Source organism: Mesorhizobium sp. 10J20-29 (assembly GCF_054130485.1).
Genome location: NZ_CP199156.1, coordinates 1174144 through 1229950 on the forward strand (window position 1 = coordinate 1174144; position 55807 = coordinate 1229950).

55 protein-coding genes and 1 pseudogene (2 of these 56 running past the window's edge) are annotated in these 55807 nt (G+C 64.5%); 30 read left to right on the forward strand and 26 right to left on the reverse strand.

Going from position 1 to position 55807, the window contains the following annotated elements; translation table 11 throughout:
• Positions 1-1019, reverse strand: partial view of an MASE1 domain-containing protein gene (locus tag ACT2BZ_RS05650; RefSeq protein WP_457939870.1) — the 5' portion only. The gene continues 1009 nt to the left of window position 1, outside the view; the window shows 1019 of its 2028 coding nt (coding positions 1-1019); it begins with the start codon at positions 1017-1019; its stop codon lies beyond the left edge, outside the window.
• Positions 1020-1207: 188 nt separating this feature from the next.
• On the opposite strand from ACT2BZ_RS05650, the gene ACT2BZ_RS05655 reads away from it, so the two are divergent.
• Together ACT2BZ_RS05655 and ACT2BZ_RS05660 are read left to right on the forward strand one after the other, a co-directional pair.
• A complete protein-coding gene (locus ACT2BZ_RS05655; protein ID WP_457939871.1) occupies positions 1208-1750 on the forward strand; it encodes a hypothetical protein in 543 nt (180 codons plus the stop codon).
• A gap of 32 nt (positions 1751-1782) precedes the next feature.
• Positions 1783-1971, forward strand: coding sequence for a hypothetical protein (locus ACT2BZ_RS05660; RefSeq protein ID WP_457939872.1), 189 nt, complete (start codon positions 1783-1785; stop codon positions 1969-1971).
• 52 nt (positions 1972-2023) lie between these two features.
• On the opposite strand, the gene ACT2BZ_RS05665 is transcribed toward ACT2BZ_RS05660, so the two are convergent.
• From ACT2BZ_RS05665 to ACT2BZ_RS05700, 8 genes are all read right to left on the reverse strand, one after another.
• On the reverse strand, positions 2024-2956 hold the full coding sequence (locus tag ACT2BZ_RS05665; protein ID WP_457939873.1) for a 2-hydroxyacid dehydrogenase: 933 nt from the start codon (positions 2954-2956) through the stop codon (positions 2024-2026).
• Between the two features lie 10 nt (positions 2957-2966).
• Positions 2967-3698, reverse strand: coding sequence for an HpcH/HpaI aldolase family protein (locus ACT2BZ_RS05670; protein ID WP_457939874.1), 732 nt, complete (start codon positions 3696-3698; stop codon positions 2967-2969).
• A complete protein-coding gene (locus tag ACT2BZ_RS05675; protein WP_457939875.1) occupies positions 3691-4377 on the reverse strand; it encodes an RraA family protein in 687 nt (228 codons plus the stop codon). The genes ACT2BZ_RS05670 and ACT2BZ_RS05675 overlap by 8 nt, the downstream gene beginning before the upstream one ends.
• A gap of 26 nt (positions 4378-4403) precedes the next feature.
• Positions 4404-5468 carry an ABC transporter ATP-binding protein gene (locus ACT2BZ_RS05680; protein ID WP_457939876.1) on the reverse strand — a complete coding sequence of 355 codons (1065 nt, stop codon included), beginning with the start codon at positions 5466-5468 and terminating at the stop codon, positions 4404-4406.
• Positions 5469-5562: 94 nt separating this feature from the next.
• On the reverse strand, positions 5563-6594 hold the full coding sequence (locus tag ACT2BZ_RS05685; RefSeq protein WP_457939877.1) for an ABC transporter substrate-binding protein: 1032 nt from the start codon (positions 6592-6594) through the stop codon (positions 5563-5565).
• Between the two features lie 39 nt (positions 6595-6633).
• A complete protein-coding gene (locus tag ACT2BZ_RS05690) occupies positions 6634-7470 on the reverse strand; it encodes an ABC transporter permease (protein ID WP_457939878.1) in 837 nt (278 codons plus the stop codon).
• Entirely contained in the window at positions 7467-8324 is an 858-nt protein-coding gene (locus tag ACT2BZ_RS05695) for an ABC transporter permease (RefSeq protein WP_457939879.1), read from the reverse strand. The genes ACT2BZ_RS05690 and ACT2BZ_RS05695 overlap by 4 nt, the downstream gene beginning before the upstream one ends.
• Positions 8324-8986: a GntR family transcriptional regulator gene (locus tag ACT2BZ_RS05700; protein WP_457939880.1), complete on the reverse strand. Its 663-nt coding sequence runs from the start codon at positions 8984-8986 to the stop codon at positions 8324-8326. Before ACT2BZ_RS05700 ends, ACT2BZ_RS05695 begins: the two co-directional genes overlap by 1 nt.
• Before the next feature lie 89 nt (positions 8987-9075).
• On the opposite strand from ACT2BZ_RS05700, the gene ACT2BZ_RS05705 reads away from it, so the two are divergent.
• Entirely contained in the window at positions 9076-10635 is a 1560-nt protein-coding gene (locus ACT2BZ_RS05705) for a gamma-glutamyltransferase (protein WP_457939881.1), read from the forward strand.
• Positions 10636-10979: 344 nt separating this feature from the next.
• Here ACT2BZ_RS05705 and ACT2BZ_RS05710 read toward each other — a convergent pair.
• A pseudogene (locus ACT2BZ_RS05710) lies at positions 10980-11123 on the reverse strand (integrase core domain-containing protein); the annotation flags it as partial.
• 19 nt (positions 11124-11142) lie between these two features.
• Between ACT2BZ_RS05710 and ACT2BZ_RS05715 the strand changes: the two are divergent.
• Entirely contained in the window at positions 11143-12039 is an 897-nt protein-coding gene (locus ACT2BZ_RS05715) for an ABC transporter permease (protein WP_457939882.1), read from the forward strand.
• 185 nt (positions 12040-12224) lie between these two features.
• Here ACT2BZ_RS05715 and ACT2BZ_RS05720 read toward each other — a convergent pair whose 3' ends face one another.
• The 4 genes from ACT2BZ_RS05720 to ACT2BZ_RS05735 form a co-directional block, all read right to left on the reverse strand.
• Entirely contained in the window at positions 12225-12707 is a 483-nt protein-coding gene (locus ACT2BZ_RS05720) for a DUF302 domain-containing protein (RefSeq protein ID WP_457939883.1), read from the reverse strand.
• 180 nt (positions 12708-12887) lie between these two features.
• Positions 12888-14090 carry an MFS transporter gene (locus tag ACT2BZ_RS05725; RefSeq protein ID WP_457939884.1) on the reverse strand — a complete coding sequence of 401 codons (1203 nt, stop codon included), beginning with the start codon at positions 14088-14090 and terminating at the stop codon, positions 12888-12890.
• Between the two features lie 105 nt (positions 14091-14195).
• Positions 14196-14690, reverse strand: coding sequence for a cupin domain-containing protein (locus tag ACT2BZ_RS05730; protein WP_457939885.1), 495 nt, complete (start codon positions 14688-14690; stop codon positions 14196-14198).
• Between the two features lie 194 nt (positions 14691-14884).
• Positions 14885-15796: a LysR family transcriptional regulator gene (locus ACT2BZ_RS05735; protein ID WP_457939886.1), complete on the reverse strand. Its 912-nt coding sequence runs from the start codon at positions 15794-15796 to the stop codon at positions 14885-14887.
• A 135-nt stretch (positions 15797-15931) separates the two neighbouring features.
• Here ACT2BZ_RS05735 and ACT2BZ_RS05740 point away from each other — a divergent pair, with 135 nt between their 5' ends.
• From ACT2BZ_RS05740 to ACT2BZ_RS05775, 8 genes are all read left to right on the forward strand, one after another.
• Positions 15932-16762: a 3-hydroxybutyrate dehydrogenase gene (locus ACT2BZ_RS05740; RefSeq protein WP_457939887.1), complete on the forward strand. Its 831-nt coding sequence runs from the start codon at positions 15932-15934 to the stop codon at positions 16760-16762.
• Between the two features lie 37 nt (positions 16763-16799).
• Positions 16800-17885, forward strand: coding sequence for a patatin-like phospholipase family protein (locus ACT2BZ_RS05745; protein WP_457939888.1), 1086 nt, complete (start codon positions 16800-16802; stop codon positions 17883-17885).
• Positions 17886-18128: 243 nt separating this feature from the next.
• Positions 18129-18398: a BufA1 family periplasmic bufferin-type metallophore gene (locus ACT2BZ_RS05750; protein WP_457939889.1), complete on the forward strand. Its 270-nt coding sequence runs from the start codon at positions 18129-18131 to the stop codon at positions 18396-18398.
• 31 nt (positions 18399-18429) lie between these two features.
• Positions 18430-19458, forward strand: coding sequence for an MNIO family bufferin maturase (gene bufB / locus ACT2BZ_RS05755; RefSeq protein WP_457939890.1), 1029 nt, complete (start codon positions 18430-18432; stop codon positions 19456-19458).
• Positions 19445-20206, forward strand: a complete 762-nt coding sequence (locus ACT2BZ_RS05760; protein ID WP_457939891.1) for an HvfC/BufC family peptide modification chaperone — start codon at positions 19445-19447, stop codon at positions 20204-20206. The genes bufB and ACT2BZ_RS05760 overlap by 14 nt, the downstream gene beginning before the upstream one ends.
• Before the next feature lie 16 nt (positions 20207-20222).
• Positions 20223-20696 (forward strand): DoxX family protein, encoded by a 474-nt coding sequence (locus ACT2BZ_RS05765; RefSeq protein WP_457941232.1) that lies wholly within the window; start codon positions 20223-20225, stop codon positions 20694-20696.
• 3 nt (positions 20697-20699) lie between these two features.
• Positions 20700-22025 (forward strand): NAD(P)/FAD-dependent oxidoreductase, encoded by a 1326-nt coding sequence (locus ACT2BZ_RS05770; RefSeq protein ID WP_457939892.1) that lies wholly within the window; start codon positions 20700-20702, stop codon positions 22023-22025.
• Positions 21973-23862, forward strand: a complete 1890-nt coding sequence (locus tag ACT2BZ_RS05775) for an adenylate/guanylate cyclase domain-containing protein (protein ID WP_457939893.1) — start codon at positions 21973-21975, stop codon at positions 23860-23862. Before ACT2BZ_RS05770 ends, ACT2BZ_RS05775 begins: the two co-directional genes overlap by 53 nt.
• Before the next feature lie 305 nt (positions 23863-24167).
• Here the strand turns inward: ACT2BZ_RS05775 and rhaI are convergent, their stop codons facing one another.
• Together rhaI and ACT2BZ_RS05785 are read right to left on the reverse strand one after the other, a co-directional pair.
• The gene (gene rhaI / locus ACT2BZ_RS05780) at positions 24168-25460 is read right to left on the reverse strand and encodes an L-rhamnose catabolism isomerase (protein ID WP_457939894.1); all 1293 of its coding nucleotides are present in this window, start codon (positions 25458-25460) and stop codon (positions 24168-24170) included.
• A 45-nt stretch (positions 25461-25505) separates the two neighbouring features.
• Positions 25506-27608: a bifunctional rhamnulose-1-phosphate aldolase/short-chain dehydrogenase gene (locus ACT2BZ_RS05785; RefSeq protein ID WP_457939895.1), complete on the reverse strand. Its 2103-nt coding sequence runs from the start codon at positions 27606-27608 to the stop codon at positions 25506-25508.
• Positions 27609-27798: 190 nt separating this feature from the next.
• Between ACT2BZ_RS05785 and ACT2BZ_RS05790 the strand changes: the two genes are divergently transcribed.
• The 7 genes from ACT2BZ_RS05790 (at position 27799) to ACT2BZ_RS05820 (ending at position 34959) form a co-directional block, all read left to right on the forward strand.
• Positions 27799-28605, forward strand: a complete 807-nt coding sequence (locus ACT2BZ_RS05790) for a DeoR/GlpR family DNA-binding transcription regulator (protein ID WP_457939896.1) — start codon at positions 27799-27801, stop codon at positions 28603-28605.
• Positions 28606-28660: 55 nt separating this feature from the next.
• Positions 28661-29656: a rhamnose ABC transporter substrate-binding protein gene (rhaS, locus tag ACT2BZ_RS05795; RefSeq protein WP_457939897.1), complete on the forward strand. Its 996-nt coding sequence runs from the start codon at positions 28661-28663 to the stop codon at positions 29654-29656.
• Positions 29657-29743: 87 nt separating this feature from the next.
• A complete protein-coding gene (locus ACT2BZ_RS05800; protein ID WP_457939898.1) occupies positions 29744-31288 on the forward strand; it encodes a sugar ABC transporter ATP-binding protein in 1545 nt (514 codons plus the stop codon).
• Complete coding sequence (locus ACT2BZ_RS05805; protein ID WP_457939899.1) at positions 31285-32262, forward strand: ABC transporter permease; 978 nt, start codon at positions 31285-31287, stop codon at positions 32260-32262. Before ACT2BZ_RS05800 ends, ACT2BZ_RS05805 begins: the two co-directional genes overlap by 4 nt.
• Entirely contained in the window at positions 32259-33269 is a 1011-nt protein-coding gene (locus tag ACT2BZ_RS05810) for an ABC transporter permease (protein ID WP_457939900.1), read from the forward strand. Before ACT2BZ_RS05805 ends, ACT2BZ_RS05810 begins: the two co-directional genes overlap by 4 nt.
• Positions 33269-33586, forward strand: a complete 318-nt coding sequence (locus ACT2BZ_RS05815) for an L-rhamnose mutarotase (protein ID WP_457939901.1) — start codon at positions 33269-33271, stop codon at positions 33584-33586. The genes ACT2BZ_RS05810 and ACT2BZ_RS05815 overlap by 1 nt, the downstream gene beginning before the upstream one ends.
• A complete protein-coding gene (locus tag ACT2BZ_RS05820; RefSeq protein ID WP_457939902.1) occupies positions 33583-34959 on the forward strand; it encodes an FGGY-family carbohydrate kinase in 1377 nt (458 codons plus the stop codon). Before ACT2BZ_RS05815 ends, ACT2BZ_RS05820 begins: the two co-directional genes overlap by 4 nt.
• A gap of 24 nt (positions 34960-34983) precedes the next feature.
• Here ACT2BZ_RS05820 and ACT2BZ_RS05825 read toward each other — a convergent pair whose 3' ends face one another.
• From ACT2BZ_RS05825 to ACT2BZ_RS05840, 4 genes are all read right to left on the reverse strand, one after another.
• Complete coding sequence (locus ACT2BZ_RS05825) at positions 34984-35388, reverse strand: hypothetical protein (protein ID WP_457939903.1); 405 nt, start codon at positions 35386-35388, stop codon at positions 34984-34986.
• Positions 35389-35495: 107 nt separating this feature from the next.
• Positions 35496-37043: a TonB family protein gene (locus ACT2BZ_RS05830; protein ID WP_457939904.1), complete on the reverse strand. Its 1548-nt coding sequence runs from the start codon at positions 37041-37043 to the stop codon at positions 35496-35498.
• A 4-nt stretch (positions 37044-37047) separates the two neighbouring features.
• Positions 37048-37482 carry a hypothetical protein gene (locus ACT2BZ_RS05835; protein ID WP_457939905.1) on the reverse strand — a complete coding sequence of 145 codons (435 nt, stop codon included), beginning with the start codon at positions 37480-37482 and terminating at the stop codon, positions 37048-37050.
• An 8-nt stretch (positions 37483-37490) separates the two neighbouring features.
• Positions 37491-39683, reverse strand: a complete 2193-nt coding sequence (locus ACT2BZ_RS05840; protein ID WP_457939906.1) for a TonB-dependent hemoglobin/transferrin/lactoferrin family receptor — start codon at positions 39681-39683, stop codon at positions 37491-37493.
• A gap of 199 nt (positions 39684-39882) precedes the next feature.
• Between ACT2BZ_RS05840 and hemP the strand changes: the two genes are divergently transcribed.
• From hemP to ACT2BZ_RS05865, 5 genes are read left to right on the forward strand one after another with little or no spacing between them, the layout of a single operon-like run.
• Entirely contained in the window at positions 39883-40092 is a 210-nt protein-coding gene (hemP, locus tag ACT2BZ_RS05845) for a hemin uptake protein HemP (RefSeq protein ID WP_457939907.1), read from the forward strand.
• Positions 40093-40101: 9 nt separating this feature from the next.
• Entirely contained in the window at positions 40102-41157 is a 1056-nt protein-coding gene (locus ACT2BZ_RS05850; RefSeq protein ID WP_457939908.1) for a hemin-degrading factor, read from the forward strand.
• On the forward strand, positions 41154-42056 hold the full coding sequence (locus tag ACT2BZ_RS05855; RefSeq protein WP_457939909.1) for a heme/hemin ABC transporter substrate-binding protein: 903 nt from the start codon (positions 41154-41156) through the stop codon (positions 42054-42056). Before ACT2BZ_RS05850 ends, ACT2BZ_RS05855 begins: the two co-directional genes overlap by 4 nt.
• A 7-nt stretch (positions 42057-42063) precedes the next feature.
• Positions 42064-43164 (forward strand): FecCD family ABC transporter permease, encoded by a 1101-nt coding sequence (locus ACT2BZ_RS05860; protein WP_457939910.1) that lies wholly within the window; start codon positions 42064-42066, stop codon positions 43162-43164.
• Positions 43165-43174: 10 nt separating this feature from the next.
• The gene (locus tag ACT2BZ_RS05865; RefSeq protein WP_457939911.1) at positions 43175-43963 is read left to right on the forward strand and encodes a heme ABC transporter ATP-binding protein; all 789 of its coding nucleotides are present in this window, start codon (positions 43175-43177) and stop codon (positions 43961-43963) included.
• 28 nt (positions 43964-43991) lie between these two features.
• Here the strand turns inward: ACT2BZ_RS05865 and ACT2BZ_RS05870 are convergent, their stop codons facing one another.
• A complete protein-coding gene (locus ACT2BZ_RS05870) occupies positions 43992-44927 on the reverse strand; it encodes a dimethylarginine dimethylaminohydrolase family protein (protein WP_457939912.1) in 936 nt (311 codons plus the stop codon).
• Positions 44928-44942: 15 nt separating this feature from the next.
• Positions 44943-46520, reverse strand: a complete 1578-nt coding sequence (locus ACT2BZ_RS05875) for an amidohydrolase (protein WP_457939913.1) — start codon at positions 46518-46520, stop codon at positions 44943-44945.
• Positions 46521-46653: 133 nt separating this feature from the next.
• Between ACT2BZ_RS05875 and ACT2BZ_RS05880 the strand changes: the two genes are divergently transcribed.
• The 6 genes from ACT2BZ_RS05880 (at position 46654) to ACT2BZ_RS05905 (ending at position 52206) form a co-directional block, all read left to right on the forward strand.
• On the forward strand, positions 46654-47568 hold the full coding sequence (locus ACT2BZ_RS05880; RefSeq protein ID WP_457939914.1) for a LysR substrate-binding domain-containing protein: 915 nt from the start codon (positions 46654-46656) through the stop codon (positions 47566-47568).
• A 98-nt stretch (positions 47569-47666) separates the two neighbouring features.
• Positions 47667-48758 (forward strand): ABC transporter ATP-binding protein, encoded by a 1092-nt coding sequence (locus ACT2BZ_RS05885; RefSeq protein ID WP_457939915.1) that lies wholly within the window; start codon positions 47667-47669, stop codon positions 48756-48758.
• Positions 48759-48809: 51 nt separating this feature from the next.
• Positions 48810-49925, forward strand: coding sequence for an ABC transporter substrate-binding protein (locus ACT2BZ_RS05890; protein ID WP_457939916.1), 1116 nt, complete (start codon positions 48810-48812; stop codon positions 49923-49925).
• Positions 49926-49940: 15 nt separating this feature from the next.
• A complete protein-coding gene (locus tag ACT2BZ_RS05895) occupies positions 49941-50771 on the forward strand; it encodes an ABC transporter permease (protein ID WP_457939917.1) in 831 nt (276 codons plus the stop codon).
• A 2-nt stretch (positions 50772-50773) separates the two neighbouring features.
• Positions 50774-51598, forward strand: a complete 825-nt coding sequence (locus ACT2BZ_RS05900; protein WP_457939918.1) for an ABC transporter permease — start codon at positions 50774-50776, stop codon at positions 51596-51598.
• A 206-nt stretch (positions 51599-51804) separates the two neighbouring features.
• On the forward strand, positions 51805-52206 hold the full coding sequence (locus ACT2BZ_RS05905) for a hypothetical protein (protein WP_457939919.1): 402 nt from the start codon (positions 51805-51807) through the stop codon (positions 52204-52206).
• 14 nt (positions 52207-52220) lie between these two features.
• On the opposite strand, the gene ACT2BZ_RS05910 is transcribed toward ACT2BZ_RS05905, so the two are convergent.
• The 4 genes from ACT2BZ_RS05910 to ACT2BZ_RS05925 form a co-directional block, all read right to left on the reverse strand.
• Positions 52221-53210 (reverse strand): ABC transporter permease, encoded by a 990-nt coding sequence (locus ACT2BZ_RS05910; RefSeq protein WP_457939920.1) that lies wholly within the window; start codon positions 53208-53210, stop codon positions 52221-52223.
• Positions 53207-54181: an ABC transporter permease gene (locus ACT2BZ_RS05915; RefSeq protein WP_457939921.1), complete on the reverse strand. Its 975-nt coding sequence runs from the start codon at positions 54179-54181 to the stop codon at positions 53207-53209. Before ACT2BZ_RS05915 ends, ACT2BZ_RS05910 begins: the two co-directional genes overlap by 4 nt.
• On the reverse strand, positions 54178-55713 hold the full coding sequence (locus ACT2BZ_RS05920; RefSeq protein ID WP_457939922.1) for a sugar ABC transporter ATP-binding protein: 1536 nt from the start codon (positions 55711-55713) through the stop codon (positions 54178-54180). Before ACT2BZ_RS05920 ends, ACT2BZ_RS05915 begins: the two co-directional genes overlap by 4 nt.
• 78 nt (positions 55714-55791) lie before the next feature.
• Positions 55792-55807, reverse strand: the 3' end of a protein-coding gene (locus ACT2BZ_RS05925) for an ABC transporter substrate-binding protein (RefSeq protein WP_457939923.1). The gene runs 1019 nt beyond the window's last position; the window shows 16 of its 1035 coding nt (coding positions 1020-1035); its start codon lies beyond the right edge, outside the window; the stop codon is at positions 55792-55794.

The window sequence follows — 55807 nt, forward strand, 5'->3', positions numbered from 1 at the left end:
TCGAGTTCGGCATTGGCGCGGGCCAGATCCGCCACCGCCTGACGCTGTTGCCGGATGACGGCAGCGACGATGAGCCCGGTCGACGCCGCAACGAGCGTCAGCGCCTGCATCTTGACGTGCAGCAGTGCTGCGGTGGCGGAAGATACCTGCGCGGGGTCGATGCCTTGCGCGTGGAAGCCGATCGCAACCGCTAGCCCAAGCACGGAAAATGCGGCGCCGCGAACTTCGAACCGCAGAGCGGCCCAAAGAACAGGCACCAGCAACAGGAAAGCGTGCGCGGCGTCCGTGGCCATTTCCCACGCGCTGATACCTGCCAGGAGCAAGGCGATGGCTGCGCCCTCCAGAAACTGCGCGCCCGTCGGCCACGCTTTTTCCCGCCAGGCGTTCAAGGTCGAGATGACCAGCGGCGTGGCGATCAGGATCCCTGTAGCGTCGCCCAGCCACCAGACCGGCCATGTCGTGATGAACGGGTTCTTGCCAGCCAGTGCGCTGACCGCGCTGCCGAGTGTCGCGCTGATAACCGGTGCGGCCAGGACCCCAATGGCGATGAAGGCCAGCATCTGCGGCAAGGTGGCTACCCGCCGGATCGGTGCCTGCACGTAGGGTGCGAGCAGGAATGCCGCAGTAGTGACGGCGGCGGCGTTGGCGGCAACATAGCCGAGCGCCGAAAGAAGCGGGTTCTGGAACCAGATGACATTGCCGCTAAATTCACCCGCGGCGCCGATGAGGATCCACCAGGGCCAGGTTCGCCGGGGCTGCGTTAGCAAGAGGGCGAGGATAACGCCATTCGGCGGCCATACAGTGATCGGAATGCCTGGGATCACCATCAGCCAGCGACCGAAGGCAGCAGCCAGCATGTACGCGGCGTAGGAAACGACAAGCGCGGCAACGCCTGGTCTGCCGGCGGCGATGCTCCCAGCTCGCCCCTGCATTTTGCTGCCCGCGGATTGGTCGCCTGGGGCATCGGCTGCGGATGAGGCTGCCAAGCGCTGTGACGGCGTCAGACCCCTGTCACTCAATTAACTGCTTCCTCGTTGAAACATCGGCCTGCCAGAGCCACGGCGGCAGCAATGATGGCAGAAGCTCGGGGCGTTAGGAAGGTGCGTAAGACACCAGAGCGACGCCGCGCATCCGGTCGGCCACGCCTCCTCGCGGAACAACCGGGCCGGCCCGGCATTCATGCTTCGAAGCAGTAGGAGACAGAAACATGCGTACGGTATCGGGAATATTCGACACTCGTGATCAAGCCGAAGCAGCCGTGGATGCGCTAGGCGAAGCAGGCATCGGCAGCGAGAATATCAGCCTGGTCCGCCCCGGGCATGACGGAGACGATGATGGGCTGGAAGGCGCAGCCGTTGGCGCAACGGTCGGCGGCGTCCTTGGCGCACTGGCTGCTTTCGCCATTCCTGGCATCGGCCCGGTGGTCGGTGCGGGCTGGCTTGCCACGGCACTGACCGGTGCTGCCGCTGGCGGCCTTGTCGGGGCCCTTGCTGATGCAGGCATCGACGAGGAAGACGCCCACGTTTACGCCGAGGGCATCAGGAGGGGCAACACCCTGGTGATCGCGCGTGTCGAGGACGCTCAGGTGGACGCGGCCACAGCGATACTCGGCCAATCTGGCTCCGTGGACGTCAGCAGCCGACGCGAAGAGTTTGTGAGATCGGGGTGGGATCGCTTCGATGAGAACGGCGACCCGTGGCTGGACGAGCGCATGCATGCGTCTTCCCTGCAGGTCCCGCCTGTTCGATAGAGCCGTAAAGCTTCAGCGAAGGAGGACCTGAGATGAAACAGGACAAGAGCAACGCGGCGAGCAAGCCGAAAGACAAGAAGCCGACTGACGCTTCGGAGCAGGTTGATCGCCCGGGGTTCGACCTTGGCGGCTCGACCGGAAAGACGCGGGCCGGTCGCGGTCTCGGTCTGGGCACCGACGCGAAAGAAGACCCCGAAGGGCAGCGCCTGCCTCGGAAGTGACCCGGGCGCGAACAGAGCCAGCGCCCTGCACGCAATTTTCGCTCACGGCCCCTCAATAACCCCGATTCGGATCAGCGACAGCATCGGAGGCGCCGGTTGTCTCGAAGCAGCGGATGTTCTCGGCGATGACCGATGCCCCGGTTTCGGCGTCGATCATCGACGCGATGTGGGGCGTGATGCGTATCCTCGGGTGGCGCCAGAACGGATGCTCGGCAGGCAGCGGTTCGGTGCGGAAGACGTCCAGCGTCGCGCCTCCGAGCCGGCCGGAATCGAGCACGGCAAGCAGATCGTCTTCGACGAGATGCCCACCCCGGCCGGCATTGATCAGCCGGGCGCCCTCGGGAAGCTGTGCGAACAGCCGGGAATCGAGGATGTCGCGCGTCTCGGGCGTCAGCGGCAGAAGGCAGACCAGGATCTCGGTTCGCGCCAGAAAGGCGGTCAGGCCGTCCGCACCAGCAAACACGGTGACGCCATCGACCTGCCGGCCCGATCTGGACCAGCCGGCCGTGTCGAAGCCGAGGTCCACGAGCGTGCGGGCACAGGCGCGGGCGATGTTGCCGAGCCCCATGACGCCAACCCGGCGGCGGCCGGCGACCGGCGTCACGATCTGCCGCCACTCGCCCCGCGCCTGGCTGGCGTCGGTGGTCGCCAGTTCGCGGTGATGGGCCAGCACGTGCAGGGCCACGTATTCGCGCAGCCGCTGCACCATGTCGGGCCCGGTGGTGCGCAGAATCGGCAGGTGTTTCGGCAGGTCCGGGTCGCGCAGCACATGGTCGACCCCGGCGCCGACGGAAACCACCGCCTTGAGGTTGGGAAAGCGGGCTATTCCGCCGCGCGGTGGCGCCCAGACGACCGCGTATTCGACCGCCGACAATTGTCCCGGATCGTCGAAGTCGCGGATCTCGTGGTCGGGCATCAGGCGCGACAGGAGACCGATCCATTCGCGCGTTTCCTCGGCATCGCCGAGATAGACGACAATCGACAAGGCCCTCTCCTCAGCTTTTCAGGCCGGCTTCGAGCCCGGTCCATAGCGCGCCGTATTCGTCGACGGTCACCTGCCAGGCTGCGCCCAGTTCGGTTGCAAGGGCGCGCTCGCTTGCCGACCACGCCGGCATGATCCACGGTTTGCCGGCGGCCTTGGCGGCGGCGGAAATCCGCCGCAAATCGTCGACATCGGCTTCGGTCTTGGCGTAGGCGCCGCGCCCGCGGCTCAGCGACAGGTCCGACGGCCCGACGAAGACGCCGTCCACCGTCGGCAGCGCCAGGATCGCCTCGATATCGGCCAGCGCCTCGGCGCTCTCGACCATCGGCAGGCATTCGGTGCCGGCGTCCTCGCGCGAATAGTACTCCTGCGACACCGCATCGTAGCGTGCGGGCCGGGTGCCGGAGAAGCTGCGCACGCCGTTCGGCGGGTACTTGGCCGCAGCGGTGACCCTGCTTGCGTGTTCGACGCCACCGATATGAGGGATGATGACGCCGTGACAGCCCATGTCCAGCGCCTGCTGGATGGGAATCGCCTCGGGGCCGAGAACCTTGGCGTAGACCTTCGCCCCGAGCGCCCGGATCAGCGCGATCAGCTTGTCTGTCGCGTCGAGTTCGAAATAGCCATGCTCGATGTCGAGCACGAAACGCCGGCAGCCGAGCCCGACCGCGATCTCGACCAGTTGATGGTGAGTCGTCGACAGCCACACAGCGTGGGGGGAAATCCTCACCGAAGCCTCAGACACCGGCGCCCTCCATCCCGTTCTTTTCCAGCATGCCGCGGATGTCGATCAGGTCCTGCAGCATTTCGCCCTTCTCCACGCGCTCGATCCAGTCGCCCTCTTCCGCCTGTTCGGCCAGCGCCCGGTCGGTCAGTTCATCGAGCCGCACGGAGGGCACAACGACCACGCCGCAATCGTCGGCCAGGACCGCGTCGCCCGGGACGATCGCGACACCGCCGATCGAGACCGGGACATTGAAGCCGCCGCCGATGTTGAGGAGCTTGGTGGTGATCGCCGAGGTGGCGCGCGCCCAGGTCGGGACGCCGGCGGCAATGATCGCCGCGGGATCGGTCACGGCTCCGTCGACAATCACGCCGGCGAGCCCGCGGATGCGCGCGACTGCCGCCATGAAGCCGCCCCAGCACGCCTGCTTGTGATCGCCGACGCGGTCGATCACTAGCATGTCGCCCGGCCGAACCCGGTCCATCGCATAATAAAGGAGTGTCGAATCCGGCCCGGCGATCTGCACCGTGACCGCCGCGCCCGCCGCGCGCGGACCGACGATGAGGGGGCGGATTGCCGAATCGACGAAGCCGGCGTGCAGATAGTGGCCGAGCGTTGCGGCCTCGACCTTTGCCAGCCGCGAGACCCGGCCGGGATCGAGCTGCGCTGGCAGCGGTTCGATGCGATAGATATCACTCATGTCTGGGATGCCCTCGAGAAGGAAATTCAGGTCACGAAAAGCCGCAGGTCGTCGGCGGCAAGACCGAGTTGCGCGCCCTGCCCCACCTGTGGCGGCGCCGCACCGGTGTTTTGCCGGCGCAATGTCACGCGGGTGCCATCCGACATCGTGTAGACAAGCCGCAGGTCGGTGCCGATGAAGTCGACGTCGACGAGCCTCCCGCCGGCACTGTTGGAAGCGTCCGCCGCGACGGGCGTGACGCGCTCCGGCCGGATGGTCAGCGTGACGGCCGCTCCCGCCGCCGGCGGCTCGGAACAGGCAACGTCGAAGCGGCCGCCGAGCGCCTCGACCCTGGCGCGTCCGGCGCCTGCCTCGATGACCCGGCCCGGAATCATGTTGGTCTCGCCGATGAACTCGGCCGCGTACAGCGACGAAGGGGCATTGTAGAGTCCGCTCGGCGTGTCGAGCTGGATGATCTCGCCGCCCCGCATCAGCGCGATGCGGTCGGACATCGTCAGCGCCTCCTCCTGATCGTGCGTGACGAATACGAAGGTGATGCCGAGCCGGCGCTGCATCTGCTTGAGTTCGTGCTGCATCTCCTTGCGCAGCTTGAGATCGAGTGCCCCCAGGGGCTCGTCGAGCAGAAGCACCTTGGGCTCGTTCACCAGGGCGCGGGCCAGCGCGACGCGCTGCTGTTGGCCGCCGGATAGCTGCGACGGCTTGCGGTCGGGAAACCCGCCCATCTGCACCAGATCGAGGGCCGCGCGCGCCCGCTCGAGCCGTTGCCGCCTCGGGACCCGCCGCACCGTCAGCGGGAAGCTCACATTGTCGAGGATGCTCAGATGCGGGAACAGCGCGTAGCTCTGGAACACGGTATGCACCGGGCGCAGATGCGCGGGCACGTCCGAAACGTCCTGGCCATCGATCAGGATGTGTCCCTCGGTCGGAAGCTCGAACCCGGCGATCAGGCGCAGCGTCGTCGTCTTGCCGCAGCCGGACGCCCCCAGCATCGTGAAGAACTCGCCTTGCCGGATCGTCAGATCCATCCGGCGGAGCGCGGTGAACGTGTTGAAGCGCTTGACGACGCCGCGCAATTCGACCGCGCCTTGCATGGAAGTGTCGGACATTAAGGGGTGGACCCGATCGTCTGGAAATCTGCGTAGGGATGCGCGCGGACAGTCTCCGCGCGCATCGTCTGGGTGTGGATTACTGGGCAGCCTTCACCTTGGTCCAGCCATCCTGGTAGAACTTCATCGCATCGCCGAGGTCGAGGATGAAGTCCGCATTGGCGATCGTCGCCTCGTCGGGGAAGACGGCCGAGTTGTTGGCGAGATCCCCGGGCAGCAGCGCCTTGGAGGCCGGGACGACGGTCGCGGTCTGGCTGAGCTCGGTGGTCTTTGCCGCCACTTCGGGGCGCAGAATGTAGGTCAGGAACTTGTAGGCGGCGTCCGGATTCGGCGCGTCGCTGAGAATCGAATAGCCGTCGATCCACATGGTACCGCCCTCTTCGGGCAGAACATAGACGACGTCCGGATTGTCCTTGATGGCCTGCAGCACCGACGACGACCAGCTCTCGACGATGCAGGCTTCGCCCGACGAAACCAGGTCGGCGAAATTCGTGCTGTTGTAGCCTGCCAGGAGCGGCTTTTGCGCGATCAGCGTCTCGGTGGCCTTCTCGACCTCTGCGGGATCCGAGGTGTTCGCGCTGAATCCGTTCACCTGCAGGCCGGCAATGTAGGCCGCCAGCATGTTGTCCAGCATGTAGATCCGGCCCTTGTACTTCTCGTCGAACAGCGCCTTCCAGCTGGTGATCGGCTCATCGACGCAGCTCTTGTTGTAGGCCAGGCCCGTGGTGCCCCAGACATAGGGAATGGAATACTTGTTGCCGGGGTCGTAGGACACCTGCTTGAACGACGGGCCGATATTGTCATAGGTGTCGATCTTGGCGTGATCGAGTTCGGCGATCGTGCCGCGGCTGATCAGGATCTGCACCGCATATTGCGACGGATTGACGAGGTCGTATCCCGTCGCGCCGGCATCGAGCTTTGCGATCATCGATTCGTTGCTGTCGAACGTATCGAAGGTGACGGTGATGCCGGTTTCCTTCTCGAAGTCGGCGATCACCTGGTCGGGCATCTCGTTGGCCCAGCCGAAGATCCGCAGGTCTTCGGCCATGGCAGGGCCGCCGATGATCAGCGCAAGCGCCGAGGCGGCCAGAAGAATTTTCGGTTTCGTCATGTCAGTCTCCCTGTTGCAAAGGTTTGAGGGCCCGGCGCTTCATCGCCGGCTGGTTTTCAACATCAGGGGCAGGTAGCGGCCCATGACCAGAAAGAGGATTGCCACGTTGGCGACCACCAGGAGCGTGCCAAGCGCGTTGATCTCGGGGGTGATGCCAAGCTTGAGCATCGAGTAGATGCGCAGGGGCAGCGTCGTGGTCCCTACTCCCGACGTGAAGGTGGACATCACGAGATTGTCGAACGACAGCGTCGCCGAGAGGATGAACGCCGTGAAGATCGCCGGCATCAGCTGCGGCAGCGTCACCATGCGGAAAGTCTGCCATTCGTTGGCGCCGAGATCGGCGGCGGCGTTCTCCAGCTGCAGGTCGAGCGACGAGGCCGCGGCGCGGACGATCAGTGTGGAGAAGGGGAGCGACACGAGAACATGGCCGATGATCATCGTGCCGTAGCCCAGCGTGACGCCCATGAACGACATGAAGACCAGCAGCGCGACGCCAAGCACGATTTCGGGCAGCACCAGGGGTGCGGCGAGCGCTGCGCCGAGAGCGTCGCGCCCGAAGAATTGCCGCCGCGTGATGGCGACGGCGGCGAGTGCGCCTGTCGCGGTGGAAATTGCCGCGCTGGCGACGGCGACGATCAGGCTGACCTGCAGGGCGCGGGCGATGTGCCTGTTGTTCCACACCACCTCGAACCAGTCCAACGAGAAGCCGGTCCAGACCACCGTCGAGCGGCCGGCATTGAAGGCGAAGGCGATCAGCACGACGATCGGCGCCAGCATGAAGATGTAGGTGATCAGCGTGACCCAGCCGGACAGGCCGTGAGCGAACACCCTGGTGAACCAGCCCGGGCCGGCCCGATGCACCTGCTGGCCGCTCATTTCATCCCCTCCACGCGGCGCAGTGCACGCATGTAGAGCAAGATGCCGACGCCGGAGATCAGCAGAAGCAGCACCGACACGGCGGCGCCCTGCGGAATGTTCCGGAACTCGAGGAACAGCTGGACGATCAGGTTGCCGAGGATGATCTCCTTGCCGCCGCCGAGCAGCACCGGGATGGCGAAGACGCCCATGGAGGGAACGAAGACAAACAGCGCGGCGGCGAAGACGCCCGGCAGAGAAAGCGGAAGCGTCACGCGGAGGAACGTTTCGGCCGGCCCCGCGCCGAGATCGGCGCCGGCTTCCCGCAATCTCGGGTCGATCGGCGTCAGCGCCGCATAGATCGGAAATACCGTCAGCGGCAGGAAGGCATAGACCATTCCGACGAGGGTTGCGCCGTAGGTACCGAGCATGCCGACCGGCACGTCGATCAGCCCGAGGCCGATCGCTCCCTGGTTGATCAGGCCGCCGCGTCCCAGCAGGACCACCCAGGCCGAAATCCGGATCAGGAAGTTGATCCAGAACGGGATGAGCAGGAGAAGCAGCAGCGCCGGGGCGGCGCGGCCTGCCTTGAAGGCGATGAAATAGGCAACCGGATAGCCGATCAGCAGGCAGATCGCAGTCGTTGAGGCGGCAAGTTTGAAGGAATTGACGAAGACCTGCAGATAGGCGGCCTGGAACAGGTCGTGGTAGTTGTCGAGCGTGAAGCCCGGCAGCACCGCGCCGTAGGAGTCGCGCAGCGCGAAGCTGTAGGCCGCCACGACACACAGCGGAACGAGAACGAAGAGGGTGAGCAGCAGCAGGGAGGGCGCCAGCATCGCCCCGGTCTCGATCCGTTCGCGCGCTCCCCTTCGCATCAGCGGCCCCTTCGTTGTCCGCCGGGCATCTCGGCGGCGAGTGGGGCCGGCCCGAACGTCAGGTGCTTTGCCATTGCGGCGCGTGCGGCAGGCGCGTCCCTCATGCGTATCGCATTCACCACCGCATGATAGGTTTCGAGTTCGTCCTTCACGAGCGTGGCGGGCACCTGCGAGACATAGAGGCTGCGCACCGACAGGCCGTAGAGCGAGGCCAGGAACCGTTGCGCGAAAGGGTTTTCGGAGGCCGCCGCGATCATGCGGTGAAACTCTTCGTCGACCGCGAGATTCCAGGTCACGTCCCGGTCATGTTCATCGATTTCTGTCTCGATCTGCTGCAGGAAGGCGTCGAAGCGGGCCAGATCGTCGGCGCCGCGCCGTTCCGCCGCCAGTCCCGCAGTGAAGCACTCGATTTCGCGACGCAGTTCATAGGCACGCATGAGGTCGGCCGGCGACGCCCCGGCGACGACATAGCCGCGCCGGCCGAGCGACGAGACGAGACCTTCCTGGGCAAGACGCAGCACCGCCTCGCGCAGCGGCGTTCTTCCGACCCCGAGGTCTTCGACAAGCGCCTTTTCGTCGATCAGGCTGTTCGGCGGCAGTTCGGCCACCATGATGCGCCGTCTCAGTTCCGCATAGGCCGCGTCGCTTTTTCGCGTGCTCATCAATCGGCGTCCGCTTGATATATTTCAAAATATATTAGACTGTATACTGAGCGGGAAGCGCCGCGCAAGGGGTCATTCACGGGGGATAAATGGGAACGTCAGGCGATCAGTGGATCACCCGCAAGCCGCTGGTGACGGACGCTGGCGGCATGGTCGCCGCACAGCACATCGCCGCCGCGCGCGCCGGCGCCCTGCTGCTGTCGCGGGGCGGCAATGCGGTCGATGCCGCGGTGGCTGCCGCGTTCGCCCTGGGGGTCGTCGAGCCGTGGATGTGCGGGCTCGGCGGCAGCGGCTTCATGGTCGTCTGGGTCGCTTCGGAACAGCGGGCCGTTGCGCTCGATTTCCAGGGCGCGCTGCCGCTGGCGCTCGATCGGGGCGACTATCCGGTCGATGACACGCTGCCCCTTACCTCGATGGGATTTCCGGCGGTCAAGGACCTCGCCAACACGCAGGGCGGCAGGTCGGTAACCGTGCCGGGCGCCGTTGCCGGCTTCGACCACGCGCTGGGCGCCTTCGGCCGGATGTCGCTCGGCGAGGCGCTTGCGCCGGCGATCGGGCTGGCCGAGGAGGGAATTCCGGCCAGCTGGTTCTGCACGCTGATGATCGCCTCCGAGATGGCGATCCTCGCCCGGGATCCGGTCGCGGCCTCCATCTACCTGCCCGATGGCGCTCCCCTACTGCCGGGTGCGCGCCTGCGCATCCCCGGCCTCGCCCGTAGCCTGCGCCGTCTGGCCGAAACCGGGAGTGACGGTTTCTACCGGGGCGATCTCGGGCGCGACATGGTCCGCGAACTGCAATCGCTCGGCTGCCGCATGACGATGGGGGACCTCGAAGCCTATCGCGTCATGGAATATGCGCCGATGGAGGCCCAGCACCGCGGGTCTACCCTCTACACTCCCGGCGAGCAGAGCGGTGGTCTGCGCCAGCGCGACTTCCTCGCTCACATCGCCGCAAAGCTACCCGAGCCCCCGTCAGTACCCGATGCGACGACCTGGCCAATCTATGCTGAAGCGCTGGAGAAAGCCTGGCACGCCCATCGCGCGCGCAACGGGCCCCTGTCGGAAGTCGGAAGCTCCACCTCGTCCCTCTCGGCAGCCGATGCCGAAGGCAACATGGTGGCCCTCACCTACACGCTGCTTGATCACTTCGGCGCCGGCATCACGCTGCCGGAAACCGGCCTCGCGTTCAACAACGGAGTCAGCTATTTCGACCCGCGTCCGGATCGGCGGACGTCGATGGAAGGCGGCAAGAGGATCAATTCCTCGAACATGGTGCCGACGATCGCCGTGAGTGACAACAATGCGCTCTTTGCCATCGGCGCCTCGGGCGGCGACCTCATCATGCCTTGCGTGTCGCAGATCGCAGCCCTGATGCTGGATTTCGGGCTGTCGCTGGAAGAGGCGCTGCATTCGCCGCGCATCGACGCCTCCCACCGCGGCAGCGTCCGCGCGGATCCCCGCCTCGGCAAGGCCGTGCTCGATGCGTTGGCGCAGCATCACACGCTGGAAATATCGGGCAACGTCGTGATGCCTAAGCTATATGCCTGTCCGTCCGGGGTAGCTCGGACCGCAGAGGGTTTGGCCGGGATCAACGATCCTGCCCTGCCCGACGGCGGGGCCTGCGGTCCAGCCAGTGTGGTCAGCGACTGACAATTACCATTGAAGCCGAGCATTTTGAGTTTTGGTTTCAATGCTTTCTGCCTCAAAGACTATTGTCTGCTAACGGCCCCTTTGGACAAAGTCTGCCTGTCGGCTTTGCGCGTCAGGTCGGTGATTCCAAGAGCTTCGTTGGTTGCCAGAGAGCAGACGCTCTCATCGCCCAAACTTGCGGCATGATCTCGACGGAGCCGCATCTTGAAGCAAACAAGAAATCGACGAGGCAGTCGTCGTCTGGGGGATCGATTGAAGTCAAATGACGACGCAGAATCACAGCTGCGCTTGAGGTACAGAGGCTTGGGTTTGGCCGGCCCCCATCGGGTGGTCCGGTTTGAATGTTAGTGCATGACGGGACTTGGTGCTACGGTCGGGGTGGCCGGCGAAGCTGGTCCGGGTTGCGCAGCCGGCCACAGGATCGCCTCCGGCGCGGGCGGTTTGTAGCCCAGCGATGAATGCGGTCTGACCGTATTGTAGTGCTGCCGCCGCTGGGAGGCGAGCGGGGTGCTGGTCGCGCTACTGGTGCTGTTCATCCTGCTGTCGCTGGCGGCGCCTTCCTTCCTGTCGCAATACAATATGAGCGTGGTGGCGCGGCAGGCGTCATTCGTCGGCCTCGTCGCGCTCGGGCAGACGCTGGTGCTGCTGGTTGGCGGCATCGACCTGTCGGTCGGCGCGGCGGCGGGACTTTCAGCCATCATCGGCTCCCTGCTGCTGACTCAGACCGGCATCCATCCCTACGCGGTGCTGCCGCTGACGGCAGGATTCGGCATGATGCTTGGCTGCGTCAACGGCTATTTCGTCGCTGTCCTGCGGCTCAATCCCTTCATCGTCACGCTGGCCTCCTGGGAGATATTCGCCGGCATGACGCTGGTGATCACCAAGGGCTACCCTATCCGGCCGCTGGGCGAGCAATTCCAGGTCTTCGGCCAGGGCAGCCTCTTTGGCATTCCGGTCCCGGTCATCATCTTCCTGGTGGCCGGCGCCGTCCTCACCTTCATGCTGGCGCGCACCCGCTTCGGCAGAAACATCTATGCAACCGGCGGCAACCGCGAGGCAGCCGAACTGGTCGGCATCCGCACGTGGCGCGTCGAATTCCTCGTCTTCGGCCTTGCCGGCATGTTCGCCGCGCTGGCCGGCATCCTCTACGCGAGCCGCATGGATTCTGGCCAGCCTTCGGTCGGCGAAGGCTGGCTGATGGGCGCCATCACCGCGGCCATCATCGGCGGCACCAGCCTGAAGGGCGGGCAGGGGACGATCGTTGGCACCATCCTTGGCGCGCTGCTTATGGCAGTGCTGGCCAACGGCATCGTGCTGATGAACGTCTCCGGCTACTGGGAGCGCGTGATCATCGGCACCGTCGTGCTGATCGCCATCCTGGTCGATCTCCTCCGGCGGCGATGAGATGAGTAGCGATCGGGAAGCGACGAGTAGCGCTGTGCTCGCTCCGAAAAGTACTAGACTCTTGGAGTGGAGGGGCGCCTGTCTCAACGTCTGATGCGCCATGATTTCCGCCAGCCGCAGAGACCTAGGGTCCGCGTTGGTACCGCGGGCCCTAGCGTCTGGTCTCTTGGCGCAGCCGTTTTTGTTTACTGGCTGACCGAAGAAGTCACTGACTCAATCACCGACGTCGCCATGCCAAACTCCTGGCTTCTGTTGGTGATGCCGTGGCGCTTGGCGATCCAGTCGAAGTCGGAATAGGCGGCATAGACCGAGCCGTCGTCAGCCTGATAGACCAGCACGCGTACCGGCCAGTCGAGGCCCGCGGTCGGGTTGGCTGTGATGAACGTGGTGCCGAGGGCCGGATTGCCGAACATGACCAGCCGCGAGGGCTGGACCTTGTTGCCGGCGGCATTGCCGAGCTTGGCCTGGTCGATGACGCCGAAGAACATGATGCCCTTCTTGGCGACGTCCTTCTTGATGCGCTTGACGGTCTCGGCCACCGAATAGTGGCTCTTGACGGTGACGACGCCGTTGGCGGGCGCCTCAGCCCTTACTGGAATTGAGGCTGGCAGGACGAACCCCAATGCGAGAAGGGTTGCGCCAAGCATCGATCTGAGTGCGGTTTTCATCTCTTGTTTCTCCATGGTTAGGCCTGTCCCGTGATCAGGCTGGCGCCGAGCATGAAGCCCCGGAGCGGCACTGGATAATGCCGTTAGCTGCCTGAATTCATGATCCCAGGGAATGGATCGGGAGCAGGGACAGGCGGCTTGGTAGCGGCCACTTGGCGGCCGTTCGCGCGAAACCGGCAGTCAGGATTCGGCGCGGCTGAGCACACGCGCGAACACCATGGCGACGAGCATGACAGCTACCAGGACGGCGATGCAGGCGGTCCATCCGAAGCCGTCGAAGACCTGCCCCAGCACGAAGCTTCCGACCAGGCCGCCGCTGTAATAGGAGGCGAGGTAGATGCCGCTGGCTGTCGCCTTGTCGCGCGCTGCTGTGCGGCTGACATGGCCGGTGGCGATCGCCTGCGCCAGGAAGGTGCCTATGGCGACGAGCGCCATGCCGGCGAGGACAGCGGGCAGGCTCTGGGTGAGCAGCGCCAGCAGGCCGATGACCGCCAGCCCCAGCGTCAGTATGACCCCCCAGGCGGGGCCCAGTTCTGCCGCGACGCGGCCGGCGAACGGGGTCGTCAACATCGACGGCAGGAAGACGAAATAGACCAGGCCTAGCGCCATTGGCGTCAGGCTGAGCGGCGCGGCCGTGAGGCGGAAGTTCACATAAGTGAACGTGCCGATGAAGACGAACAGGATAAGAAAGCCGATGAGAAAGCAGCTGCGCAGCTCGCGATGCATCAGGTGCCCGCGCCAGGCGGCCGGCGCGCCAGGCGATGTGGCACCCGTTGCCATCATGCGTTCGGTCCTTTCGAGGGTTGCCCACACCAGCAGCGCACCCGCGACGTTCAGCCCGGCAAAGATCAGGAAGTTCGACGAAATGCCGAAGGTATCTGCAACCGCTGCTGACAGGATGCGGCCGAAGAAATTGCTGGCGACGTTGCCGGTGACATAGGCGGCAAGCGCGCCAGTCGCCCGGGCCGGTGAAAAGTGCTCGGCCAGATAGGCGACGGTGAGGGTGAAGGCGGTTGACATGCAAAGGCCCTGTGCGACACGCAGCAGTGCGAAAGTGGTGATGTCGGTGGTGGTTGCGAGAAGGGTGGTCGGCACGGCGAGCAGCAGCAGGCTGACCCAAATGCCGCGACGCCGGTCGAGATTACGGGCAAACAGAGCCACCACGAGGCCTGCGACGGCCATCCCGAAGGTGCTGGCGTTGACGGCAAAGCCCATAGTGGCACGGCTGACGTCGAACCTGGTGACCAGCGACGGCAGGATGGCCTGCGCGGCAAAGAGGTCGACAAGCGTCAGGAAGGCGATCAGGGCGATGAGGCCGAAGCGCAGGGCGTCGGCTGCGACGGGGGCGAGTCTGGCCGGCTTGGTATCCTGAAAGACAGCCATCGGAAACTCCTTGGATAAGGCCGCGGGAAAGCGGGGGCCGTTCCCGAAAATGTCAGTGTTCGAGAACGGTCCTCCGTGGGTCGAGCAACGCGAAAACGTGCGCCGTTACATCGTCTGGTTGTCGGCCATTGCCGGCGGCAGCAGGTCGGCGGAGATCAGCACAGCCGCTTCGCGGCCATTGTTCTTCCACCAGTGCGCCAGGTCGCCGAATTCAGGTGTCACTTCGCCGGCCTTGTGCTCGATCGGCACCTTGCAGTTGCTGCTGTATTCGGTGATCGATCCGGACAGGATGTAAATGTTGGCGGCGCGCTCGCTGTGGTCGTGCCACGGAACGACTCCGCCTGGCTGGACGACCAGCTTGCGCATGCGCAGCATGGTGCCGACAAAGTCGCCGCCCTTGCTGCTGAGGTCGATTGCGGAAAGTACGTCGTCGGTGACGTCCTTGGGCATGGTTTCGCCGGACGTCAGCGCACCCTGCATGACCTGGTCGGCAGGGCACTCGCCGGCGGAAGCCGGAGCCGTGGCAAGGGCAGTGGCCCCTGCCAGGAGGCCGAGCGCGACTACGATGCGGGTGCGGTTTGCAATGAGTCTTACGGACATGTGCAGTTCTCCTTGTTCGAGCCCGCCAGGGAAATTCGGGGCAGGCAATGAACGGGAGAGTGGGCGAAGGCGGCGCCCGGGAGAAATGCCACATCGTTCTGAATTCGATAGGCTGGAGCTATGGCCGGAACCGCCACCCACGAAGTCACACCGCCTGCAACCACGGTCACGGCGCCATCAAAGCCGAGGGAGCTTCAGGCGGCAGTCAGGTGGCCGCCGGCTCGCGCTCCTTCAGCCCAGCCATAGGATTTGACCGCGTTGACAAAGGTTGAAACAGCCGGGGAGAACCGGCGGCCCGAAACGGTCACCAGGCAAACTTCGCGCGCCACCTCGGGTTCGGTCACGGCGCGAACCTGAAGGCCGGGCACCACGGCGCTGTATTCAGGCAAAAAGCAGATACCCAACCCGCCTGCCACCATGTTCTGGATCCAGTCCTCGCGCTCGCTCGTGTAGGAGATGTTGAGCACCACGCCGAGTGCGCTGCATGTGTCCGACAGGTAGTCCCGGTATTCGCAGTTCACGCGTCGAAGGTAAATCTCCCCATCGATTGCGCGGAAGGGAACCACGTCCAGCTGCGCAAGCCTGTGGCCTGGCGGAAAGGCGAGCATGAAGCGCTCCCGGTAAAGGGGCGTGGCGTCGAAGCGTTCCGGAAATTCTTCGCTCGACGCCATGATGGCAACGTCGATCTCGCCCGATTCCAGCAGCTGCGAGAGCTGGCTCGGCACCCCCTCTACCAGCTGGAGCTGTATGCCTTTGTGGCGACTGTTAAAGTCCGTCAGCAGACCGGTAAACCGGCGCGGGCCTATGGTGCACATGACCCCGACCTTCAGGTTGGCGTCCTTGAGGCAGAGAAACTGCGACGCTTCGTGTCGAACCCCGGTCAGTTCGTCGAGGATCTGCTGGAAGCGCGGTCGCAGCAGCGAGCCGAGGTCGGTAATGTGGGTGAGGTTGCGTTCACGGCGAAACAGCAGTCCGCCAACTTCATCTTCCAGCTGCTGGATGGCCCGGCTCAGTGCCGGCTGGGTGACGTTCGATTTCTCCGCTGCCCGGGTAAAGTTCCGGGTTTCGCAGACGGCCAGAAAATACCGGATGTGGTGAATGTCCATACCCCACTCCTAGCGCGCGTACCCCCCTGCGCTCCAATGCGATGCGCGCATGGAATTGATAGCACAGCGGCATTTCAATGTTGAGACACGCTCGGCCAGTCTTCTCCGGGTCAAACGCATCCATTGGAGACACACATGCTCGACATCATGAAATCCGAGGCCGACCTCCGGACCAGCCGCCGTCCCCTCGAGGGAAAATCCGCCATCGTTACTGGTTCGACCAGCGGCATCGGCCTTGGCATCGCACAGAGCCTGGCACGGGCCGGTGCGGCCGTCATGCTGAACGGCTTTGGCGATCCGGTCGAGATCGAGGCGCAGCGCGCCGCACTCGCCGATGAGAATGATGTCGATGTTGCCTACGACGGCGCCGACATGACCAGTCGCGACGCCATCCATGTGATGGTGAAGCGCGCCATAAGCAGGTTCGGTCAGGTCGATATCGTCGTCAACAATGCCGGCATCCAGCATGTCGCTCCGATTGGCGAGTTCCCACCCGACAAGTGGGATGCGGTCCTAGCGATCGACCTCAGTTCCGCCTTCCACCTCACCCAGGCCACGTTCGACGCCATGAAGGCGCGCGGCTACGGCCGCATCATCAACGTCGCCTCCGCGCATGGTCTCATCGCGTCGCCCTTCAAGGCTGCCTATGTCGCGGCCAAGCACGGCATGGTCGGTCTCACCAAGGTGATTGCGCTCGAGGGGGCCGAATTCGGCATCACATCGAACGCGATCTGTCCCGGCTATGTCTGGACGCCGCTTGTCGAGAAGCAGATCGACGATCAGGCCGCTTCGCACAAGATCGCCCGCGATGCCGTCATCCGCGACGTCTTCCTGAAGAACCAGCCGACCAAGCGCTTTGCGACGGTCGAGGAAATGGGCGCGCTCGCGGTCTTCCTGTGCAGCGACCAGGCGGCCTCCATCACCGGCACCGCCTTGCCTGTCGATGGCGGCTGGACGGCCCACTGAAACGCAAAGCCGGCAACGGCCATCTCGGGAGCGAACCATGAACAGCCATGCCAAGATCGTCGAACCTGCCGCCGAGACGTCGGGCGCCGCGATGACAAAGTCGCCGCGCCAGGCTCGCACGATGAACCTTGCCTTGCAGGGAGGAGGCGCGCATGGCGCCTTCACTTGGGGAGTTCTGGATCGCCTGCTCGACGAGCCCAATCTCTCTTTCGAGGGGGTTGTCGCAACCAGCGCCGGCGCCATGAACGCCTCGGTTCTCGCCTACGGGCTGGTCGAGGGCGGGCGGCGTGGCGCGCAGAAGGCGCTGGCCAATTTCTGGCGGCGGGTTAGCCACGCCTCGGCGTTCAGTCCGTTGCAGCCGAGCCTGCTCGACCGCCTGACCGGCTCGCGTTCGCTCCAGAATTCGCCTGCCTTCATGATGTTCGACATGGTGACGCGGCTGATGTCGCCCTACCAGTTCAATCCGCTGAACTTCAATCCGCTGAAGGGCGTTCTCGAGCAGTCGATTGACCTCAATGCCGTGCGCAAGGCGCGCTGTTCGATGAAGCTCAACATCTGCGCCACCAACGTGCGGACAGGCAAGGTGAAGGTCTTTACCAATGATGAGCTGTCGATCGACGCGATCATGGCCTCGGCATGCCTGCCGTTCCTGTTCCAGGCTGTCGAGATCGACGGCGAGGCCTACTGGGACGGTGGCTATATGGGCAATCCGGCCATCTTTCCGCTGATCTACTCGTGTGACACGCCCGACGTTCTGATCGTCCACATCAACCCGATCGAGCGGGCCGAACTGCCGCGCTCGGCGATAGAGATCCTGAACCGGATCAACGAGATAAGCTTCAACTCGTCGCTCTTGCGGGAAATGCGAGCGATTGCCTTCGTAACAAAGCTCGTCGATTCCGAGGCCGGCAAGTCGCTCGACCTGAAGCGTGTCTATGTGCACGGGGTCTCGGACGACGAGGCGATGAAGAAGCTAGGCGTCTCGAGCAAGCTGAACGCCGACTGGGGTGCCCTGACGGATCTGCGCGACCGTGGCCGCGAACGTGCCGACGAATGGCTCGAGTCGAACTACGACCACATTGGCATGCGCTCGACCGTGGACATCCACGAACGCTACCTCTGACCTTCCTCCCGCGGCAGCGTCTGTCCCCTCCAGCGCTGTCCGCCCGACCGTGGCCCGCCACATCCACGGTCCAAGCCCTCCGGCCGCCCTCCGGAGGGCTTTTTCCTTTGCGTTGCAGTCACATAGCCCCGGCCTATGGAAACCATGCCGAGACAGCATTTCAGCTCGAGATGCCGATCGGGGACACTGCCCTTAGGACAGGCATTTGCCGGTCTGACCGAAACCAAACCAAGGAGAAATTCAATGATCAACACGAAAACCCTGATCGGTTCGGCCCTTGCCGCAGCCACCACACTGTCGGCCGCGGGCGCCATCGCAGGCCCCGCCGCCCAGCCCGATTTCTCGTTCGAGAAATGCTACGGCGTCGTCAAGGCCGGCCAGAACGACTGCCAGACGGCAACGCACTCCTGCGCCGGGACGTCGACCGCCGACAACCAGGGGGATGCCTGGATCTACGTGCCTGCCGGCACCTGCGGCAAGATCTCGGGCGGCAGCAACGAGCCCAAGGCCTGACCCACCTCTCACTCGACCAAGGAGCGAACCGATGCCCAGCAAGCTGCCTTCTCTCACGATCCCGAACGCCGCGGGCATCGGTTTGCGCTCGCCCCACATCGCCGAAATGCTCTCTCGCCGCCCGTCGGCCGGATGGTTGGAGGTGCACGCAGAAAACTACATGGGCGGGTCCGCTGCCGTGTCCGATCTCGAGACGCTGCGCGGTATCTATCCGCTATCGGTTCACGGCGTTGGCCTGTCGCTCGGCAGCGCATCCGGGCTTGATAAGGCTCACCTCGAGCGCCTGCGCCAGGTCTGCGCGCGCTTCGAACCCGACCTGGTTTCCGAGCATCTGGCCTGGAGTGTGGCCGATGGTGCCTACCTCAACGACCTTCTGCCGTTGCGCTACGACGAAGCGGCGCTCGCCATCGTGGCGCGCAACATCGATCAGATGCAGGACGCGCTGAAGCGCCAGGTCCTGATTGAAAATCTGTCGGCCTATGTAGCCTTTGCTGGCTCGACCATGAGCGAGGCCGAATTTCTGGCTGAGCTGGTCAAGCGCTGCGGCTGTGGCCTCTTGCTCGACGTCAACAATGTCTATGTCTCCGCCTGCAACCTCGACTTCGACCCGTCCGCCTTTATTGCCGCGCTCCCTGCTGAAGCGATCGGCGAGATCCATCTCGCCGGCCATGCGGTTAACGAGCTGGGTGATGACAAGGTGCTGATCGACGACCACGGGTCGCGCGTGCCTCCTGCTGTCTGGTCGCTCTATGCCGAGACGATCAAGAGCACCGGTCCTCGTCCGACGCTGATCGAATGGGACACAGACGTGCCACCGCTCGACGTACTCCTCGGCGAGGCGATGTGGGCGGACATGCTAGCCGCTTCGATCGCCTTTCGGCAGCGCAAGGACGCTCGAGCCGACACGGCCGATCCCCTCGACAAGCAGGCTAGCGTACTGCGCTTCGACCGCAACGCCCGGCGCATCCAACTTCCGGCGCTGCTGGCATTCGAGGCTGCAAGGAACACGAGATCGTCGGCTGCCATACAATCGGGGAGTGAGATCCATGCTGTCGCTTGAAGGCCTCCAGAACACTGTCGCCAGGTCCGTGCTCGGCACACCGCATTTCGGTCTGGGCGCACTGCTCGGGTCAGGGCGCGCCAATCCCTATCGCCGGTTGCGTGTCTATCAGAACAACACACGGGCTTCGCTCACCTCGACGCTGATGACCGTTTTCCCGGTGACCGTGAAGATGGTTGACGAGCGCTTCTTCCGCTACGCGGCAAGTGAGTTCATCCGAGCCAATCCGCCCATCGAACCGAGGCTGGTGCGCTATGGTGCAGACTTCCCGGCCTTTCTGAGAACGTTTGATGGCCTGGTCGAACTGCCCTTCGTCAGCGAGACGGCGCGACTCGAATGGGCCATAGCCGAGGCACTCGACAGTGCCTGGTTGACCGCCACCGATCTTACCGGTCTCGACAGTCCGGACGGCGCGACGCGGGAACTGATGCTGCAGCCATCGCTGCGCCTGGTCATTTCGCACTGGCCCGTGCTGTCCATCTGGTCGGCGCACCAGGACGGCGGCGAGCCGGTCAGCGCATGGCAGCGCAAGCCGGAGCGAGTCGCGCTCTGGCGCAACGGCCGTCACATCCGCTTCTCACTGCTGAGCGGGGCGCAATTCTCGTTCCGGTATTCGCTGGCGGCTGGCCTCGGTCTCGAGAAGGCGGCGGCCCGCGCGCTCACCCACGAACCGATGTTCGACCTTGTCGGCGCCCTCGTCAGTCTCGTGCGCGACGGCCTGGTTACCGGCGTGACACCCGATCCCTGAACCGATGGAGAAAATGATGACCGCAATCCATGAAATGCCGATGTCCGAAAATGCCGGTCGGGTCGGCTGGTATCGACGCCTGCTGCAAGCCGCCGACGCGATTCCGCTTTCCCTGGTGCAACTCGCCGGTCGTCTGGCGGTCGCGCACGTGTTCTGGCAGTCGGCGCAGACCAAGCTCGTCTCGTGGCCGGTGACAATCCAGCTGTTCACCTTCGAATACAACCTGCCGCTTATCGACCCCGCCGTCGCAGCATTGCTCGGTACCGCAGCCGAGGTCGCCGGTGCGCTATTGATTTTCTTCGGACTGTTTTCACGCCTTGGGGCGCTGGTGCTGCTCGGAGTGACCGCGACAATCCAGATTTTCGTCTATCCGCAGAACTGGGGTGAACACCTCTTGTGGGCGACGGTCCTGCTGCTCCTGTTCTCCCGCGGCGCCGGCGTCGTTTCGCTAGACCACCTGGCCGCTCGCCAGCTTGCTCGTCAGAGGTGACACATGCTGCAGCAATCCATCGACGAGGCCGCGGCCAGTCCGCTGGGAGGGGCATCGACTCGGCCAGACCGCGCGCGAGCCGGCAGGCCGCACGTGGTCATCCTCGGCGCCGGTTTCGCTGGGCTGAATGCAGCGATGGGGTTGCGCGACGCACCGGTCGACGTCACGGTCGTCGACCGACGCAACTACCATCTCTTCCAGCCGCTGCTCTATCAGGTGGCGACGGCCGGACTTTCACCGGCGCAGATCGCCATGCCGATCCGACGCATCCTGGGTAGTCAGAAGAACGCCACCGTGCTGATGGAGCGCGTCGAGGGCATCGACCCAGAGGCGCGGCTGGTGCGTACCGAAAGTCGAGGCATTCCTTACGACTACCTGGTCATCGCAACAGGCGCCCGCCATGCCTATTTCGGCCATGACGAATGGGAGGCAGTTGCGCCAGGCCTGAAGACGATCGGCGATGCTACCGAGATCCGTGCCCGCATCCTGACCGCCTTTGAAAGGGCAGAAGCCACCGACGACCCGGATTTGCGCCGACGGCTTTTGACCTTTGTCATAGTTGGTGGCGGACCGACCGGGGTAGAGATGGCCGGCGCCATCGCCGAACTGGCTAAGAAGGCGATTGTCGGCGAGTTCAAAAACATCGATTCCTCGACTGCAAACGTGGTGCTGATCGAGGCAGGCACCCGGTTGCTGCCTGCCTTCCCGGAAGCGTTGTCGCAGTCGGCCAGGCGGCAGCTTGAAAGACTGGGTGTCGAGGTGCGGCTGGGAGCGTCTGTGACCGACTGCGACGCTGATGGCGTCGCGCTATCCGACGGCTGGCGGATCGGCTCGCATTGCGTTTTGTGGGCAGCCGGCGTCATGGCCTCCAAGGCTGCCACCTGGCTCGATGCCCATGCCGACAGGGCAGGACGCGTCGTTGTTTGCCGTGACCTCTGCGTGCCGGGCTATCCGGAAATATTTGCCATCGGCGATACGGCCTTAGTCAGGGACGGCAGCGGCCGGTCGGTTCCAGGCGTTGCGCCTGCGGCCAAGCAGATGGGTCGCTACGTCGCCCGGTCAATCAAGGCGAGGCTGGCCGGAAAGGCCGTTGCGTCCTTTGCCTATGCCGACTTCGGCAATCTTGCCACGATTGGCCGACTCGCAGCAGTCGCCGATTTTGGCCGGTTCCGTCTCACCGGCCTGCCGGCCTGGGTTGTCTGGAGCCTTGCCCATCTCTGGTTCCTGGTCGGCTTCCGCAACCGCATTATCGTTTTCCTCGACTGGGCATGGGCCTATGCAACATTTGATCGTTCAGCGCGCCTCATCACCGGTCGAGATGACCGCTAGCCCCCACCTGCCGCGCATCGCGCTCGGCCGGGCCGTGACGGCACTGCTGCTGCTGGCAGTGCTGTCGACGGCGTCGATAGTGCATGTAATCTGGCAGCGCACCGCGATCCGCAATGTCGACAACGTTGTCGCCAGCCTCGACCTGCAGCGGGCCAGTGCGGTACGTGGCGAACTGTCGTCGACGCTTGCCACGCTTGCCGGCACCGCCGAGGTGATCCGCTCGATCCTGTTCCAAGACACGATCAAGATCGACGACGAGGTCAAGCGCGAGTTTCTTTTCCTGTCGCTGCTGCGCGAGCAGCCGTCGATCGGCTGGATCGGCTTCGGCTTTCCCGACGGCCGCTTCTTCGGCTCGCATGCGGCAGGAGACGGCGGAATCGAGATGGTCGAGATCGGTGCTGCGGCTCCCGGCATGATGCGGCCGCTGCGCCGCGATCTCTATCACGCGATTCCGGGCGACGTGATGTTTGACCAGCGGCTTCATGGCGAGAGCGCCTATGTGCCGGGCGGAGCGGCATGGTATCGCAAGGCCAAGGAGACCGCCGACACGGCCTGGAGTGTGGTCGAAATCCTGCCCAACGGCTTTGAGCCCTCGGTGGTCGCCTCCAAGCGCGTCGAACTCTATGGCCGCTACCAGGGGGTCGTGATGGTGTCGGCCAGGCTGACAAGACTTGCCGAGACGCTCGGGTCCCTGGATCCGTCGGGCATCAGCAAGGCGTTTGTACTGGGTCATGACGATACCGTCCTTGCAACCTCCGATAGTCGCGATGGCGTGATGGCCGCGCGTCTCGGCGATTTCCCGGCAGGCGATGCGCTGGCAGTGGCCGTCGCCCAGTCGGTACGGGCGAGTGGAAGCGCCGACTTTCGCACGCTTTCCGACGGCAATGGGCTAGGGCCGGTCTATGTCTCTTCCGCAACGCTACCATTTGAGGACTGGCGCCTGCTGACCGCGATCCCGCGCTCGGTGCTTGCCGGCGACATCGATCGCAACGCACGTCGCGTGCTCTATGTCGTGGCCGGGTTGGCGCTGCTGGCGGCGACCACGGCCGTGCTGTTCGCCAACCTGATGTTTGCGCGTCCAATCTCCCGGCTCGCGGCCCAGTTGCACCAGGTCGAACGCTTTGCGCTGGACGAGGTGCGCCATGTGCCCACCTTCCTCTCAGAGCTCAACGATTTCTCGCTGGCGCTGAGGCACATGGCCAGCGGGCTTTCGGCCTTCGCCAAATACATCCCGCTTGAAGTGGTTCGGCCGCTGGTCGCCAGCGGCAAGGCGCCCGCACCGGGCGGCAGTCTGTCTGAGGTGACCGTGCTGTTTGCCGACCTGCCGGGCTTCACGGAGCTTACCGAACGGCTGGGCCCTGAAGTCGAACCGCATTTGACCAGTTTCCTGACGATCGCAGTCGCAGCCATCCATGATGAGGGGGGGACTGTCGACAAGTTTATCGGCGACGAAGTCATGGCCATCTGGAATGCGCCGAACCAAGTGCCCGACCACGCCTACCGCGCCTGCCGGGCGGCGGCGGCCATTCGCGCGGCAATGCACGCCCTGCCGGCCATCTCGCCGGACCGCGATGAAATCCGAGTCAGGATCGGCATTAATACGGGCACTGCGCTGGTCGGCAATGTAGGCTCGTCCGAACGGCTGAGCTATACGGTGATCGGCGATACGGTCAATCTTGCCAGCCGACTGGTCGGAGTGGCCAAGGAGCACGGCGTGGAGGTCGTGCTGAGCGATGCAACGCTTAAGGGCTCCGGTGGAAGGATCGCCACCCGGCCGCTTGGTGCGGCCATTGTCCGAGGAAAGTCGGTGGAAGTCGGCATACACACGCTGGCTTGAATGCTCGGGATACCCTGGAGACGGGTCGACCCTTGTACATGTCGGCATCGACCAGCGAAGCTGCAGATCGCCCAATCCGACTACACCGGTGGTGCAGCGTATAGAGGCCACTGAGATTTGCTGACATTTGGCGCAATCTGTCGCCAGGTTGGCGTACGAGTTCAATCCGACGTCAGCCGCCGTCGAGCATGAGCGCGCTGCCCGTCATCAGGTCCAGACTGACAGTCGAAATAGGCAATGCGCTCGTACAGCCGCATGTCGCGTGATGACCGATCCTGGACCGCGAAATTGGTTGGGAGCCGTGCTTAAACGATACCGCCGCTGCCGGCAGCTACCGCCGGACGCTCTGAGGCAACCTTCGCCCGGTAACCGCTGGCGCGATACGCGGCGACAGGGTCGATGGCGCCCCCGGATTGCAACCGGGCCATGGCGAGGATCGGATCCACGTCTGTGCGGAAGGCCACCTTCAGCGTCTGGGTCGCCATCAGCGCATCGTTTGCCTCCTGGAAACCCTCCAGCGCCTTGCGGTCGACAAGCAGCGCGGTGGCATAGGCGCGCTGCACCTCGACGGCCGACAGCATCAGGCTCTCGATGGGGTCGGTGACATTGTGGCTCTGGTCGAGCATGTGGGCCGGCTCGAACCCCTCGACTTGGTTGAGCTCCGCGTCGACCAGTTCGTTGAACACCAGGAAAAGTCGGTAGGGATCGATGGATCCGGCATCGAGATCGTCGTCGCCATATTTGGAATCGTTGAAATGGAAGCCACCGAGCTTCCTGAACTGGATCAGCCGCGACACGATCATCTCGATGTTGACGTTTGGCGCATGATGGCCAAGGTCGACAAGGCAGTAGGCCTTCGGGCCGAGCTCGCGCGCGATGATGTAGTTGGTGCCCCAGTCCTGCACGACGGTGGAGTAGAAGGCCGGCTCGTACATCTTGTGCTCGGAGAACAGCTTCCAGTCCTCCGGCAGTCCGGCATAGATGGCGCGCATGGAGTCGAGGTAGCGTTCGAAGGCCCTGGCGAAATTGACCTGACCGGGGAAATTCGAGCCGTCCCCGATCCACACGGTCAGCGCCTTCGAACCGATGGTCCGGCCGATTTCGATGCACTCCAGATTATGCTCGATCGCCTGGTTTCGGGTGCCCGCGTCGGCGTGCGACAGCGAGCCGAACTTGTAGGAGAGTTCCTGGTCTTTCGCGTCGGCAAAAGTATTGGAGTTCATGGCGTCGAAGCCGAGGCCGAAGCGCGATGCCGCCTGCTTCAGCCGGTTGGCGTCCGCCTTGTCCCAGGGGATGTGCAGCGAGACTGTCGGCGTCGCCCGCGTCAGCTGCTGGATGACGGCGCAGTCCTCAATCTTGTCGAAAATGTCGCGTGGCTCGCCGGCGCCGGGGAAACGCGCGAAGCGTGTGCCGCCCGTGCCGACGCCCCATGACGGGATGGCGACGTGGAACGCGGCCACCTTGTCGCGGATGGCATCGATGGCGATGCCGCGCCGGTCGAGCTGTTCGCCGAGCGCCTCGTAGTCGCGCTTCAGGTTTGCGGCGCGCGCGTCATTGCCACGCGCCACCACATCGGTCGAGACGATCTCTTCGGTCACTGCAAACCCCTCCCCTGGTTCCACCCGATCGCAGCCGGATGGCTGCTAGCGTGTAAAGCTCTGCGCGTTTCCCGCGTCGACGTTCAGAATGTTGCCCGTTGATTTGGCCGACATTTCCGAGGCGAAGAAATAGATCGCCTCGGCAATGTCCTCGGGAAACACCGAGCGCTTGAGCATCGAGCGCGAGCGGTAGTGCTCCTCCAACTCGTCGGTCGACATCTTGTAGGCCGCCGCGCGCTGTTCCTTCCACTCGCCCGTCCAGATCTTCGAGCCGCGCAGCACGGCGTCCGGATTGACGACGTTGACGCGGATCTGGGCCTCCGCCCCTTCCAGCGCCAGGCAGCGGGCGAGGTGAATCTCGGCGGCCTTGGCCGTGCAGTAGGCTGCCGCGTTGGGCGACGCGGCAAGGCCGTTCTTAGAGGCGACGAAGACGACGTTGCCGCCGATGTCCTGCTGACGGAACAGGCGGAAGGCTTCGCGGCTGACCAGGAAATAGCCGGTCGCCAGGATGTCCATGTTCCTGTTCCACAGCGCCAGGGTGGTGTCCTCGATCGGCGCGGAAGAGGCGAGCCCGGCATTGGAAACCAGAATGTCGATGCCGCCGAACTCGACCGCCATTTCGGCAAAGCCCGCCGCTACCTGATCCTCGCTGGTGACGTCGATCAGGGCCTGCCGGACGAAATCGCCACCATGCGCGGCCGAAAGCTCGGCTGTCGCCTTGTCCAGCGCTGCGCCATCGATGTCGGCCAGCACCACGCAGGCTCCCTCGCGCAGAAGACGCGTCGCGGTTGCCCGGCCGATGCCGCCGGCGCCGCCGGTAACCAGCGCGATCTTGCCGGCCAATGATTTCGGCCTGGGCATGCGTTGCAGTTTCAAGTCTTCGAGCAGCCAGTATTCGATGCCGAAGGCTTCGCGCTCCGGCAGGCCGACATAGTCCGAGACGCTCGAGGCGCCGCGCATCACGTTGATGGCGTTGACGTAGAACTCGCCGGAGATGCGCGCCGTTGCCTTGTCACCGGCGAAGGTGAACATGCCGACGCCCGGCATCAGATAGACGACGGCATTCGGGTCGCGGATCTTCGGGGTGTCGGAGTCCTTGCAACGGTCGTAGTAGGCCTGGTAGCCGGCACGGTAGGCCTCGATGTCGGCCGGCAACCTGTCGATGACCGCCTCGACGTCGGGCTTTGCCGGGTCGAACTCGATCACCATCGGCCGGATCTTGGTGCGCAGGAAATGGTCGGGGCATGACGTACCGAGAGTCGCAAGCGGCCGGAAATCGGCCGCATTGACGAATTCCAGCACGGCAGGAGAATCGTCGAAATGGCCGAGTTTTCCGCCGCCTTGCGAGATCAGCCCGCGGATTTTCGGCATCAGCCGCGCTGCAATGGCGCGACGCGCCGGCGCATCTAGGGACTGCGCGACGGCGCCGCCGAAGATGGCCTTGCCGGCGCTGATCTTCTCGAACCAGTCCATCGCCTGGTTGATCGTGGCGATGGTGTTTTCGTAGCATTCCTTCTGCGTGTCGCCCCAGGTGAAAAGGCCGTGGCTCTCGAGGATGACGCCCCTCGCCTCGGGATTGTCCAGGCAAAACTTTTCCAGCCACAGGCCGAGTTCGAAGCCGGGCCGCTTCCACGGCAGCCAGCCGATCGCGTCGCCGAATATCTGCTTCGTGATGGCGCGACCATCCTTTGCTGCGGCCACCGCAATGATGGCGTCGGGATGCATGTGGTCGACATGCGCGTGCGGCACATAGGCATGCAGCGGCGTGTCGATGGAGGCGGCGCGTGGATTGAGGGCGAAGGTACAGTGCGGCAGGTAGCCGACCATCTCATCCTCGTGCTCGACGCCGCGGTAAAGCTTCTTGAGGGCGCGCAGCTTGTCCATGTAGAGCGTCGCAAGGCCATCGAGCTTGAGCGAGGCGCTGTCGCCACCCGAGCCCTTGACCCACAGGACCTCGACACTCTCGCCGGTCAGCGGGTCGTCCTGCCAGACCTTCGAGGAGGTGTTGCCGCCGCCGTAGTTGGTGACACGCTTGTCGGAGCCGAGCGTGTTCGAACGATAGACCAGGCGTTCGGGCTCGCTCATCGCGGACGCTCTTGCGTCGTCCCACAGATTGGCCAGGCGGGCGCCGGCGCGCTTGTCGAGCATGACTTGAAACCTCCCGTTTGGCAGGCGTCGCGGCGCCGGCCATTGGTCGCAAATTCACATGGCGGCCGGAAGCTTGTCAATCACAAACGATCAATTTCGATCATACCGCACTGCACAATGAAAATATCTGACTGGAAATGATTGACACTGATCTTTTTGCACGTCTAGATGGCCAGGCAGGGGAGGAACCATGCACGAGAAAGAACGCCATCGTCTGATACTGTCCGCCGTGCAGGAAAAGCCTGTGGTGACGGTGCAGGAGATGGTCGATCTCACGGAATCGTCCGAGGCGACGATCCGGCGCGATATCGCCGCGCTGCACGTCCAGAAGCGCCTGCGGCGGGTACGCGGCGGCGCGGAGGCGATCTCGCCACCCCAGTTCATCGGCCTTGCCGGCCGGCCCTTTTCCGTCAACGAAACTTTGCACGCCGCGCAGAAGCGCGCCATTGCGCGCGAGGCGGTGGAACTGTGCAAGGACGGCGAGCCGATCATCATCAATGGCGGCACCACGACCTTCCAGATGGTGCATTTCCTGGCGCTGCGCCGGATGCCGATCTTCACCAATTCCTTTCCGATCGCCGAACACCTTCTCAAGCACTCCAAGAATGCCGTGATGGTGTCCGGCGGGACGGTCTACCGCGAGCAGAACATCATCCTGTCGCCCTTCGACAATGACGTGACGCGCAATTTCTACGCACGGCGCATGTTCATGGGCGCGCAGGGCCTCGGACCGCTCGGCCTGATGGAGGGCGATCCGCTGCTCATCCAGGCCGAGCAGAAGCTGATCGACCAGGCCGACGAACTGGTGGTCCTGGTCGACTCGTCGAAGTTCAGGCTGCGCTCCAGCCTGATCCTGTGCGGCCTGTCGCGGATCGCTACCGTCATTACAGACGATGGTATCGAGGACCGGGAGGCAAAGATGCTCGAGACAGCCGGCGTGTCGCTCATCGTGGCGCGCGGCCTGGCGGGCAGGGAAGAATCTTCGCTGCAGGCGTGAGGAAAATCGCAGGCCGCGGTGGTGATGGAATGCAACACAAGGGAGGAATTACAGAATGAATATTGTCAAGAAACTGATGGTCGCCGCCGCGCTTTCGGCTGCCATGTTCGCCAACGCGGCCCATGCGGAGAACGTCAAGATCGCACTGGTCGTGAAGTCGCTCGGCAACGGCTTCTTCGACGCCGCCAACAAGGGGGCAGAGGAAGCCGCCAAGGAACTCGGTGACGTCGACATCATCTACACCGGCCCGACAAAGGCCACCGCAGAGGCGCAGATCGAAGTGGTCAATGCGCTGATCGCCCAGAAGGTCGACGCCATCGCTATCTCGGCCAATGACGCCGACGCGCTGGTTCCGGCGCTGAAGAAGGCCATGGAACGCGGCATCACCGTGATCTCATGGGACTCGGGCGTGGCCCCGGAAGGCCGCCAGATGCACCTCAACCCGTCGGACACCAACCTGATCGGCGAAACCATCATCAAGCTCGCAGCCGACTACCTGCCCGAGGGCGGCGACGTGGCGATCCTGTCGGCATCCTCCACCGCGACCAACCAGAATGCCTGGATCGAGGCCGCCAAGGCGGCACTGCCGGGCAAATTCCCCAACATCAACCTCGTCGCCACCGTCTATGGCGATGACGATTCGGCCAAGAGCACCGACGAGGCCAAGGGCCTGCTGAAGTCCTACCCCAACCTCAAGGCGATCATCGCTCCGACCACGGTCGGCGTCGTTGCCGCCGCGCAGGTGGTGACGGATGAAGGCCTGATCGGCAAGGTCAATGTGACCGGCCTGGCCCTGCCCTCAGAGTTCAAGCAGTTCATCGACAACGGCGCGTCGCAGGCTGTCGCGCTGTGGAACCCGATCGACCTCGGCTACTCGGCCGTCTATCTCGCCCACGACCTGGCGGTGAAGAAGGACGAGGCCAAGCCCGGCGCCAAGCTCTCCATCGGCCGCGTCGGCGAAGTCACGCTCGACGATACCAACTCGGCGGCAATGGCCGCTCCCTTCACCTTCGATAAGAGCAATATCGAAGAATTCTCCAAGATCTACTGATCCGCGTATAATTCGGACCGGGGCGGCGAAGCATCAGGCTTCGCCGCAGCCTCCGACCGCGAAGCTGCAGGGCCTGGAGCGGACAAGATGGACACGACAGCCCTTTCGCCAGAAGCAAAGAACGTCCGCCCTTCCCTCGCGCCACGCCTGACGCTTGCCCATATCAGCAAGAGCTTTCCGGGTGTTCGTGCGTTGCACGATGTCGGGTTGTCGCTCTATCCGGGCCAGGTGACGGCGCTGATCGGCGAGAACGGGGCGGGCAAGTCGACGCTGGTGAAGATCCTGACCGGCATCTACCAGCCCGATGCAGGCGAGATCAGCATCGACGGCAAGGCTGTCGAACTTTCGAGCGCGCACAAGGCGTTCGAGCACGGCATCACCGCGATCCACCAGGAGACGGTGCTGTTCGACGACCTTTCGGTGGCCGAGAACGTCTTCCTTGGCCATGCGCCGCGCACGCGGTTTGGCACGATCGACTGGAAGACGATGCGCGCCAATGCCAGCGAAGTCCTGACCACGATGCGGGCCGGCCATATCGACGCCGACGCGCGCCTGAGGGACCTCGGCATCGCCAACAAGCATCTCGTGGCGGTCGCCCGCGCCATGTCGATCGACGCGCAGATCGTCATCATGGACGAGCCGACGGCCGCCCTTTCGGCCAAGGAGATCGAGGAGCTCTTCCTGCTCATCGAGTTTCTCAAGAGCGACGGCAAGGCGGTGCTGTTCATCAGCCACAAGTTCGACGAGATCTACCGCATCGCCGACCGCTACACGGTGTTCAGGGACGGCGAGATGGTGGGCGAAGGGCTGCTCGCAGACACCCACCAGAGCGAGATCGTGCAGATGATGGTCGGGCGCGCGGTCGACCAGATCTTTCCGCGGCGCGAGGCCAACATCGGCGCGCCGGTCCTCAGCGTCTCGAAGCTGTCGCACCCCACCGAGTTCGACGACATTTCCTTCGACCTGCACAAAGGCGAGATTCTGGGCTTCTACGGCCTGGTCGGCGCCGGTCGCAGCGAAGTCATGCAGGCGATCTTCGGCATCACCCGGACCAGCGCCGGCCAGATCGCGCTCGAGGGCAAGACAATCGCGCCGAAGTCGGCGGCCGATGCGATCGATGCCGGCATCGTCTACGTGCCGGAGGAACGCGGCAAGCAGGGCGTCGTGATCGGCATGCCGATCTTCAAGAACGTGTCGCTGCCCTCGCTGAAGCGGACCTCGTCGTCGGGCGTATTGCAGCTGAAGCAGGAGTTCGACCTTGCGCGCGCCTACACGCAGCGCCTCGACCTGCGCGCCGCCTCGCTCAGCCAGGATGTCGGCACGCTGTCGGGCGGCAACCAGCAGAAGATCGTCATCGCCAAATGGCTGGCGACGGCGCCCAAGGTGATCATTCTCGACGAGCCGACCAAGGGTATCGACATCGGCTCGAAGGCGGCCGTGCACGGCTTCATGGCCGAACTCGTCGCCGAGGGGCTTTCGGTCATCATGGTGTCCTCCGAACTGCCCGAGATCCTCGGCATGTCCGACCGCGTCGTCGTCATGCGCGAGGGCCGCATTGCCGACATCTTCGACAACAAGGGGCTGGATGCCGTCAGGCTGGTCGAGACGGCGGCGGGGATCGTTCCGGCATGAAGGCGCTGCTCAACAACCGCGAGGTCTGGCTCGCCGCGGCAATCGTGGCGATGATCGGCCTCGTCTCATCGCGGTTCGCCGGCTTTGCCCATCCCGGCAACCTGGCCCAGCTGTTCAACGACACCTCACTCCTGATGATCCTGGCGCTCGGCCAGATGGTGGTCATCCTGACGCGCTCGATCGACCTGTCGATGGCCGCCAACCTCTGCTTCACCGGCATGGCGGTGGCGATGCTCAACGCCGCCTTTCCGGCCATCCCCATTCCTCTGCTGATCATCGTCGCGCTTGCCGTCGGGCTGGTGCTCGGCGCCATCAACGGCCTGCTGGTCTGGAAGCTCGACATTCCCTCGATCGTGGTGACGCTCGGCACGCTGACCATCTTTCGCGGCGCCACCTTCGTGCTGTCGGGCGGCGCCTGGGTCAATGCCGACCAGATGAGCCCGGCCTTCATCGGCTTCCAGCGCGCGCAGATCCTCGGCATCCCGGTGCTGTCATGGGTCGCCATCATCGTCATCGCCCTCTTCTTCCTGGTGATGACCCGGACCGCACTCGGCCGCTCGATCTACGCGGTCGGCGTCAATCCGACCGCCTCGGTCTATGCCGGCATCGATGTCGGGCGGACGAAATTCATCGCCTTCTGCATTTCGGGGCTGGTCGCCGGCCTCGCCGGCTATCTGTGGATCTCGCGCTACGTCATCGCCTCGGTGGAGGTCGCCAACGGCTACGAGCTCAACATCATCGCCGCCTGCGTGATCGGCGGCATCTCGATAGCCGGCGGCATCGGCTCCGTCGGCGGCGCCGTGCTCGGCTCACTGTTCCTCGGCATCATCGCATCGGCGCTGCCGGTGGTGAACATTTCGCCCTTCTGGCAGATGGCGATCTCGGGCAGCGCAATCATCCTGGCCGTCGCGCTCAACGCGCGGGGCGAACGCAAGCAGGGCCGCATAATCCTGAGGAAGGCGGAAGCGGCATGAGCACAACGAGCGACACCATCGCGCCACGCCAGATCCCCGACCGGCTCGACCGGCCGTTGGTCTCGCTGGTGTTCTCCTGGGAGGCGCTGCTGGTGCTGGTCGCGGTCGCCATCTTCGTCGCCAACAGCCTCGCCTCGCCCTACTTCCTCGACGCCTGGTCGCTGTCTGACCTGACCTTCAACTTCACCGAGAAGGGACTGATCGCGCTGGCCATGGCGCTGCTCATCATCTCCGGCGAGATCGACCTGTCGGTCGCCGCCATCGTCGCGCTCGCCTCGACCCTGATGGGCATGGCCGTGCAGGCCGGCGTCGGCACGCCGGGACTGGTGGCGATCGGCATCGCCGCCGGGCTCACCTGCGGCGCCTTCAACGGCTTGCTGGTGACCCGGTTCGGCCTGCCGTCGATCGTCGTGACGATCGGCACGATGAGCCTGTTCCGCGGCATCGCCTTCATCATTCTCGGCGACCAGGCCTACAAGGGCTACCCGGCAGGCTTCGCCTTCTTCGGCCAGGACTATGTCTGGTGGGTGGTGTCGTTCGAGCTGGTGCTGTTCCTCGCGGCGGCCATTGTTTACGGCTTCCTGCTGCACCGCACCAGCTTCGGGCGGCGCGTCTTCGCCATCGGCAACAACCCGGTCGCGGCGCAGTATTCCGGCGTTCGCGTCGGGCGCATCAAGTTCGTGCTGTTCTGCCTGACCGGGCTGATGGCCGGCATCGCCGCCGTGCTGATCACCTCGCGGCTCGGCTCGACGCGGCCCTCGATCGCGCAGGGCTACGAGCTCGAGGTCATCACCATGGTGGTGCTCGGCGGCGTTTCGATCCTCGGCGGCGCCGGCAGCATCATGGGCGTCGTGCTCGCCGCCTTCATCATGGGGCTGGTGACCTTCGGCCTCGGCCTGCTCAACGTGCCGGGCATCGTCATGTCCATCTTCATCGGACTGCTGCTGATAACCGTCATCGCACTGCCCATCGTCTGGAGACGCATCAAGGGAAGGCGGGCAGGGTGATGGCCGAGAAATACGCGTTCCGCATGCAGCTCAACCCCGGCATGAGGGACGAATATGTTCGGCGTCACGATGAAATCTGGCCGGACCTCGTAGCGCTGCTGCGCGAGGCCGGCGTATCGGACTATTCGATCCATTTTGACCAAGAGACCTATTCGCTGCTCGGCGTGCTGTGGCGCAGGGACGGGCACACGATGGCCGATCTGCCGAACCATCCGGTGATGCGCAAATGGTGGGCGCACATGGCGGATATCATGCAGACAAGGCCCGACAACGAGCCGGTGGCCGTACCCCTGGAAACCGTGTTCCACATGAAATGACCAGTGCCATCCGCCACGTGGCCGTCGTCGACATCGGCAAGACCAACGCCAAGGTGGCGCTGGTCGATCTCGACACGCGGCGTGAGCTGGTCTCGCGAACCCAGCCAAACCGGGTTCGCCGCGACGGGCCGTACCCGCATCACGATGTCGATGCGATCTGGACATTTGTGCTCGAGGGGTTGGCGGCACTGCGGCGCGGGAGCCTGATCGATGCGGTTTCCGTCACCACACATGGCGCAACAGCGGCGCTGGTCGATATTCGGGGCGAACTCGTGCTGCCGGTCCTCGACTATGAATTCGACGGCCCGGACGAAATGCGCGACGCCTATGGGAGGGTGCGGGCGCCGTTCTCGGAGACCGGATCGCCGGCACTGCCGGCTGGGCTCAATCTTGGCGCGCAGCTGTTCTGGCAGCAACAGCGGTTCTCCGACGCCTTCGCCGAGGCCCGGGCAATCCTGACCTACCCGCAGTTCTGGACGATGAAACTCACGGGCGTTGCAGCGAGCGAAGTCACGTCACTGGGCTGCCACACCGATCTCTGGAACCCGCATGCACGCGATTTCTCCACGCTGGTCGGCGAGATGGGTTGGCGCCGCCTGTTCCCGCCAATGCGCCGCGCGGCAGACATGCTTGGCTCGCTGCTTCCGGAGATAGCAACGCGCACCGGCATCGATCCAGAAACCCCCGTCGCCTGCGGCATCCATGATTCCAATGCGTCGCTGCTGCCACATCTGGTGACGCGCAAGGCCCCGTTCGCGGTGGTATCGACAGGCACCTGGGTGGTTTCGATGGCGGTCGGCGGCCGCACGACACCCCTCGACCCGGCACGCGATACGCTGGTCAACGTCAACGCTTTCGGCGATCCCGTTCCCTCGGCGCGCTTTATGGGCGGGCGGGAGTTTGAGCGGTTGGTACCGGATGCCGGAAACGCCACCGACGACGATTGGTCCGCGGTGCTATCCGGATCCGTGATGCTGCTGCCGTCTGTCAGCAGCGGTTCCGGTCCCTTTCCAGCACGACCCTTCGCCTGGCATCCGGCCGAGCCGATGGGTCCTGAGCGGCGGACCGCGGCGAGCTTCTACCTGGCGCTGATGACAGCGACCTGCCTCGACCTTGTCGGGGCAGACGGCGAGATTGTCGTCGAGGGCCCGTTTGCCGGAAACGGCGCCTATCTTGCGATGCTGGCCGCCGCGACTGGAATGCCCGTTGCCGCTCAACGGAGTTCGACAGGGACGAGTCTTGGCGCCGCTCTCTTGCTGACGGGAGTCTGCGGGATGATGCCAGGCAGGATGGTGCAGACTAGCGGACACCATAGCGAACTGCAGTCATACGCTCGGCAATGGAATGCGGCCGTTCGGCGAGCTACGCCCTGACGCGAGCCCACCCTGTGGTTGGTGTTATCCGAGCCTGACAAACTCGTTGACTACGGACGCATCTGCGAGATCCTCGTAGGAGATCGAGCCGGTGATCTTGCCGCGCTGGATGACGAAGGTGCTGTCTACCAGCGCTTCTGTGAAGTCGAGCTTTTGTTGGCGAGCCGCAGGAGCCCCATTTGCAGGTTTTCCTTCACCGAAAGATTCGGAAAGATTTCGCGGCCCTGCGGGATGAAACCAATGCCGCTGTTGGTGCGCATGTGGTGGGTTCGCGCGTGATGTCGCGGCAACCCAGATCCGAGATCCGGTGACGAAGACGTGAACCCGATTTGCGTCGCTCCGGTCCAAAACCGGAGCAATGCCCGCATCAAAGAACAGGCGCGTCAGAACGAACCCGGGGTCGGCAAAATTCCATCCCAGGCCGCGCACTCATGTGCGCACGCTTGCATCGGGCCACGCAACGATCTCCATCACCTGCGCTATGGAGAAGTTGATGCGCAAGAACTCGACTGCACCAAACCTGGTGGGTCGGCCGTTCAGCGCGAAAACGCCAAAGGCACGGTGAACGGCCAGCTGGCGCGGCCGGCACCGGCAGGGATGGCCGGAAAGGGTGCAGCGCGGCGCACGGCCTCGATCGCAGCGCTGTCCAGGATCGACGATCCGGAACTCGCAACGACGCGGATCCCGCTGACCCCGCCGCCTGCTGAAACCACGAAACTCACGCGCACCTGACCACGCAGGCGCTGGCGCTTCGCCGCCGCCGGGTAGCGCAGAGCGCGACGCAACTTGCTGGCGACCTTGCCCGGATAGTTGGACAAGGCGGCGTTGCCCGCGGCGGAACTCTTGCCGCCCTTGCTGCTCGACGCAGCCTGCCCGGTTTCCCGGCCATCGGCCTGGCCGCGCCGGGAATCGGTTTGGTTGCTGCCGCCATTTCCGGCCTTCTTCGCCTTCGCAGCAGGCTTGGGCTCAGCCTTCTTGCCTTTTTCCACTTCCCTGGGGCGCCGTGCCGGTTCCTGCTCGGTCAGCTCGACGATCTCCGGCCTCGGCTCGGGCAGGGGTGGAGATGTGACGGCTGCAAGGATCTCGGAGGCCTCGGCAAACTTTACTTCGATCGGTTGTATCCTGTCTGGCCCGACGGGCGACGAAATCGGCGCTTCAGTTGTCTCGGATACCGTCGCTTCAGGCTTGCTGTCGGGCTGTGCCGGCTCGGTCGGCTCGACGCTTTCGGCGCTTGGTGCATGGGCGGTTTCCGCCGCCACCTGCACATCGCGCTCGACAACTTCGACCGGTTCGGCCGGGCGGGGTTCGATCACCTTGTTTAGGGCCGGGTCGTCGGCGACCCATTCTGACCGATCGGTCGCGAGAATCTCCAGCGCGGGCTCGGCGCCTGGCGCATACGGCTGGACTATCGTCTCGACAGGCTCGGCCGGCTCCGGAGGCATGGCGGACGCCGCCTGCGCGGTGACGGTCTCGGCAGGCACCGCATCGGAACTGGCGACGGGACGTGCCACGGCAACACGCTCAGGCTGAACCCGCTCGACAACCGGCCCTTCCGTCTCGACGACATGGACGGCCTCGGCGATTTCGTTGGCGGGCGACATCTCGGCCTCCGTCGTGTCGACCGGCCTGGCCTCCATCATGGTGATCATGGTGACTTCGACGGCCGGCTCGCTCGTCCTGGATAATTCGCCTGCGGACATCTGATCTTCCGAAGCATTGCCGTGAAAGGCGATGCCGGAGAGTTCTGCCCCCTCGATCAGCACGGCCTCACTCTGCAGGTTCAGACAGGATATTGCGGCAGCCGCGTGCAGGAGACAGGAGGCGGCGAGCGCCAGACGCCATTTGGCGGACCAGCCACGAACCACGACCGGCGGCGGCCCCATCGGTTCGGCGGGACTGGAAACAATGTCGCCATCGATCCTCGCGACGAACAGCCGGTCGGGGAAGTCGCGCCCCCCGCGCTCCAGTACGCCGGCCGGAACTGTCAGATCCGGGACATCTGGCTCGAAGCCGCCCGTGCCCAGTCCAGCCAGCGGCCAGTGGTGACGACCCGGGGCGAAAGCGGGTTCGAGGCTTGGCGGCATGGCTTCACATGCCGAACGCGATGCCAGATTTCGTCTCTGGCTCGAGGCGCCTTTGGCAGGCATCCGGCTCTATTCCGGCACCCACGCATTCGGTCGCATGGTTGATCAGCACTCGGCTGATCTTGCCGCAGTCGGCACCGGCGAGATCAAACCGCGCGACCTTGGTCTTGCCGGCCGGAAGCTCGTTGAAGTCGAGAACCGTCAACCTGTCGACGATCCCCGCCTCGTTGAACAGGGCGATCTCGAAGGCTGCCTTCGTGAGTTCCGCTCCCAGCCTGTTGCTCACCACGAAGGTCAGCCGGCAGCCCTTGTCGGAGGGCTGCAGGCTATTGAGCTCGAGAGTGAGAACGGACGGAGCCGGCTCTTCCGAGAACGCCTGCGGCACCGTGGCGACTGCGACCGCCACGGTGAGAAGACCAAGGAAAGGACCCATCCTCATGCCGGCGCTCAGCCTCCGAACCGCATCGACGCGGCCAGCTTCACCGAGAGGCCCGGCTCGTAGATGACGGTCGTGGTCGATGCGTTGAGCGGGTTGGTGTAGTCGACATCGAACAGGTTGTCGGCGCGGAAGTTGAACTTCAGGTCGTCGGTCGCCTGGTAGCTGGCGAAGAGATTGACCAGCGTGTAGTCCTTCGCGACCGTGCTGCCCGCGGGAGCGCCATTGTACTGCACCTCGCCGCCGACAATCAGCCTGTCTTCCATGAAGCGGAAACCGAGCTGGCCGGTCACTTGCGATGACGGGATGGTCGTCAGATCCTCGACTTCGCCGTCATAGGAGACCGTGTGCCCGTCGATGACCGAGAGTGTCAGGCCGGCAAAGCCCCAGCCAGCATCGTAGAGTCCTTCCAGTTCGAAGCCGTTGATCCTGGCGTTGGCGAAGTTCTGATACTGGAAACAGGTCGGAATGGTCGGGTAGTAGGGCGGGGGAAAGAACGGGCAGTCCGGATTCCCCTCGAAGATCGAAATCTCGGTGCCGCCGATATAGTCGTCGATATCGTTGGTGTAGTAGGCCGCCTTGAGACGCAGGCTGTCATCGCCGGCGATGATGCCGTCCGCCTGGTAATTGAGTCCTGCCTCCCAGGTCTTTGCAGTTTCCGGCCTGAGATTGGGGTTCGGCAGGAACGGGAAGACGACGCCATTGGGGTGCAGCCCGCTGATCAGCGTTTCCGACAGGGACGGCGAGCGATAGCCTTCCGCATAGGTGCCGTAAACCTGCAGGCCGGACAGGCCGATCTGCTCGAAGGGGGAGACGCCGACCGTGATGCGGGGTGACAGGCGGTCGCCGGATGTCTCGCCGACATCGCTGTCGAGCTTGTAGCTGTCGTAGCGCAGCGCGCCGACGACCTCGAGCCACTCCCAGGTCAGCTGCTCCTGGATGTAGGCGCCCGCGACGCGACGCTTGCCCGACGGCGTGTAGATATCCATGCCGCCTTCCGGGCTGGCCGTGACGACGTCGTCGGCGACCCAGTCGCCGCCATAGGTCAGTACATGCGACACGGAGGCGGTGTCGAAGCGCGACGTGTTCCAGATGTCCAGACCGAAGGTATCGACATCGTAGGTCGTCTGCGCGCCGGCAGGAACGACGATAGGCAGACCCGTCTGGGAATCGAAGCGGGCAACATCGGTGAGGTAGGTCTGGTCGAGACCTGTCCGGCCGAACGACCCGTTGACGTGGAGATCGAGCCAGCTTTCGTCTTCGTCGGTCACATGGTAGCGCCCGGTGAAGATGTTCTGATCGGCATCCAGCGAGTAGGTGTCTCCGCCTTCGGTCCAGCTGTCGCTGGAACCGATCCAGCCGAGCTTGAGGTCACTCGTGTCAGTCGGCCGGATGGTTGCCTTGAGCAACCCGCTGAGCACATCGAAGCCACTGCCGGCGACGTCATCTCCGTTGCCGTCCGAGTAGTCCTGATAGTCCCGCCAGACGAAGTTGCCGAGCACGTCCACGGCGTCGTTGAAGCGGTAGGCCCCGGTCGCGCTGGTGGTCCAGCCATCGCCATTGGACTCGTACTGTCCGGTCGACGAGGCCGCCCAGGTCTCACCGGGCCTTAGGAAGTCCTCGGCGTCCTTGGTCTCGAAGACGACGACGCCACCGATCGCGCCGGAGCCATAGGTGTTGGCCACGGGCCCGCGGATTACGTCGACCTGCTGGACGAGTTCCGGATCGAGCCAAAACATCGACTGGGTGCCGTGGCCGGAGCGCTGGAAGTCTTGGCGCGCCCCGTCGATGATGACGGCAACGCGGCCGAAATCCTGCAAGCCGCGAATGTTCACGCTCGAGGCCGACCGGTTGGCGTCGGACTGCATGGCCACTCCCGGAACGCCGAACAGCAATCCCTGCGGCGTCGTCGCCATGCGTCTCTCGAGTTGTTCCTGATCGACATGGCTGACCGAAGCCATCGTCTCTATCGCAGTCTCGTCAGTGCGGCTGACGACGGTGATCTGATCGAGCGCGGTCGCACCCTTGATCTGCCTTGCCGGCTGCGAAGCTGCTGCGGCCTCAACCGTTGCTTCGTCGCTGGTCTGGTCGACCAGCAGCGGTGTGTCCGGTTCCAGCACCTGCGCTCTGACCGCTCCTCCAGAAAACACCACCAATGCGACACTGCCCAGCAGTATCGCCATATCGCGCCCGACCAACCCCATGTCCCAACTCCAAATGTCTGACTTCGATGCTGGCTGGCATGGCGCTCGCTCGCGGATTGCAAAAATCCGGAGTACTAAATGTTGAGTCATTGACTCCGGTATTGCACTGGATAATAAACATGACTATTCGAGTCAATATAACTTTTCGAAGTCTGACCGAAGAGGCCTTGCTCGCCGGCAGGGCAAGAAAGGAAGAGAGATGAACGCGCACAATCCCTATGAATTCCGCCTCCGGCCGCGCCGGGAGGGCCCCGACCAGCATCCGCGCCATCAGCAGACCGGGACGCCGCCGAAAACCGTTTCCAGCGACGCACTCTTCGAGGGGCTCTACGAGATCGGCATTCATCACGCCGGCGCGCTCTACCGTCTGAAGATCACCCGTCAGGGCAAGCTCATTCTCAACAAGTAGGGGACGACAATGGATCAGCGCGTTAAGCCAGCGCCGCACGAAATCCGGGCTGCACGGTACGACAATCCGAAGATGCGGGAGCGTGATCTCGCCCTGCAACTCGGCATCTCGGAAGCAGAACTGGTGGCTGCACATTGCGGCGAAAGCGTCCGGCGCATCGAGCCGCGCGTGGACGACCTGCTGACCGGCCTTGAAGCGGTCGGGGAAGTCATGGCGTTGACGCGCAACGAGAGCGCCGTGCACGAGAAGATCGGCGTCTACGACAAGGTGGTGACCGGCAAACACAATGCCATGGTGCTGGGCCAAGACATCGACCTGCGGATCTTTCCAAAGGTCTGGGCGCATGGATTTGCCGTCGAGAAGCGCGATGGCGATGAAATCCGCCATTCGTTGCAGTTCTTCGACGACGCAGGCGATGCCGTGCACAAGGTCCATCTGCGTCCGGCCTCCGCACTGGTTGCCTATCACGCTTTGGTGGAGCGGCTTCTCTCCAACGACCAGTCCGCGACTGTCGACCTCAAGGGGGTGGAGCCCAGCCCGACGCCGGAGAGCAGGGCCAGCGCGACCGAACTGCGCGAACGCTGGGGCCGGATGACCGATGTGCACCAGTTCTTCGGGATGTTGAAGACGCTCAACCTGTCTCGGCACCAGGCCGTGAACATGGTCGGGCCGGATTATTCATGGCGGCTGGACAACGAGGCGCTGGCCGCCATGTTCCTCCACGCGGCCGCTGGCGACATGCCCGTCATGTGCTTCGTGGGAAATCGTGGCTGCATCCAGATTCACTCCGGGCCGGTCAAGAACATCAAGACCATGGGGCCGTGGCTCAACGTTCTCGACGAGACGTTCCATCTGCATCTGAGAACCGATCACGTCCGTGAATTGTGGGCCGTGCGCAAGCCGACCAAGGACGGCCATGTCACCTCGATCGAGGCCTATGGCGCCGATAACGACATGATCATCCAGTTCTTCGGCAAGCGTCACGAGGGCGAAGGCGAGCGCGAGGACTGGCGGTTTCTGGTCGAGAACCTGCCCCGCACCGAGACGATGGCGGTTGCAGGATGAGCAAGGCGACGTCTTTCTCGTGCGTGCTCAGGCGCGCTTCCCTCGCAGGCATATTGCTGGCTGCCGGCGTGACAGCAGGCGCTGCTCAGGAAGCATCCGCGAGTTTCAAGGACGCCTCCCGAATTGCGGCCATCGGCGGGTCCATCACCGAGATCGTCTACGCGCTTGGCGAGGAGAAGCGGCTGGTCGCACGTGATTCGACAAGCGTTTACCCGGATGCCGCGCTGGCGCTTCCCGATGTCGGCTACATGCGTGCGCTGTCGCCGGAAGGCGTCTTGTCGGTCGACCCGAGCGGCATCTTGGCGCTGGAGGGCAGCGGGCCGAAAGAGGCCATGGACGTGCTGGCCAAGGCCAGCGTGCCGATGATCATCGTGCCCGACACATTCGACCGGGCGGGCATCCTCGAAAAGATCCGCGTCGTCGGTGAAGCACTCGGCACGGAACAAAGGGCCGATGCGCTGGCGGCGAGGGTCGACGCCGACCTTGCCGCCGCCGGACAGATGACCGCCGGGATCACGGAACGAAAGCGGGTGCTCTTCATACTGTCGACCCAGGGCGGAAAGCTGCTCGCGGCCGGTAGCGGCACATCGGCGGCGGGCATCATCGCCATGGCGGGAGCGATCAACGCGGTCGATGGGTTTTCGGGCTACAAGCATCTTTCCGACGAGGCGGCGATACTCGCCCGCCCCGACGTGATCCTGATGATGGACCGCGGCGGCGACCGGACACTGAACGAGGCTGAGCTTTTCGCCCTCCCGGCCATCGCATCGACCCCCGCCGGACAGGCCAGGCGCCTGGTTCATATGGATGCGTCCTACCTGCTCGGCTTCGGGCCGCGCACGGCAGGTGCAGTTCGCGACCTCGCCACGGCACTTTATGGCGGCGACCTCGGGAACTGAACGCGCCATGGCATACGACATCATGGACGGCGTGATCGGCCGGCGACGGCGTGCCTCGCTCGACGGGGATCGGACGGCTCTTGCCAGGCTGGTCATCGCGGGGCTTGTCCTGGCCCTGGCACTGACCGTCCTGTTCAGCCTCGACTCCGGCGCATCGGACGCCTCCGGCTGGCGATTCCTGCTCGACGCTGCGTCCCCATCTTTCGACAGCACGCTATCCATGCGCGACCGCGTCATCATGATCGATATCCGGCTGCCGCGCGTGATGCTCGGCGTCCTGGTGGGCGCGTCGCTCGCCGTATCGGGAGCAGTCATGCAGGGCCTCTTCCGCAACCCGCTCGCCGATCCCGGGCTGATCGGCATCTCGGCCGGGTCGAGCCTCGCCGCGGTGGCGGTCATCGTGCTCGGCGCAACTGTCCTGGCACCCGTCATCCTGGTCTTCGGCAGCTTTGCCCTGCCGATCGCGGCATTTTTCGGCGGCCTCGCAACGACACTGCTGCTCTACCGCATCTCGACGAGACAGGGCCGGACCTCGGTCGCCACCATGCTGCTTGCCGGCATCGCGCTGGCTGCCATGGCAATGGCCTTTACCGGCCTTCTGATCTTCACCGCCGACGACCGGCAACTGCGCGACCTGACCTTCTGGTCGCTCGGCTCATTGTCAGGGGCGACCTGGCAGAAGATCGGCGCCGTCGCGCCGATCATGCTGCTCGCCCTCGCTGCGACGCCCTTCCTCGCGCGGGGGCTGAACGCGCTAGCGCTGGGCGAGGCGACGGCAAGCCATCTCGGCATCCCGGTACAGCGGCTCAAATATGTCGCCATCATTGCCGTCGCCGCCGCCACCGGCGCATCGGTCGCCGTCAGCGGCGGTATCGGCTTCGTCGGCATCGTTGTGCCGCATCTGCTCCGGCTGGTGATCGGTCCCGACAACCGGTTCCTGCTGCCGGCCTCGGCCCTTCTTGGCGCCAGCCTCCTGCTGCTTGCCGACGCGGTCAGCCGCACCATCGTCGCGCCTGCCGAGCTGCCGATCGGCATTGTCACGGCCGCCGCCGGAGCACCGTTCTTCCTGTGGATCCTGCTGCGCAAGCGCGGCGTTCTGGACCTGTAAGGCCAAGCCGATGATCGAAGCCAGCAACGTATCCGTATCCATCGGTCGCAAGCCTATCGTCGCCGACATCGATTTTGCCGTGGCGCCCGGCGAGTTTGCGGCGATCGTCGGCCCGAACGGTTCGGGCAAGACGACCTTCTTGCGAGCCCTTTCGGGCGAGCTTGCCTGCACCGGCACGATCACAATCAACGGCCGCGATATCGCCGCCATGAAGTCGTGGGAGGCCGCATCGGTACGCGCGGTGCTGCCGCAGGCGACCGCCCTCTCCTTCCCCTACACGGTGCGCGAGATCGTGAGGCTCGGCGTCCTCGGCGGCCGCTCCCGCGCAACGTCCGCCAGCAGCGATGACCTGCCCGAAAAGGCGCTGGCGCGCGTCGACCTCGGTGGCTTCGCTGGGCGCCTCTACCAGGAGCTTTCGGGCGGCGAACAGCAGCGCGTGCAACTGGCCCGGGTGTTGTGCCAGGTCTGGCTGCCCGTTCTGGACGGCGTTCCGCGCTACCTCTTGCTCGACGAGCCGATCTCGAGCCTCGACATCAAGCACCAGCTGATCATCATGAACATTGCCCGCGACTTTGCGCATGAGGGTGGCGGTGTGGTCGCCATTCTGCACGACCTCAACCTGACGGCGATGTTCGCCGACAGAGTCGCCGTCATGCAGCGCGGGCGGCTGGCCGCGGCGGGCACGCCGCGAGCGGTGCTTACCGATCGCCTTGTCTCGGATGTCTTCGACTGCGCCTTGAGGGTCGACACCCTGCCGCCAGCAGGCATGCCGTTCCTGCTGCCGCAGGCGGCCGGCTGAGAGCCGGCCGCCCCGACGGCAATCGCCGTCAGGCCGGCGAGCGCTTCAGCGCCTGCGCCATGCAATGGATGCCGCCGCCCGTCTTGGAGATCTCGCTCATGTCGACGGCCGCGACATCGAAGCCGAGCGCCTTAAGCTTCTCGATCAGCGTCCTCGAGACGGTCGGCGCGATGACGCGGTCCTTTCCGAGCGACATGAAGTTGCAGCCAAGGGCCATCGTGTCCTGGAAGGGTACGTCGATGATTTCGTGGCCCTTGCCCTTCAGCCAGTCGACGATGCCGGGCTCCGTACAGGCAAGGCAGACCGCGGTCAGTTTCTCGGCGATCGGCACCACCATCAGGTCGATATGGACATAGTACTCGTCGATGAAGGCGAGCCGCGTCTCCCAGCCTTCCTTGTCGAACCATGCCTGAACCTGGCGAGCGCCCTCTTCCTGCGTGCGGGCGCCGCCGCAGCCGATGAGCACGCAGCCTTCCTCGATGACGTTGAAGTCGCCACCCTCGAAAGTGCCGGCGGTCACCATGTCGTAGATCGGGATGCCGAGCTTTTCGTAGGTTCGGATCGCCGCGTAGTTCTCGCCGCGCCGCCACCAGTTGGCCATCGCCGTGATGATCGCGCCATAGGGCGTCATCACGCTGGAGTCGCGCGAGTAGACCTGCATCGGCAGCTCCGGCTCGGGTTCGTGCCAGTGGATCCTGACGCCGAAATTCTCGTAGGCGGCGACCAGATCCTTGTGCTGGGCCTGCGCTGTCTGGATGTTGCACGGCGCCTCGCGCAAGTGCTTGCGCGACAGCGAGCTGGTCGCCAGATGGCGCAGGTAGGCCGGCGAGCCAAGCAGCACGTCGGTAAGCGGATCGGTTTCGTTCGCAAAGCCCCAACCGGCCAGCGGCGCGGTGCCGCCGGCCTTGTTGCGACGCTGCAGGGTGAAGGGTTCGCCGGTACTGATCATCTCATGCCGTGTCATGTCGGTCTCCTCTGATCATGCATTGGGAAAAGTCGGTATCCACCACTCGCGGCCTCTGCTCGTGGTGACATATTCGGGCCAGCGGAAATGGATTGGCGGCTCGTAGTCGCAAAGCGGCGCCAGCCAGCGCTCGCCGCCGATTCCGCCACCGGTGCGCTCGACGAATTCGCGCCGGGCGTCATCGCGCGCCGCCTTATCCTCGAGCAACCTGAGCGCCGAGAGCGCGACAGTCTTGGATGCGCAGACCACCATCGGGTCGATCGTTTCGGCAATGCCGCCGAGCGCGTTCATCACCCATGAGGGGTAGGCGAAGCCAGCGGGCGCCTTGAGTGCCGGTCGCGCGACATAGACGCGCGCCGTCGGCGCATGCCAGCTCATGTCGGTGTAATCGTCGGATGTCGAATTGAGCTGGGAGGGCGGCAAGTCGCGGCGCAGGATTTCTTCGGCGGCCTCGGGCTCGATCAGTTTTTCGCACTCGGCGAGAAACGGGTCGGCCATCGGCTCGATGCCGACATTGCGCTGAATCTCGCGCGCCACTGCCTTGGCTGCGTCGCCCCAGCGCGGCGCGCCGACAGTTTCGAGCGACTGGTAGGCGATGCGTGCCATGGCATGGTTGGCCAGTCCGGGCCGCGACTTCGATACCCAGTGCCGCTCGAACCGGCAGCCGCTCATGGCGGCGGCCGCCTCGGCATTCCTGTCGAGAACAGCGGTGACCTGCTCGGCCATTGCCACGGTCGGCACGCGGATCATGTACTGGACCTCTGCGATATCCGCCGGCAGATTGTCGGCGGTCGCCTGGCCCGCGGTGAGGATTGCCTCGCTGATGGACCAGCCGCCGCGATGCGGCAGCATGGAATCGCGCAGCGCCTTGGAGGCCATGTACATCATCATCAGCGCGTCGTTGGCGCCAGGCGCCCGCACATCCGAATGCGACTGCGGGATGGGCGCACCATCGCCGGCGCCCCAGCTTTCGGCTTGATCGCAGACGAAGCGGTAGATCATCGCGTAGGCGGCACCACAATGGGTATCCCAGCGCGCCGTATTGCAGAGCGGCAGCATGTAGAAGGGATGGAACGAGATCATCCCGTCGAGACCGTCATAGTAGCCCTTGGCCGCGTGGATGGGCTTGGAGCCGCGCACCTTCTCCGCCGGCTCGCCGGTAAAGCGCAGCGTACCCTTGATTCCGTGTTGCTGCATCGCCGCCTTGGTGGCGAGCAGGCCACCGAGGCTGGCAATGCCGAGCCCGGAATGCGGGTCGGTATGTCCGCCGGCATGGTGATTGAGACCCGGGCGCGGCCGCCTGACGGTGGCGGCATCCTGGCAGTTGCCGGGCACCGCGTCATACTCGGCATACATGCCAACGGTCGAGCCGGCGCCGTTGGTCCAATGCGCGCAGAACGCGGTCGGCATGCCGCCTGACCCGGTCTCGACGGAAAAGCCCTCGCGTTTCAGCAAGTCGACATACCAGGCGGCCGACTGGTACTCGCGCCATGCCGTCTCGCCAAAGTCGAAAATGGTCCGCGTCGCCGCGGATAGTTGCGGCCGGGCCTGTTCGACGAAGGCAAGCGCGCTTGTCTGAGCCGGGGTCGCCAACCGAATTCTCCTCGCTTGCAGATCCCGAACGCCGATAGGCCGGGACATCGCAAGGAAAGCAGTGAATGGCCGGCGCAAAAAGTGATATGTTTTCGTCCTTCAGGCAAATTTGGTTCACCTCAAAGGACGTGCCTTGCGAATTCCATCGACCCAGGCGCTGCGCGCATTGGACAGTTTTGCCCGCCACGGCAGCGTCTGGCGGGCCGCCGACGAACTGCACCTCACGCGCAGCGCGGTCAGCCACCAGTTGCGCCTTCTCGAGCGCGATCTCGGGTTCGACATGTTGCAGCGGGTAGGCAAGGGCATAACGCTGACGGCGCGCGGGCGGCGTTACGCCCACGACGTACGCAAGGCACTGGCCATGCTCAGCGATGCCGGCGACAAGCAGGACAGCAAGGGCATCGGCGGGTCGTTCAGCGTCAGTTGCACGCCGGGTTTTGCCTCGCTCTGGCTGAGCACCCACATCGCCGGCTTCCAGGAACTCTATCCTGGGGTCTCGCTCAGGATCGTCACGCCACGCCGGTTGGACGACGTCTCGCAACCCGACGTGGACGTCTTCATTTCCTTCGGCATCGGCAATTGGCCGAACCATGCGGTGGAACTGCTGTGCGACATCGAATTCACGCCGCTCTGCAGCCCGAGCCTGCTCAACAAGCTCGGCGGCCTCGCCCGGCCTAGGGACCTGCTGCGCAGTAACCTGCTCCATCTCGGCGACTTCGAGGACTGGTCGCGCTGGTTCGCGGCAACCGGCGTAGAGAACCCCGACCCTGAATGCGGCATCGTCTTTTCCGACATGAACCTTGTCTTCTCCTCGGCCATTGCCGGGCAGGGCATCGCCATGGGGGACGAACTGACAAGCCGCAAGGCGCTGGACGAAGGACGGCTCGTGCGGCCCTTCGACATCGCGATCAAGTCGCCGCGTTCCTACTTCCTCGTCTCCGAACGTGCCAAGGCCGACCACCCCATCGTCTCGGCGTTCGGCGGCTGGCTGAAATCCCGGCTTGGCGAATACGAAGCCAGTTCCCGCAAAGCCTACAGCCGGCAGTAGCTGGGGTGAATGAAATTTGCCGATACGGCGAAAACTATTCGGTTGCGGTGCATCAAAACCGTGCCTACGATTTTGCCGGAACAGTCAGGGATGACCGAATGCATCAGCCTAGACGGGCCGCAGAGATCAAGGCAATCGGGATCGGCAAGAGCTTCGGCTCTTTCCGCGCGCTCGACGACCTGACGCTCGATATCGGGCGCGGTGAATTCCTGACCCTGCTCGGCCCCTCGGGTTCGGGCAAGACGACCTTCCTGATGATCCTCGCCGGCTTTCTGCCGCCAAGCGACGGTCGCCTGCTGAGCGACGGCGTCGACATCACCAGGCAACCTGCCGAACTGCGCTCTTCCGGCATGGTGTTCCAGGGCTATGCCCTGTTCCCGCACATGACTGTCGAAGCCAACATCGCCTTCCCCCTGAAGGTCCGCAAGCGTTCGGCAGCCGATATCCGCCAGCGGGTCGGAGAGATGATCGAGCGGGTAGGCCTGAAGGGCCACGAACGCAAGCTGCCGTCGCAATTGTCGGGCGGCCAGCAGCAGCGCGTGGCGCTGGCCCGCGCCCTGGTGTTCGAGCCGGGAGTGCTCCTGCTCGACGAACCCTTTTCCGCCCTCGACAAGGGCTTGCGCGGCCAGATGCAGGCCGAGATGAAGCGCCTGCACGAGGAAACCGGGACGACCTTCGTCTTCGTGACGCACGACCAGAGCGAGGCGCTCGCCCTGTCGTCGCGCATCGCCATCTTCAACCACGGCAAGCTGCTTCAGGTCGGCGCGCCGGAGGAGGTTTACGATCGCCCGGCCAACCGCTTCGTTGCCGAGTTCCTGGGCGAGATCAACATGCTCCCGCTGACAGGCGTGCGTCAGGAGAACGGCTCGATGGTCGGTGTCTGCGAGGATCGCACGGTCAGGATCGGCGCCGGCAGCGGCGTATCTGGCGACGCGCTGCTGGCGGTCCGTCCCGAGTATATGTCGATCGCACGCGAAGCCTCGCCGCAACAGAACGGCATAGCAGCAACGGCAACGGCATCCACCTATCTCGGAGCCGCGACCAAGCTGGATCTCGAGACGCAGCACGGCGCGAAAGTCACCGTTTCCGTGCCCAACGAGGTCGCGGCCTCTGCGCTGAACGGCGGCAATGCCGTCTGGCTGACCTGGCCCTCTGACAAGGGCATCCTGCTGCCGGCCGGAGGTCGATGACGCAGGCGGTATGAATTGAAGATCAACAACAACCAAGAATGGGGAACTGACATGACAAGCGCCATCAAGAAGCAGGCAATTCAATCACTTTCAGCCAGAACCGTGCGCGGCGAGATCTCGCGCCGCCAGTTCACGCAACTCGCGGCAATGGTCCTGGCCGGTACGCCGGCGCTGCTGCGTTCGTCGGGCGCCTTTGCGCAGAGCAAGGACCTTGTGCTGGTGAACTGGGGCGGTGACGCCATCACCGCCTACGACGCGGCCTATGGGCAGGCGTTCACGAAGGACACCGGCATCGTCGTCAAGATGGACGGTTCGGGCCCGACGGAAGGGGCCATCGCCGCGCAGTTCAAGAGCGGCAGCCCGACCTGGGACTTGGTGGACGTCGATCCGTTCTCGGCGATCACGCTCGGCGAGCAGGGCATGCTCGAGCCGATCGACTACACTGTCGTCGACAAGTCGAAGATGCGGCCGGGCTTCGGCTGGGAATACGCCGCCTCGACCTACTTCTTCTCTTACGTCATCGCCTATGATTCCGAGAAATTCGGCGACATGGCACCGACCGGCATGGCCGACTTCTTCGACGTCGCAAAGTTTCCTGGCAAGCGCTCGCTCTACAAGTGGGGCGTGTCGAGCTGGGAAGCAGCACTGCTCGCAGACGGCATCGCTCCGGCCGAACTCTATCCGCTCGACCTCAAGCGCGCGCACGACAAGATCGCTGCCTTCAAGGAAAACATTGTGGCCTATTGGGGCGGCGGCGCGGAGAGCCAGAGCATTCTGCTCGACGGCGAAGCCTCGATGGCCATCGTCTGGTCGACACGCGCCTCGCTCATCGAGCAGGATTCGGGCGGCCGCATCAAGTTCATCTGGGACCAGGGCCTGATCTCCCCCGGAGCGCTGGCCGTTCTCAAGGGTAATCCTGGCGGCAAGGAAGCGGCGATGAAGTTCATCGCCAGCACGCAGGATCCGGAGAAGGAACTGGTCATGTTCGAAAAGCTCGGTCAGGGCCCGGCCAACCCGGCGGCCGACGCGCTGATCCCGGAAGACCAGCGGCGGATCAACCCCGTCGACCCGGCGAACATGGCAAAGCAGGTGCCGCTCGACATGGACTGGTACGCCGCCAACTACGGCGCAGCGCTCGACGAGTACACCAAGATCATCTCGGCCTGATCAGGCCGGGGATTGATGCGACATTTGTCGAACAGGACGGGCGCGGCGCTTCTCATGGCGCCGCTGCTCCTGTTTCTTGCCTTGTCCTATGCCTGGCCGTTCCTCGGTGTCGTCAAATGGAGCTTCACGCTGCCCGAGCCTGGCCTCGGGCAGTACGGCGTGCTTCTCACTGATCCACTGGTGCAGTCGGTCTTCATCCGTACGCTGCGCATTTGCGCCGTTGTGACGGCCGCCTCCGTCATCTGCGCCTATGCCATCACCTTCGTATGGGTGCGCGGCACCCCTACCCAGCGCATGCTGGCCGAATTCTGCATCCTTGTGCCGTTCTGGATTTCGGTGCTGACCCGGGCTTTCGGCTGGGTCGCGCTGCTTTCCAACCGCGGGCTCATCAACACCTGGCTTCAGGCGATCGGCGTCACGTCGGAACCGCTGGCGCTGGTTCGCAACGAATTCGGCGTCATCGTCGGCATGACGCACTTCCTCATTCCCTTTGCCGTCTTTCCCCTCGCATCGGCAATGCGCAGCCTGGACGACCGCGTACTGCTAGCAGCGCGCGGCCTCGGCGCCAGCCGGACACGCACCTTCTGGACCGTCTTCGTCCCGATGACCGCCTCCGGCATCATCGGCGCGGCGCTGATCGTCTTCGTCTTCGCGCTCGGCTTCTTCGTGACGCCGGCAATTCTCGGCGGTGGGCGCAGCGTCATGGTCGCCGAACTTGTCTACCTGCGCATTTTCCAGAGCCCCGACTGGGGTCTCGGCGCCGCGATCAGCGTGGTCCTGTTGCTCTTCGTCGCGGCCCTGATGGCGCTGCTGTTCCGCTACGTGCGGCCAAGGCAGATGGTCTAGCCATGCCGACATACCGCCCGGGCCCAGTGTCACTGATCGTCGCAGCGCTTGTCGCGCTATTCCTGCTGATGCCGCTTCTGGCCGTCGTGCCCGTGTCGTTTACGCCATCGCGCATGCTGGCCATGCCCTCCGGCGAACTGTCCCTCCGGCACTACCGCGCGCTGATCGAGGATCCGCGCTGGCTGGACAGCATCCTGCTCTCCATACGCATCGGCGTCGTGAGCAGCCTGTTCTCCACCCTGCTGGCACTATGCTTTTCGCTCGGGGTGTGGATGTTCCAGCCGCGTTTCACCGCGCTCCTTGTCGGCTTCGTCCTGCTGCCCATGGTGGTCCCGCCGGTCGTCTCTGCCATTACGCTCTATTTCCTGCTCACTTCGCTCTCGAGCGCCGGTTCGCTGTTCGGCTACGACACCTGGCTCGGCGTCGCCATGGCGCATTCGGTGATGACCGTTCCGTTCGCGACAGTGCTGATCCTCGTGGCGCTGAGCCAGGTCGACCGCCGCATCGACCTCGCCGCACGCGGGCTCGGGGCGAGCACCTGGGAGCGCGCCACGCAGGTCATCATCCCCAACATCAAGTTCGGCATCGTCACCGCAGCACTGCTGTCGTTCATCCTGTCCTGGGAGGAGATCGGCGTGACGCTCTTCATCACCAGCGTCAATGCCATCACTCTGCCTCGCCTGATGTGGATGGGCCTGCGCGACAACATCAATCCCGCCATCGCGGCGCTCTCCGTCATCCTGATCATCGTGACGGTGGCAGTCCTAGCCATCCGCAGCTTCGTGCAGGCGCGCAGCCGGAACCGCAACGCGAACGCTTCGATATGATCGCGCGGGCATGTCCCGCCGCGCACGGCTATCGGTTCTCCCAGGCATAACCGGGTTCCGCTCCCCGTCCCAGCTTCAGCCGCCCAACACTGCCTCGCGTGCTAGGTATGATCCGTTTCCCGCGGCCGACCGTAAATCCCGCTAGCGCCTACTGCGACGCAGGTGAGCGGTCGGTGCGTGGTTTAAGCTGAAGATGGAGAGCCATCATGTCGTCCGTTACCGCACCGAGATGCCTCGCCGTCGTATTCCTGGCAGCACTCTGCGTGATCTCACGCGCCGCGATCGCCGAGGAACTTGCCGGCTCAGGCATCAGGAAGCTGATCGGCGGCGAACTGGTGCGGCTCAACACGCCGCTCGGTATCTCCCTGCCTTTGCGCTACCGCAATGACGGCGTGGTGGTGGGTGACATTTCCGGGATCTCGGCTGCCCGCATGTTCGCACCGAAGGAAGAGGGCCGCTGGTGGGTCGAGAACGACGCGCTCTGTCAGCAATGGCCGACCTGGTACAAGGGCCGCCAATTCTGCTTCAAGATCAAGCTGCTCGGCCAAGGCAAGATTGCCTGGCTTCGCGACGATGGCGCATCGGGTACCGCGCGCATCGGCGAATAGCCTTTCAGGTCGTCCTAGCGATCCTCGATGATGCGAAGGTAGGCCGCCGTGACGAGCAGGATGATCAGCCCGAACAGGATACGGCGAGCGCCCTCCGGCATTTGCAGCACCGTAAGCAACGTGGTCAGCACCGTCAGGATCAGCGCTCCGAGTATCGTTCCGGTGTAGCCGCCCCGCCCGCCGAAGATGGAGGTGCCGCCAATGACGGCCGCAGCGACCGAGGGCAGCACCAGCGGTTCGACGAGGGAGAGCGATGGCGCCTTGATCAGGCCGACGTAGAGCAGCCCGACGATACCCGCGAGGACGCTCGAAATGATGTAGAGCGCAATGATCACCTTCCAGTAGACGACGCCCGAGAGACGCGCAGCCTTCTCGTTGTCGCCGACCGCATAGAGCAGCCTGCCGAATCCGGTGCGGCGCAGCGTGAAGATGATCAGAGCGGCGACAGGCAGGAAGAGCAGCAGCGCGTTGGGGACGCCATAGGTCAGCCCGGTTCCGAGCCAGCCGAGGAAATCCGGCACCTTGGTCCCCGTCGCGATGACGGTGCGCTGGTAGACCTGCAGGCAGCCTATGCCGATCAGACTGGTGCCGAGCGTCATGATCAGAGGGTGCACCCGAAAGACGCCGACGCCGATGCCGTTCGCCAGGCCGATCAGCACGGCCGGGATCATGCAGATCAGTATGGCGACAGCAGGGTCGTGATTGATGACCTGAGTCGCCATGATGAAGGCGCTCATCGTGGCGACGGTGCCGACGGAAAGATCGATGCCGCCCGTCAGCATCGTCATGGTCTGGCAGCCGGCCAGGAGTGCCAGCGGAATGGCAAATTTGATGGTGTTGGCGATCCAGCGCTCGTTGATGATGCCGGGGCGCAGGATTTGCAGCACCAGTACCAGCAAGACGAGCAGGATCAGCAGGGGCACGAGCGGTCGGTCACTCATGAAGCGCTTGATGCGCCGGCGGAGCGGCACCTGCGCTGTTGTCGATGTCGCGCCCAGGCTCATTGCGTCCTCCCCCTCATGGCCAGGAAAGCGCCAAGCATGACGACCACGACCATGATCGTGCCTTCCACGATCGCCGCGACATTGGGATCGATGGCGAGAAGCGTCAGGTCGGTGCGCACAAGTCGCAGCAGGAAGACCGCTACGATCGGTCCTACCAGCCCCCCGCGTCCGCCGCCCAGCACCACGCCCCCGAGCACGACGGAAGCAACGCTTGCCAGCAGATAAGGCCCGGGGATCGGCGCGCCAATTCCCGTGCTCATCGTCAGGGTCAGTCCCCCCATGGCGCCGAACAGGCCGGCAATCGCATAGGCGACGACGCGGGTGCGCGCGACGGGAACGCCGCTGCGGAAGGCGGCGAGCTGGTTCGAACCGATGGCATAGATCGAGAGCCCGAGCCAGGAGCGTCGCAGCGGTATCCAGACGACACCAAGGCAGACGAGGAGCAGAACGAGGCCTTTCGGTATCCAGTCGGTCACTGCCTCGGGAACGCCCGGCACTCCGACCGTTCCGACGACCAGTTCCTTCAGCCATTCCGCGGCAGAGCCGCCCGGTGCGCCGAGCACAAGCAGCGCGGCGCCCTGCAGTACGAAGAGCATGGCAAGCGTCACGACGATGTCGGGAACCCGGGTAACGACGATCAGGATGCCGTTCAGGGCGCCCAGCGCGAACCCGACCAGGAGGACGAAGGGCACGACGAGCAGCGCGAATTCTTCAGACGCTCCGTCCATCATCGCCGCCGCGATGACGCTGGTCAGCGCCATCATCGAAGCGACCGACAGGTCGATCCCACCAGCGATGACCACGACCGTCTGGGCGGCAACGGCAAACGCGAAGGGCAAGACGGCGCGGACCAGCGAGCCGAAATCATTGGCGCCATAGTTGGGCTGAATCACCCGGGTAAAAACGAACAGCAGCGCCAGCAGCACGAAAAGTCCGGTGACCCAGCCCTTGCCGCGGAAAAAGGCCATCATGTTGCATCCACCTGGCCGGAGGCCTCGCCACCTGTGGGTGCAATATCCCGTTTTTCGTCGCGCGGCAGCCCATAGGAGGCGCGCGTAAGGGTCGCTTCGTCGGCAACGGATGCGGGGAAGATGTCGACCACGCGTCCGCCAAAGATGACGACCGCGCGGTCGCAGACGAACTGCACCTCCTCAAGTTCCGAGGTGTAGAACAGGACGGACTTGCCCTGCTCCGCCAGCTCGCGCAGCAGCCGGTAGATTTCCTTCTTCGTGCGTACGTCGATGCCGCGCGTCGGATCAAAGCATAGGATGGTCCGCGCATCGGCGGCGATCCAACGCGCGATCGTGACCTTCTGCTGGTTGCCGCCCGAAAGCCGTTGCACCTCCCTTTGCGCACGGGTGTCGATCTGCAGCCGCTCGATCGCGCTGCCGACCAGCTGGCGTTCCTTGCGCATGTCGATAGGGCCCCAGTTGCGCAGGCTGGCGCTGAACGGCAGGGCGATGTTGTGCTGCACGGATTGCTGCATCAGGAGCGCCTCCGACCGGTCGCCGGGCACATAGGCGATGCCCTCCCTGACGGCATCGGCGGGATGCGAGAACTCGACGGGTCGGCCGTCCACCTCGATGGTGCCGCCGGACGGGCGTATCGAGCCCGAAAGCGCGCCGAACAGCTGGTCCTGCCCCTGGCCTTCGAGCGCCACGACGCCGAGAACCTCGCCATTGTGAAGGTCGAACGAGACGTCCTGCAGCCTGGTGCCGACGCGCAGGTTGCGCAGGCCGAGCCGCGCCTGCAAACCGGCCGGGAGGGCGTCGCCGTTGGGGAGTGAGGCCGCGCGCGCCTTCTCCATCTTTGCGCCCAGCATCAGCTCGACGATACGCTCCTCGACGCCCGGCTCGATGGCGACGACGCCGACCGTCTCGCCGTCGCGCAGCACGGTGGCACGGTCGCAGAGAGCCGCGATCTCAAGAAAGCGGTGCGATATGAAGATCACGGAGCGACCGGCCTTGCTCTGGCGGCGCACAACGTCGAGCACCTTCTCGGCAAGGTCCGCGGGCAGCGCCGCCGTCATCTCGTCGAGCAGGAGCACATCGGGCTCGATGGCGAGCGCACGTGCCAGGTCGAGCACCCGCTGAATGGCGAGCGGAATGTCGCGCGCGGTCGCATAAATATCGAGGTCAGGCACGCCAAGCTCGCGGACCCACTGGCGGAACGGCTCCAGCGGGGTTCGCGTCAGGCGCAGATTCGACGCCACGTCCAGATCGGGTATCAGAACCGGTTCCTGGTAGACCGATACCAGGCCGGCGCGGCGAGCTTGCGCCGGCGAACGGATATCATGCGACTGTCCGCGGATCAGGATACTGCCGGAATCGGCAGGCACGGCGCCGGTGAGAATCTTGACGAGCGTGGACTTGCCGGCGCCATTGGCGCCCATCAGCGCATGCACCTCGCCCGGCAGGACCGACAGCGAGGCGTTACGCAGCGCGGCGACCGCGCCATAGTTCTTCGCGACGCCGGTGGCGTCGAGGAGCGGGCTGCTTGTCATGGGCGAAGGCTATGCACTGTTGTGGCGGGAAGAAAGGGGGCGGCGGCTTTTCGGCCGCCGTCCCCGTCGTGATCCTGGTTATTCACCCGGGCCC

Excerpts from the sequence above, each read along its gene's own strand:
- ACT2BZ_RS05655 (WP_457939871.1), top strand. The coding sequence starts at position 1,208 with ATGCGTACGGTATCGGGAATATTCGACACTCGTGATCAAGCCGAAGCA.
- ACT2BZ_RS05660 (WP_457939872.1), top strand. The coding sequence starts at position 1,783 with ATGAAACAGGACAAGAGCAACGCGGCGAGCAAGCCGAAAGACAAGAAG.
- ACT2BZ_RS05675 (WP_457939875.1), bottom strand. The coding sequence starts at position 4,377 with ATGAGTGATATCTATCGCATCGAACCGCTGCCAGCGCAGCTCGATCCC.
- ACT2BZ_RS05680 (WP_457939876.1), bottom strand. The coding sequence starts at position 5,468 with ATGCAAGGCGCGGTCGAATTGCGCGGCGTCGTCAAGCGCTTCAACACG.
- ACT2BZ_RS05685 (WP_457939877.1), bottom strand. The coding sequence starts at position 6,594 with ATGACGAAACCGAAAATTCTTCTGGCCGCCTCGGCGCTTGCGCTGATC.
- ACT2BZ_RS05690 (WP_457939878.1), bottom strand. The coding sequence starts at position 7,470 with ATGAGCGGCCAGCAGGTGCATCGGGCCGGCCCGGGCTGGTTCACCAGG.
- ACT2BZ_RS05695 (WP_457939879.1), bottom strand. The coding sequence starts at position 8,324 with ATGCGAAGGGGAGCGCGCGAACGGATCGAGACCGGGGCGATGCTGGCG.
- ACT2BZ_RS05700 (WP_457939880.1), bottom strand. The coding sequence starts at position 8,986 with ATGAGCACGCGAAAAAGCGACGCGGCCTATGCGGAACTGAGACGGCGC.
- ACT2BZ_RS05705 (WP_457939881.1), top strand. The coding sequence starts at position 9,076 with ATGGGAACGTCAGGCGATCAGTGGATCACCCGCAAGCCGCTGGTGACG.
- ACT2BZ_RS05720 (WP_457939883.1), bottom strand. The coding sequence starts at position 12,707 with ATGAAAACCGCACTCAGATCGATGCTTGGCGCAACCCTTCTCGCATTG.
- ACT2BZ_RS05725 (WP_457939884.1), bottom strand. The coding sequence starts at position 14,090 with ATGGCTGTCTTTCAGGATACCAAGCCGGCCAGACTCGCCCCCGTCGCA.
- ACT2BZ_RS05730 (WP_457939885.1), bottom strand. The coding sequence starts at position 14,690 with ATGTCCGTAAGACTCATTGCAAACCGCACCCGCATCGTAGTCGCGCTC.
- ACT2BZ_RS05735 (WP_457939886.1), bottom strand. The coding sequence starts at position 15,796 with ATGGACATTCACCACATCCGGTATTTTCTGGCCGTCTGCGAAACCCGG.
- ACT2BZ_RS05740 (WP_457939887.1), top strand. The coding sequence starts at position 15,932 with ATGCTCGACATCATGAAATCCGAGGCCGACCTCCGGACCAGCCGCCGT.
- ACT2BZ_RS05745 (WP_457939888.1), top strand. The coding sequence starts at position 16,800 with ATGAACAGCCATGCCAAGATCGTCGAACCTGCCGCCGAGACGTCGGGC.
- ACT2BZ_RS05750 (WP_457939889.1), top strand. The coding sequence starts at position 18,129 with ATGATCAACACGAAAACCCTGATCGGTTCGGCCCTTGCCGCAGCCACC.
- bufB (WP_457939890.1), top strand. The coding sequence starts at position 18,430 with ATGCCCAGCAAGCTGCCTTCTCTCACGATCCCGAACGCCGCGGGCATC.
- ACT2BZ_RS05760 (WP_457939891.1), top strand. The coding sequence starts at position 19,445 with ATGCTGTCGCTTGAAGGCCTCCAGAACACTGTCGCCAGGTCCGTGCTC.
- ACT2BZ_RS05765 (WP_457941232.1), top strand. The coding sequence starts at position 20,223 with ATGACCGCAATCCATGAAATGCCGATGTCCGAAAATGCCGGTCGGGTC.
- ACT2BZ_RS05770 (WP_457939892.1), top strand. The coding sequence starts at position 20,700 with ATGCTGCAGCAATCCATCGACGAGGCCGCGGCCAGTCCGCTGGGAGGG.
- ACT2BZ_RS05775 (WP_457939893.1), top strand. The coding sequence starts at position 21,973 with ATGCAACATTTGATCGTTCAGCGCGCCTCATCACCGGTCGAGATGACC.
- ACT2BZ_RS05785 (WP_457939895.1), bottom strand. The coding sequence starts at position 27,608 with ATGCTCGACAAGCGCGCCGGCGCCCGCCTGGCCAATCTGTGGGACGAC.
- ACT2BZ_RS05790 (WP_457939896.1), top strand. The coding sequence starts at position 27,799 with ATGCACGAGAAAGAACGCCATCGTCTGATACTGTCCGCCGTGCAGGAA.
- rhaS (WP_457939897.1), top strand. The coding sequence starts at position 28,661 with ATGAATATTGTCAAGAAACTGATGGTCGCCGCCGCGCTTTCGGCTGCC.
- ACT2BZ_RS05800 (WP_457939898.1), top strand. The coding sequence starts at position 29,744 with ATGGACACGACAGCCCTTTCGCCAGAAGCAAAGAACGTCCGCCCTTCC.
- ACT2BZ_RS05805 (WP_457939899.1), top strand. The coding sequence starts at position 31,285 with ATGAAGGCGCTGCTCAACAACCGCGAGGTCTGGCTCGCCGCGGCAATC.
- ACT2BZ_RS05810 (WP_457939900.1), top strand. The coding sequence starts at position 32,259 with ATGAGCACAACGAGCGACACCATCGCGCCACGCCAGATCCCCGACCGG.
- ACT2BZ_RS05815 (WP_457939901.1), top strand. The coding sequence starts at position 33,269 with ATGGCCGAGAAATACGCGTTCCGCATGCAGCTCAACCCCGGCATGAGG.
- ACT2BZ_RS05820 (WP_457939902.1), top strand. The coding sequence starts at position 33,583 with ATGACCAGTGCCATCCGCCACGTGGCCGTCGTCGACATCGGCAAGACC.
- ACT2BZ_RS05830 (WP_457939904.1), bottom strand. The coding sequence starts at position 37,043 with ATGCCGCCAAGCCTCGAACCCGCTTTCGCCCCGGGTCGTCACCACTGG.
- ACT2BZ_RS05835 (WP_457939905.1), bottom strand. The coding sequence starts at position 37,482 with ATGAGGATGGGTCCTTTCCTTGGTCTTCTCACCGTGGCGGTCGCAGTC.
- ACT2BZ_RS05840 (WP_457939906.1), bottom strand. The coding sequence starts at position 39,683 with ATGGGGTTGGTCGGGCGCGATATGGCGATACTGCTGGGCAGTGTCGCA.
- hemP (WP_457939907.1), top strand. The coding sequence starts at position 39,883 with ATGAACGCGCACAATCCCTATGAATTCCGCCTCCGGCCGCGCCGGGAG.
- ACT2BZ_RS05850 (WP_457939908.1), top strand. The coding sequence starts at position 40,102 with ATGGATCAGCGCGTTAAGCCAGCGCCGCACGAAATCCGGGCTGCACGG.
- ACT2BZ_RS05855 (WP_457939909.1), top strand. The coding sequence starts at position 41,154 with ATGAGCAAGGCGACGTCTTTCTCGTGCGTGCTCAGGCGCGCTTCCCTC.
- ACT2BZ_RS05860 (WP_457939910.1), top strand. The coding sequence starts at position 42,064 with ATGGCATACGACATCATGGACGGCGTGATCGGCCGGCGACGGCGTGCC.
- ACT2BZ_RS05865 (WP_457939911.1), top strand. The coding sequence starts at position 43,175 with ATGATCGAAGCCAGCAACGTATCCGTATCCATCGGTCGCAAGCCTATC.
- ACT2BZ_RS05870 (WP_457939912.1), bottom strand. The coding sequence starts at position 44,927 with ATGACACGGCATGAGATGATCAGTACCGGCGAACCCTTCACCCTGCAG.
- ACT2BZ_RS05885 (WP_457939915.1), top strand. The coding sequence starts at position 47,667 with ATGCATCAGCCTAGACGGGCCGCAGAGATCAAGGCAATCGGGATCGGC.
- ACT2BZ_RS05890 (WP_457939916.1), top strand. The coding sequence starts at position 48,810 with ATGACAAGCGCCATCAAGAAGCAGGCAATTCAATCACTTTCAGCCAGA.
- ACT2BZ_RS05895 (WP_457939917.1), top strand. The coding sequence starts at position 49,941 with ATGCGACATTTGTCGAACAGGACGGGCGCGGCGCTTCTCATGGCGCCG.
- ACT2BZ_RS05900 (WP_457939918.1), top strand. The coding sequence starts at position 50,774 with ATGCCGACATACCGCCCGGGCCCAGTGTCACTGATCGTCGCAGCGCTT.
- ACT2BZ_RS05905 (WP_457939919.1), top strand. The coding sequence starts at position 51,805 with ATGTCGTCCGTTACCGCACCGAGATGCCTCGCCGTCGTATTCCTGGCA.
- ACT2BZ_RS05910 (WP_457939920.1), bottom strand. The coding sequence starts at position 53,210 with ATGAGCCTGGGCGCGACATCGACAACAGCGCAGGTGCCGCTCCGCCGG.
- ACT2BZ_RS05915 (WP_457939921.1), bottom strand. The coding sequence starts at position 54,181 with ATGATGGCCTTTTTCCGCGGCAAGGGCTGGGTCACCGGACTTTTCGTG.
- ACT2BZ_RS05920 (WP_457939922.1), bottom strand. The coding sequence starts at position 55,713 with ATGACAAGCAGCCCGCTCCTCGACGCCACCGGCGTCGCGAAGAACTAT.